This is a genomic window from Pseudomonas sp. W15Feb34, assembly GCF_023127765.1.
Classification (GTDB): domain Bacteria; phylum Pseudomonadota; class Gammaproteobacteria; order Pseudomonadales; family Pseudomonadaceae; genus Aquipseudomonas; species Aquipseudomonas synxantha_A.
The window spans coordinates 1-57671 of sequence record NZ_SPKN01000027.1 but is presented as its reverse complement, the minus strand read 5'-3'; the positions used below and the strand labels follow the sequence as shown (position 1 = coordinate 57671).

Genomic DNA, 57671 nt, shown 5'->3' with positions numbered 1-57671 from the left:
ATCGAGCTGTACTCGTTGTGCGAACACCATCTGCTGCCGTTTATCGGCAAGGCCCATGTGGCCTACATTCCAAGCGGCAAAGTGCTGGGCCTGTCGAAGGTTGCACGAATCGTCGACATGTATGCGCGCCGCCTGCAGATCCAGGAAAACCTCAGCCGCCAGATCGCTGATGCGGTGCTGCAAGTGACCGGCGCCCTGGGCGTGGCCGTGGTAATCGAAGCCAAGCACATGTGCATGATGATGCGCGGTGTGGAAAAACAGAATTCGTCGATGATCACCTCGGTGATGCTCGGTGAGTTCCGCGATAACGCGGCCACTCGCAGCGAATTTCTCAGCCTGATCAAGTAACGGGCTGGGTAGGAAAGAACCGGCGTTCATCGCCGGTTTTTTTTCGCCTGCAGAAATCAGGTAAGCTGCGCCCCCTCAGTTATGGGCAAGAGGTAACAGCCATGTTCGTCAAAGCACTTCGAGTGGGCCTCGGCCAGATCATCATCGCGGGCGATTTCCTGACCCGCCCACGCAAAAAGCAGCGCCCCGCCGAACAACAGGCGCGGGTGAACGACGCGGCCAAGGCGCTGACGCTGTACCAATTCCACGCCTGCCCGTTTTGCGTGAAGACCCGCCGCACCCTGCATCGCCTGAACGTGCCGGTAGCCCTGAAGGACGCAAAGAACAACGAGCAGGACCGCCAGACCCTGCTGGAACAAGGCGGCAAGATCAAGGTGCCGTGCCTGCGCATCGAAGAGAACGGCCAGACCACCTGGATGTACGACTCCAAGGTTATCATCGACTACCTGGACAAGCGCTTCGCTGCGGTCTGAAGCACGCTGCGGTCAATGTGGGAGCTGGCTTGCCAGCTCCCACATTTGCGGTGCGGTGTTCTTAAGTCAGTGTTGTCAGGTCCAGATCCAGCAGTGCCGAGCCCAGGCACTTGCCGTGGGCATCCAGCGCCAGCGAGCGGGTCACGCCGCCACGCAGGATGCCCGGCAACACGAAGTTCAGCGCCTGCACATTCGGCAATTCATAACGCCGAACCGGGGCCGCAAGCGGTTCGAGCAAATCCTTGAAAAATTCCGTGACGCGCTCGGCCGTCAGCTGTTCGCACAGCAATGGGTAGTCTTGCGCGCGATAGGCAATGATCGAGATGTTTGACGTGTCGCCCTTATCCCCTGTGCGGGAATGAGCCAGTCTGTGCAGTTTCATTCTTCAATCCTCGGTTTGACCGCTTCACGGGGCAACAGCAACGATGCCACCGCCACCACCTGACGCACGCTCTTGCTCGCCCCTCCGCCGCCGGCCGGGCCGTTGGTGTAGAGGGTCTCCACTTCATTGCCAACCCGCACGGCGTCGCTGCGCTCGTCACAACGGGCGGCAACCCGCAGGCGCACTTCCCAAGGCTCGACGCTGCTGCGCGGGCCGTGCAATGAATCCATGCCGATCAATTCGGCGCGCAGGTCCTGCATGTTTACGCCGATCAACGCCAGGCGCTTGAGCACCACGTCCCGCGCCAACTCGGCCCGTGCGACAGCACCGGGACCGCCGTAGGACATCTGCCCTTCACCGATCCAACCGTCCAGATAACCGACGCTGACCTTCAGTTGATCAGGCCGAGCACGCCCGCTCGCCCCCTCAGCGCGCACCCGGTCCACGCCCTCCTCGACAAACCCCACCCGGGAAAAGTCGGCCGTCACATCCGGGGTCAAATAGGCTGCTGGGTCGTGAACTTCATAGATCAGTTGTTCAGCGCAGGTCGCGCGACTGACCCGCCCACCGGAGCCTGCCACCTTGGTGATCACCGCATTGCCGTCGGCGTCGATCTCGGCCAGGGGAAAGCCCAGGCGCGCCAGATTCTCCACATCCTTGAAACCGGGATCAGCGAAGTAACCGCCACTGACCTGCCCCGCGCACTCCAGCAAATGCCCCACCAACGTGCCCCGGCCCAATCGTTGCCAATCATCGAAGGCCCAGCCGAACTCGAACATCTGCGGCGCCAGGAACAGCGAAGGGTCGGCCACGCGTCCGGTGATCACCACATCGGCGTCGGCGCGCAGCGCTTCAATAATGCCCTCCACACCCAAGTAGGCATTCGCGGAAATCAGCCGCTCGCCAAGGGAGCCAACAGACTGGCCGTTATCCAGCACCTGCTCGGCAGGCAAAGCGTGCAGTACATCATCCCCCACCACCGCTACAACCTTCAGACCCAGGCCCAGCTCGGCAGCAATGCGCCGCACTTCAATGGCCGCCGACACCGGGTTGGCCGCGCCCATGTTGGTGATCACCCGTAAGCGACGGCGACCGCCGGGCTGGCCCACGCAGGGCAATACTCGGCGCATGCGTTCACTCAGCAACGGGTCATAACCGCCCTGCGGGTCGCCGATGCGCGCCTGTTGTGCCAGGGCAATGGTGCGTTCGGCCAGGCATTCGAAGACCAGGTAATCCAGGTCGCCATGTTCGGCCAGTTCCACGGCAGGTTCGATACGGTCACCGGAATAGCCGGCGCCGGAGCCAATGCGCAAGGTGTTCATCTCAAATCACTCCCAGGAGCAACGCCGTCAGGGTCATCAACACCGAGGCGGCAAACAGAAAAGGAATCGTGAATCGCTGGTGATCGGCCAACTCGATCTTGCACAGGCCCACCAACAGGAAGGTCGCGGGCGTCAGCGGGCTGACCGGAAAACCGGTGGTGTGCACGCCCAGCAACGAGGCTTGGGCCACTTGCAGGGGGTCGACGCCCAGCGCCTTGCCGACTTCGGCGATCACCGGCATCACGCCGAAGTAGTAGGAGTCGGGGTCAAACAACATGCTCAGGGGCATCGACAGGAACCCCACGACCGCCGGGATCAACTTGCCGTGGCCCGCCGGAATCTGCGCCACCGCCACTTCGGCGATAGCCTTGAGCATGCCGGAGCCTTGCATGATGCCGGTGAACACCCCGGCGGCGAGCAGGATACTGGCCATGGTCAGGGCGGTTTTCGCATGGGCGTCGATGCGCGCACGCTGGGCGTCCACGTTGGGGTAGTTGATGCACAGCGCAACCACGGTGCCGAGCATGAACATCACCACCGGGTCGACCCAACCGGCAATCATCACCACCATCACCAGCACGGTCAGGATCAGGTTGACCCAGAACAACCGTGGGCGGCGCAGCTTGATATCGTCGTCGCTGAGCACCCGTTGCGGCACCGCCTCCACGCCGGAACCGGCGCCCAGGCCGAGGCGCTTTTCTTCACGATGGCCCAGCCACCAGGCGCACGCGAAGACGAAGATCAGCCCGACGATCTGCACCGGGATCAACGGCTGGAACAGATCGGCCACCGGCACATGCAGCGCCGCCGACGAACGCAGCACCGGGCCGGTCCAGGGCAGGAAGTTGACGCCTGCGGCCATCGCACACACGCAGGCGAGGATGCGTTTATCAATGCCCAGCCGCGTATACAGCGGCAGCATCGCCGGCACCGTCACCAGAAAGGTCACCGCGCCGGAGCCGTCCAGGTGCACCAGCAACGCCAGCGTCGCGGTGCCGACCACAATTCGTGTAGGACGCGTCCCTACCGTGCGCAGGATGCGATCAATGATGGGGTCGAGCATCCCGGCATCGGTCATGATCCCGAAAAACAGGATCGCGAACACAAACATGCCGACCACAGGGGCGACGTTCTTGATACCGGTGATGATAAAGGCACTGGTTTGCAGGCCGAACCCACCGACCAGCGCGGCGATGATCGGCAAGGCGATCAGGGCCACCAGTGGCGAGAGACGCTTGCTCATGACAGCGACAAGCAGGCTGAGAATGGTGATGACGCCCAGGGTTGCGAGCATGGATAACTCCAGGGTGGCCGTTTTGGGCCGGTTATTGTTTTCCCGGAGTATTGGAAGCGGGTTAGTCTTTGTAAATTGGAATATTCGGCCTAGCACGTTCGGAAAAACAAAATGAAGAACTCGATCCAGCACATCCAGGCCTTCCTCGCGGTGGCCCGCACCGGTAGTTTCACCAAGGCGGCCCACGAGCTGCACCTGTCGCCTTCGGCCCTGACCGTGCAAGTACAGCAATTGGAAGACTGGCTCGGCGTCGCCCTGCTCGACCGCAGCCCGCGCCATGTGAGCATCACGGCTGCCGGCCAGGATGCGCGCGGGCCCATGGAAAAACTGCTGCTGGACCTGGACAACATCGTCACCGGCTCACGCGACCTCGCAGCCTTGCGTCGCGGCGTGGTGACCATCGCCGCCCTGCCGTCAGTTTGCGCCGGCGCCCTGCCCCCGGCCTTGCGCCTGTTTCGCCAGCGCTTTGCCGGGATCGAGGTGCGCCTGCATGACCTGGTGGCCCATCGCATTCATGCCCAGGTCCGCAACGGCGAGGTGGATTTCGGCATCGGCGTACGGGCGCGCCTGAGCCATGGCCTGCAATTTCAGCCGGTGCTCAATGATCGCTTGTGCGCGTTTGTGCCGCTGGATCATGCGCTGACGCGCTATCGGTCACTGACCCTGGCGCAACTGGCCGACCAGCCAATTATCCTTACCGGACGTGACAGCAGCGTGCGCGAACAGGTCGACGCACTGTTCGACCAGACACGGCTGACGCTGAATGCGGGCATGGAGGCCAACTACATGTCGACGGTATTGGCGCTGGTGCGCCAGGGGTTGGGGATCAGCGTGCTGCCGGAATCGGCGGCGGACAGCCTGGAGGGATTGAAGCGAATCGACATCGATCATCCCGGCGTGAACCGGGAGATCGGCTTGATCACACGCAGCGCGATGGCATTGAGCCCGGCGGCGCAGCGCTGCTTTGAACTGCTCAACAGCACATTATCTACAAGCACATCGCTCTAAATGTGAACTCAATCCAGCATCGCCACGTGCTTGGGATGGCTGGCCACCCGCTGCAACCACGCCTGCACCGCCGGGTAAGGCGCCAAATCAAAGCCGCCTTCATGGGCTACATGGGTGTAGGCATACAGCGCGATATCAGCAATCGAATAGGTGTCGCCCACCAGGTACGGCGTGGCTTGCAACTGGCGCTCCATGACTCTCAATGCCTTGTAACCGCCCTTGTGGGTGGTCTTGTATTCCTCAAGACGGTCCTGCGGCATATTCAGGTAAAACTGGATAAACCGCGCCACCGCTATATACGGCTCATGGCTGTACTGCTCGAAAAACTGCCACTGCAATACCTGGGTGCGCAGGCGCGGTTCCGTGGGCAGGAACTCGCTGCCATCGGCGAGGAAATTGAGAATCGCATTGGACTCCCATAGGCAGGTGCCATCTTCCAGTTCCAGCACCGGGATCTTGCCGTTGGGGTTCTTCGCCAGGAACTCAGGGGTCTGGGTGTCGCCCTTGAGGATGTCGATATCGATCCACTGAAACGGGATCCCCAACAAGCTAAGCATCAATTTGATCTTGTAGCAGTTGCCCGACTTGTAATCGCCATAAACCTTGTACATGGGCTCCCCTTATGCCGCTTTGCGCATTCCGAGCGAATGCTTGCGCCCTCAAAGTGCGGGTATTGCGGCAATGTTTCAAGGCGGCGGGCGGAATAAATCTACCTGTCCCCCTGGGAGTCAGCCTTTCATCCACTTTCGCCCAGACATTCGAAAACATTATTTGCTTTATTTGTATACAAAAGCATAATTCGCTTCGTGCGAGTTCCTGACCTTTTGGTCAACAAACCCGCCAGTACCTCAAAGCGCTGTTGCCCACTCATGTGACCGGCGCTGGACATAACAATAAAACGATTGAGGAGTACTCGCTGTGGATAGCCGTAAAACCGAAGCCCCTACGCTGGACCTGGCCACGCCGCAAGGCGGTTGGCTGGAACGCCTGTTCAAACTGCGCTTGCATGGCACCACAGTGAAGACCGAGCTGATCGCCGGCCTCACCACCTTCATCACCATGGCCTACATCATCTTCGTCAATCCCAACATCATGGCCGACGCCGGTATTGATCACGGTGCGGCATTTGTCGCCACCTGCATCGCCGCAGCCCTGGGGTGCCTGTTGATGGGCCTGTACGCCAACTGGCCGGTGGGCCTGGCGCCGGGTATGGGCCTGAACGCGTTTTTCACTTACACCGTGGTCGGCACCATGGGCTACAACTGGGAAACCGCTCTCGGCGCGGTCTTTGTCTCGGGTGTGCTGTTCATGATTCTGACGCTGTCACGCATCCGAGAATGGCTGCTCAACAGTATTCCGGTCAGCCTGCGTCATGCCATGGGCGCAGGTGTGGGCCTGTTCCTCGGGGTGATCGGCCTGAAAACCGCCGGCATCATCGTCGACAGCCCGGCCACCCTGATCAAGCTCGGCTCCCTGCATGAACCCGCCCCGCTGCTGGCGGCGGTGTGCTTCCTGCTGATCGCCATCCTCAGTTATCACCGTGTATTCGGTGCAATTCTCATCAGCATCATCGCCGTGACCCTGGCCGGCTGGGGCCTGGGCCTGGTGCATTACAACGGCATTCTCTCCACCCCACCGAGCCTGGCACCGACCTGGATGGCGATGGACGTAATGGGTGTGTTCAATGTGAGCATGATCAGCGTGGTATTTGCCTTTCTTTTTGTACACATGTTCGACACTGCCGGTACACTGATGGGCGTTGCCCAACGGGCCGGGCTGGTCAAGGCCGACGGCAAGATCGACAACCTGTCCCGCGCATTGAAGGCCGACAGTGCTTCCAGTGTGTTCGGCGCCATGGTTGGCGTGCCGCCAGTGACCAGCTACGTGGAAAGCGCCGCAGGTGTGGCAGCCGGTGGCCGCACCGGGTTGACCGCTGTAACGGTGGGTGTGCTGTTCGTGGCGGCGATGTTCTTCGCACCGCTGGCCGGCATGATTCCCGCCTACGCCACCGCTGGCGCGCTGATCTACGTAGCGATGCTGATGATGGCGAGCATGGCCCATATCAATTGGGATGAAGCTACCGACAGCATTCCGGCGATCGTCACTGCCATCATGATGCCGCTGACGTTCTCGGTCGCCGACGGGATCGCTCTGGGCTTTATCACCTATGTAGCGCTGAAGACCGGCACCGGCAAGTACCGCGAGATTTCTGTCAGCCTGTGGGTGTTGTGCGCGATTTTCATTGCGAAATTCATATTTTTATAAAAGGAGCAAATGATGAACCTGGATACCTGGCTGCTGTTCAGTGGGGCCGCATTGATCGTGATCCTGATTCCAGGGCCATTGTCGCTGCTGATGATCAGCAACAGTCTCAACTACGGCCTGCGCCGCTCGTACCCGGCGTTTTTGGGCGGAGTGTTTGCGTCGATCTGCCTGTTGAGTGCTTCGGCCTTGGGTCTGGGGGCCTTGTTGCTGGCCTCGGAACAGCTGTTCAGTGCCTTGAAAATTGTCGGCGCGCTGTACCTGTTCTACCTGGCCTGGCAGAGCTGGCAGCAATCGCGTCTGCCGAGCGAAGGCGCCGAAGTTCCACAAACGCCGTCTGTACCGCGCTTTCGTGCGTTGTTTGGGCGAGCCTTTGTGTTGGGCGCCAGCAACCCCAAGGACATCCTGTTTTTCGCAGCCTTCCTGCCGCAGTTTCTCAGCAGCCAGCAACCGTTCCTGCCGCAATTGCTGATCATGATCGCCACCTGGACGGTGCTCGACCTGCTGTGCAAGCTGGCCTACGGTCTGGGTGCCCATGGCGCAGCGCGTTACTTGCGCAGCGGTTCGGGCCAGAGCTGGTTCAACCGCATCAGCGCGGCACTGTTCGGCGGCGCCGGTGCGATGGCACTCATCAATGCTAAGGGGTCAATTTGACGAAATAAACAGTTGGATCGAGACGCCCCTTTGTGGGCCATTGGATGCCGGCCACAATCCGCACCAAGCGCTGTTCCTGCATCGCATTGTCAACTGCCCTTAATAAAAGAGAGTCGGGGTGTGAGTTGATGGCTATCCGAACCCAACGGTTCGAAAGCTTCCCTCTCACGGTCATTCGCCCCAGTTCAAGCCATTGGTAGGCCACGTAGTAAATGGTGTTCGAACGGGGATGAGTAACGACTGATTCAATACTGGGTTCTCCGAAACGCATCCCTGGGCGCCGCACAGACAGGTCCTCGACGCGGTAACCCTGCTGCTCCAGCACGGTCCTGACGGCGGCGCGCTCCGCTTCAAGCCTCTGCGTCCTGACCGGGACGACACCATATTGCAGGCTCGGGTCTAACGGATGAGGCGGCGTGAAATCAACGCGCGTGAAGCCGGGTGCCTTGCCTTCGAAACCGACGTATAGATATTGCTTGCGCCGTTCATTAGTCCGCAACATCCGTAGTAAATCGTCCGTTTGGCCGCTCCTCGCAGGGAGCGGGGGTAGCCATTCGTCCAGCGTCGCGCGGATGCCGAGCAAATGGCTTGCCGTGGCAGAGTGGGAAGGATCTGCCAATTCAATCATTCTCATGACGGTAAACTTTCGAGCTTCATTCGTCATGGAGGGAAAGGCCCTGCCCACAGAGTGCTCCAACGAACTGTCGAACAGCGCCGAATGATGTTGCCATTCACCTGTAGGCAGGCGTGATACGGGAATGGGCTGGTTGCGAATATCAGTGCTGGTCCAGCGCATGATATCGGCTCGCGCGGATGGCCCCGGTGGCTCATTTCGGGTGATAAACACCAGGTCAGTCAACGATGCATGGTCGCCCTGCGGGAGCATCCGGTAAAAACCGCTGTTCGGATCCTGGAAGTCGGTATAAGGAGGAGCCACGCGCAAAAACCTGGCATTGAGCGAAGAACCTCTGGGAGCCGAGCCAACCTCAAACACTCCAGGCGCAGGGAAGCCCACAATGTCACGGGGGTGAACTTGAGCACGCCAACTCAACCACTGGGTGTCCGTTGTACGTGACTGGACAATCCGGTTCTCAGTCGCCATGCGCTCACGAGGGGGTTGCCAATCCGACGAGGGCGCCCGGGGAGCGCGCCATGGGTCATGCACCCCGGAGCTGGGCCCAGGTTGAGGATTATCGGCCTCCAGCAACCACTCCTTGGGCTGATGGATATTCAGGACCAACTCATCCTCACCGCTTTTCAGCATGTTTCTCAGCCGAAACGCAGACTCGCTATCACGTTGGTAAACGGGATAATGGTGAGTGTCATCCGTTACAAATTGCTGACCGTCTTTCACATAAACGCCCTCCCTGCCACGCCCTTTGAGCGCCACAGCATCCGGAGGCACGCCCTTGACTTTGAAACGGTCCAAGGGTTTTAACGCGGCCGCAGAAGGCGCAGCCTGACGCAGCACTCGGCCACGGCTGAAATGCGAACGATGTATCCGATTCAACACTGCCCCCAGCGGGCGCCGCACGATACCCGCCGCTACGCCTCTGACCTTGGGGCCGGGGGTAAAGGTCTGCCACAAATCGAACACCAGATACTGGGTCATAAACACAATATCCACGACATCATTGGGGTCTGCGAAACGGTGAAAACGTCGTGCCACAATCAGCAATTCATAAAAGGAGTTAGCCAGCGCAAATAACGGAAAGAAAAACGATATGAGCGCTCGCAGGCTGCTATCAGTCTGCTCCGCAAGGCGGCGGACACGATACTCATCCAGCACCTTGCCGGAATTACTCGCAGCTTGAGTGCGGCGTTGCAAATCCAGCACATTGGCGTAATACAGCAATGCCCTGGGTTCACTGTGGGATATGGGAACGATCGCCAGCCAGTTTGACGGGTTACTGGCAATTTGCTCGCGGATCAGTTTTTCGATCTCATCGAGCACTGGCGTCGGTTGCAGATGTGTAATGCTGAAGGAGCGAATAAAACCAGGGAGCCTCCACTTACCTTCGAAATAATAAGCATCCGGCATGACAGAAAGCCATCCAGGCTCTCCTGCTTCATCGGCGTCATGAATGATTGCGTCAAATGCCCAACCGGGCGCTACCTGCCGCGCCAGTAACTTTACAAGGTCAGCCGAAGCGGCAACGCGACTGAGTTCTACCCCCGCCATCGCCACGCTGATGTACTCGGTGATGATCAAGGCGTGCGGCGCAGCAGGCCAGTAAACTACGCAGCGCCCGCTGCCCTGATCCTGCATGACCACGATCCCTGAGATATAGCGATCATGCTGCATCGTGTGCGCCGCCAGATGAACGACGGACAACTTCAAATCATACCCGTTTTTCAGCAGGTCCTCAGGCGTTCGCGCCGCCATCGCCGTGCTGAACAGGCTCTGTGCAAAGGTGCTTAGCCCTTGTTGAACCGCCGAAAAAAGCTGCATGTGCGCGCATTCATCCAGCGTGCGATTGATCAGCGCAGGAATGCGACCCGCATCCGAACTCGGTTTGGCTTTAACCGTGGGGTAGAAGGTATGGTTGATCTGCGTGTCGTAGTTTCCGCCGATATCCAGCGAAGAGACTGTCTTGATCAAATAGTCCTTGTTCAGCCGTTGCTTCCACTGCGGTTGCAGATAGCGTGCTCGATTCAATCGCCAAGGCACCCAGGGTGCTTGCGGATCAAGATTATGCAATGCCAGCTGTAACATGCTGAAGGTTGTGGTTTGAGTACTTGGGGTCAGGACCTGCCCGCGATCACCCGGCGTGCAGTGGCTTTGATTACCGCAGAAGCTGCCTCTGACATCGTCCGGCATCGTGATCAGGGGCTTGTCGATGTCCAGCTCCGGGTAGAAACCATCCTCGGTTAAGCGGGCGATCAACTTGCGGCGGGCGAACGTTTCCAAGTCACTCAGAGCGCGTTCAAGCAGGCTTTCAGAGGCAAAGGCGCTGCTCAGGTACCGGCGCTGCAAGCGTTTGAAGTGTTTAAGCTGGGCAGGTGTTGCGCCCGCTAACCACTGTGGCAATTTTTTTGCCTCAAGCGCAGCCTTGCGCAGAAGATCAATGTTGGCCTGAGCCTGGTTCAAGGCGGGACTGTCGGGAATCTTCAAGTGCGCGTCCAGCTCAGCCAATAGCAACAAACGGCTCAGCTCGGCATCTTTTACCTCATTGAACAGACCGGCAGTACCCTCAATGCGCTTGTTCAAGCGAAAGTAGTAGGCCATCAAGTGTTTGAAAGAAACCGTCGCAGGGTTCCCCTCAATGGGTTCATAGCGCACCGTCAGGGTTTCACGCCGGGCATGGTCACGTAAGTCGTGACGCTTATCGTGCTCTATACAGCCCCACAGGACCGAATCATCACTGCTCCCGAGGCTGGCTTTCAGACCGCGAGTCAAAGCGTCCAGGCCGGAAAAAGCCTTCAGCCCGCCATATTGCCCGAATGCATACAGCGCGACCGGAACCCCACGGGACGGGTGCTTCATCGCCGTCGCCCGAGCCACTACCCAAACGTTATGAAGCGGGTAGAAGGCAGCCTGCACGCTGCCCACAGAGACCGAAAACACCTGGGCTTTACCGCCCACGTATTTGGATGTCGACAGCCGCTCCACGACCTCCATCACCAAGTCCTGATGTGCAGTGGGTATCAGCTTGAGCCGGTGTTGCAACTGAACCTCACAGCGCAGGGCCTCGACATGGGCACGCAGGAACAAGGCATAACGTTTGTGCGCACCGGTTGGGCGCTCAATCCAAAAAGGCATATCGTAGAGCCGCTGCTGTGCACCGTTAATCAGCGAATTCAACGCTTCTTTATGCGCTTTGAGTTGGCTCTCAAGCACCACAAATTCCTCAAGCGCTGCAGTCTCGACGCTCAGGTCATCGGCGTTGAATAGTGCGAGCAGACCTTTTTCGTAGCGTTTGACCTGCTGTTCTGCGGTGAGCAGGGCCAGGCCGGGCGCGGTGCTGGCAAAGATAATTTCTGCGCGTCGTCGCTGCTCGTCCCACTTGAGCAATTGATAGAGGAGGGTCCCGAGCCGGACTTTACCGACCAGTTGCTTCCTTGCACGCTCGATAAAACGCAGAAAAGGCACAGCGGTCAGCGGTTGAGGTCGCGGCTTTTTTGGAGAAAACACGTGTGCGTGATTGATCGCCAGCGCACAGGCCAGCTCGTTTTCCCATTGACCTTCCAGCAACGCTTGCGCGCTCATCGCCAGCACATCACCGGAGATTGTCGAACCGCGATCCACGCTTAACGCGGGGGTCAGGTCCGTAGGCCGACACAACTCATGTCGGCGCCCTAACGGCAGGCATTGCCAGAGTTCGTCGAACAGTGACTCACTGGCCAACTTTACCAAACCGCATTGCAGGTCTAAGAAGGACGGGTACTCGTAGAAATTGCGCACCACACCCGGCAGGTAAATCACATGCGGTGCACCATCAGGATCGCCTTCACGGTAGATATGCAATGCACCGGGAATTGCAACCGCAGGCGTACCCGGCCACATCAACGAACTCGCTCGCACAGTGGCCCAATCGCCCCCTGCTCGCTGGCGCGCCCCAGCACTGGGTGCGTCGATCAGGGCCTGAAGCAGAGCCATCCCGGCACTCGACAGCTCGTCCAATTGCTGCGCCATAAAAGCCCGGTCAGCGAAGAGTTCGGCGTGCAGCTCTGCCCAATACCCCCTGCGTGTTTGCGAGGAACCGGGCTGCAGCGCGTCCCAATAAGGCGTGGCCGACCAGGCAATTCTGTCTTGCAGCTTCATGGCGATAACTCGCTGCAGCACTTGCAACGGCGTATAAGGCAACTGGCGAGTCGGGTCACCCTTGACGCTCAGGGCAGTGAACTGATTCAGGTTGATCGGCACTGCGGGCAAGGCCAGTGACAGCAGCGCCCGATCAGTCAGGCTGTCGACTTTCTGGGGTTCTGCTGGTGGTTTGGGCACGGTGAACAGCAGGCTGTCCGGGTCTATTTCAAACTCTTTGCGTAGCTCGTCGCGGATCACCCACAAAACTTTTGGCGCGCGCGCTATCAGCCTTCCAAGCACCTTTATTACCTCGACGCAGCGCAGTTCGGCAAAAGCAATCTGATTGATCAGGCGGCTTGGATGGGCGTGAGCGTTGATTCGCCGGGTCAGCTGACTGCGCATACCCTGAAGCGTTGCTTGAGCAGCGATCTCCGGATCTTCTGGGTCGGGGATGTGGTTGAGTGAGGCCATGATGTTTTCTTGATTGAGGAAAACACCGAGCCTAGGCAACGCACAGGCACTTAAGGCTTTAGATAGTTGAACGCAGCACGCGCAAAAAAAGCCCGCAGTGTGCGCGGGCGAAACCAACGAAGAGCATTTTTTGGGGGGGGTGTGAAGCGAGGTGACGACTCAGCTACCGCGATAGGTGGAGTAGCTGTAAGGCGAAATCAGCAGTGGCACATGGTAATGGTCTTGTTCGGCGCTGATGCCGAAACGCAATACCACCACGTCGAGAAAAGCCTGCTCCGGCAGCTGCACACCGCGGGCGCGGTAGTAGTCGCCAGCGCTGAATTGCAATTGGTAGACACCGCTGCGGTAGTCATCGCCTTGCAGCAGCGGCGCGTCGCAACGGCCGTCGCTATTAGTCACGGCGCTACCCACCAGTTCAAGCTGCGCGCCTTCGACGCGATACAACTCGACCTTGATCGCGCTGCCGGGGCAGCCGTGTGCGGCGTCCAAAACGTGTGTGGTCAAACGTCCCATGGCTTTTATGCGCCTCCCGAAGTCAGTCATAGAGAAACCCGCACTCTTTCAGGGCAGTGAAAAAGCCGGCGATAGCCGATTAAGACACTTTTACAAAAAATTGTACACAATAAATTTCACAGCGCTTCCACCCTCCTGTAGGAGCGAGCTTGCTCGCGAAAAACGCCAACGATGACGTGGGCTCTCAGAATGAAAAGTGGCGCCCTCAGGGTTTTCGCGAGCAAGCTCGCTCCTGCAGTGGGCTTTTTCATTTTAACCTGACCACTTAGGCAAGTTTCTTGCAGACAGACCGTTCAGAAAAAATGCAGAAATTCAGGCTTACAAAGTTTGCTATAAGTTGTATACAATCACTCATCGCTGTGACGCCACCCAGTCTTTCCACTGCCCGGCCGCCACACACCTAGCTACCACGAACAAGAAGGAAGACTGCAGTGAGCGCTGACTACCCACGCGACCTGATCGGTTACGGCAGTAACCCTCCTCACCCCCACTGGCCGGGCAACGCACGCATTGCGCTGTCGTTCGTACTCAACTACGAAGAAGGCGGCGAGCGCAATATCCTGCATGGCGACAAAGAGTCCGAAGCCTTCCTTTCGGAAATGGTCTCGGCCCAGCCGCTGCAAGGCGAGCGCAACATGAGCATGGAGTCGCTGTACGAATACGGCAGCCGTGCCGGGGTGTGGCGCATCCTCAAGTTGTTCAAAGAATTCGACATACCGCTGACTATCTTCGCCGTGGCCATGGCTGCCCAGCGTCATCCGGATGTGATCCGCGCCATGGTCGCCGCCGGCCACGAGATTTGCAGCCACGGCTACCGCTGGATCGACTACCAGTACATGGACGAGGCCCAGGAGCGCGAGCACATGCTCGAAGCCATCCGCATCCTCACCGAGCTGACCGGCGAACGCCCGCTGGGCTGGTACACCGGTCGTACCGGCCCCAACACCCGCCGCCTGGTGATGGAGGAAGGCGGTTTCCTGTATGACTGCGACACCTATGACGACGACCTGCCCTACTGGGAACCCAATACCCCTAACGGCAAGCCGCACCTGGTGATCCCCTACACCCTGGACACCAACGACATGCGCTTCACCCAGGTGCAGGGTTTCAACAAGGGTGACGACTTTTTCGAATACCTCAAGGATGCCTTCGACGTGCTGTATGCCGAAGGCGCCGAAGCGCCGAAGATGCTTTCGATCGGCCTGCATTGCCGCCTGATCGGCCGCCCGGCACGCCTGGCCTCGCTCAAGCGCTTCATTGAATACGTCAAAGGCCATGATCAGGTGTGGTTCACCCGCCGCGTGGACATCGCCCGTCACTGGCACCAAACCCACCCCTGCACGGGAGCGGCGAAATGACTGCGTTCCAGACCTTGCAACCGTCGACCCTGAGCCGCGACGCCTTCGTCGCAGCCTTTGCCGATATTTACGAACACTCGCCATGGGTGGCCGAAAAGGCCTTCGAGCTGGGCCAGGATAGGTCGATCGACCAGATCGAAACCCTGCACCAGCGCATGAGCGATATCCTGTTGAGCGCTGATCATCAAAGCCAGTTGGCCCTGATCAATGCTCACCCGGACCTGGCAGGCCGCGCGGCCGTCCAGGGCCAACTGACCGAAGCCAGCACCAATGAACAGGCTGGCGCCGGTATCCACCAATGCACGGCCGAAGAGTTTTCTCGCTTCACCGAGCTGAATGACGCCTACAAGGCCAAGTTCAAGTTTCCCTTCATCATGGCGGTAAAAGGCAGCAACCGGCACCAGATTCTCGCCGCGTTCGAAACGCGCATCCATAACTCGACAGACACCGAGTTCAAGTGCGCGCTGGACGAGATCAACAAGATCGCGTTGTTCCGTTTATTGACCCTCTAAACGACCATCCCCAGCCACTCTATCCAAGGCAGACAAGAAGAATGAAAGCTTACGCCGTACCTTTCGAAAAGTTCGTCAACCTGGCCGATGCCCGCCTGGGCACCAAGATCATCTCGGTCACCGATGACTGGTTCGCCGACGCCAACCGCCTGTTCCAGCCGACCCCGGCCGTGTGGAAGGAGGGCGTTTTCGATGACAACGGCAAGTGGATGGACGGCTGGGAGTCACGCCGCAAGCGCTTCGAAGGCTACGACAGCGCGGTGATCCGCCTGGGCGTGCCGGGTTCGATCAAAGGCGTGGACATCGACACTTCATTCTTCACCGGCAACTTCCCGCCGTCGGCCTCACTGGAAGCCTGCTTCCTGGCCTCGGGCGAGCCGGACGCCAATACCCAATGGGTTGAAGTGCTGTCGGCGGTAGAGCTGCAAGGCAACAGTCACCACTACCACGAGATCAACAACGACCAGGCGTTCAGCCACCTGCGCTTCAACATCTACCCGGATGGCGGCGTCGCCCGTCTGCGTGTGTATGGCGTGCCGTTCCGCGATTGGTCTTCGGTGGGCGACAACGAACAGGTCGACCTGGCTGCCGCGCTCAATGGCGGTCGTGCCCTGGCCTGCTCCGATGAACACTTCGGCCGCATGAGCAACATCCTCAACCCGGGCCGTGGCATCAACATGGGTGATGGCTGGGAAACCGCGCGTCGTCGTACACCGGGCAATGACTGGGTGATCGTCGCGTTGGGCCACCCGGGCGAGATCGAAAAGATCATCGTCGACACCCTGCACTTCAAGGGCAACTACCCGGACACCTGCTCGATCCAGGGCGCCTTCGTCAAAGGCGGCACCGACAGCCAGATCGAAACCCAATCGCTGTTCTGGCGTGAACTGTTGCCGGCGCAGAAACTGGAAATGCACGCCGAACACACCTTCGCCGAGCAGATCAAGGCGCTGGGGCCGATTACCCATATCCGCCTGAATGTGTTCCCGGATGGCGGTGTGAGTCGCCTGCGCGTCCTGGGCAAAGTGTCGAAATAAGCGGTGATGCCATCGCAGGCAAGCCAGTTCCCACAGGGGAATGCATTCCAAATGTGGGAGCGGGCTTGCCCGCGATAGCAATAGACCAAACAACACAGTATTCGGATAAGAGACAGCCATGCGCACACTGATGATCGAACCCCTGACCAAAGAAGCCTTCGCCCCTTTCGGAGACGTTATCGAAACCGATGGCAGCGATCACTTCATGATCAACAACGGGTCGACCATGCGCTTTCACAAACTGGCAACGGTCGAAACAGCACAGCCTGAAGACCACGCCATCATCAGCATCTTCCGCGCCGACGCGCAGGACATGCCGCTGACCGTGTGCATGCTGGAGAGACACCCGCTGGGCAGCCAGGCGTTCATACCGCTGCTCGGCAACCCCTTTCTGATCGTGGTCGCGCCACTTGGCGATGCACCTGTATCAGGCTTGGTCCGCGCCTTCGTTACCAACGGCAGGCAGGGCATCAATTACCATCGCGGCGTCTGGCACCACCCGGTGCTGACGATCGAAAAGCGGGATGACTTCCTGGTGGTTGATCGCAGTGGCACAGGCAATAACTGCGATGAGCATTTTTTCAAAGAGGATGAGCGGTTGATCCTCGCCCCCCACCAATAAGAGAAGGCCGGATCACCCGACAACAAGGGTGACAGGCGAGAGGTAAAGACTGTGGAAGCACATCTGTTGGAATGGCTGAACCTGAGCGTGCGCTGGGTTCACATGATCACTGGCGTCGCCTGGATCGGCGCTTCGTTCTACTTTGTCTGGCTGGAAAACAACCTCAATCGCGTCAACCCCAAGAACGGCCTGGCCGGTGACTTGTGGGCGATCCACGGTGGCGGTATCTACCACCTGGAAAAATACAAACTGGCTCCGCCGACCATGCCGGACAACCTGCACTGGTTCAAATGGGAAGCCTACTTCACCTGGATGTCGGGCGTCGCGCTGCTCTGCGTGGTGTTCTACCTCAACCCCACGCTGTACCTGCTCGCCCCCGGCAGCAGCCTCAGCGGCACCGAAGGCGTATTGCTGGGCATCGGCTCACTGTTCGCCGGCTGGTTCATCTACTCCTTCCTCTGCGACTCGGCCCTGGGCAAGCGCCCTGCCCTGCTCGGCTTGATCCTGTTCGTGCTGCTGATTGCGGCGGCGTATGGCTTCAGCAAGGTGTTCAGCGGCCGTGGCGCCTACCTGCACGTGGGTGCGGTGATCGGTACGATCATGGTCGGTAACGTGTTCCGCATCATCATGCCCGCCCAGCGTGCACTGGTGGCAGCCATCGCCGAGAACCGCACACCGGATCCGGCGCTGCCGGCCAAGGGCTTGCTGCGTTCACGCCACAACAACTACTTCACCTTGCCGGTGCTGTTCATCATGATCAGCAACCACTTCCCGAGTACCTACGGCAGCCAATACAACTGGCTGATCCTGGCCGGGATCGCAGTGGCGGCGGTGCTGGTAAGGCACTACTTCAACACCCGGCATGACAGCCAGAAGTATGCGTGGACCTTGCCGGTGGGCGCGTTGGCGATGATCAGCCTGGCGTATGTAACCGGGCCCAAACCTGCAGAACCGATTGCCAAGGCACCTGCTGCGATCGAGTACCAGCCGCTGCCGGAAACCGCCCTGGGCGGTGGCTTGAAACCCGCAGCGCCTGCCGCCCCCGCCGCTGAACCGGCACCGGCCCAGGCCACGACCGACTTCGGCCAGGTGCACCATGTGATCGAGCAACGCTGCACCGTGTGCCATTCGGCCAAGCCCACCAGCCCGTTGTTCAGCACCGCTCCGGCTGGGGTGATGTTCGACACACCGACACAGATCCAGCAGCAGGCCGCGCGTATTCAAGCGCAGGCCGTGGCCAGCCAGATCATGCCGTTGGGCAATATTACCCAGATGACCCAGCAGGAAAGAGACCTGATCGGCACCTGGATCAATCAGGGGGCCCGCACCAACTGACTGTTTCACACGGGACCAATGTGGGAGCTCGCTTGCCTGCGATAGCAGTGTGTCAGTCACCGGATGAGTTGCCGACCCTGCGCTATCGCAGGCAAGCCAGCTCCCACAATTGAGATCTGCCGTGTTTTGAAAATTGCTTTGCAAACAACACAAAAATAAAAAGATTCGAGGTGTTGCATGTCCCAGTTAGAAACGCAGACTCCTGCCGCGCCCGCCATGGTGCGGCTGCCCCTCTTGCAACTGATTCTGGTTGGCTTGCAACACGTCTTGCTGATGTACGGCGGCGCCGTCGCCGTCCCCCTGATCATTGGCCAGGCCGCAGGCTTGAGCCGTGAAGAAATCGCCTTCCTGATCAACGCCGACCTGCTGGTGGCCGGTATCGCCACCATGGTGCAGTCGTTCGGCATCGGCCCGGTAGGTATCCGTATGCCGGTGATGATGGGTGCCAGCTTCGCCGCCGTCGGCAGCATGGTCGCCATGGCCGGTATGCCCGGTATCGGTTTGCAAGGCATCTTCGGCGCGACTATCGCCGCCGGGTTCTTCGGCATGCTGATCGCGCCATTCATGTCCAAGGTCGTGCGCTTTTTCCCGCCGCTGGTGACCGGTACCGTCATTACCGCCATCGGCCTCTCGCTGTTTCCCGTGGCCGTGAACTGGGCCGGTGGCGGCAGCGCTGCCGCCACGTTCGGCTCGCCGGTGTATCTGGCGATTGCCGCCCTGGTGCTGGCGACCATCCTGCTGATCAACCGCTTCATGCGCGGCTTCTGGGTGAATATCTCGGTGCTGATCGGCATGGGCCTGGGTTACGGGTTGTGCGGCGTTATCGGCATGGTCGACCTCAGTGGCCTGGCCCAGGCGCCCTGGGTGCAGGTGGTCACGCCGTTGCACTTCGGTATGCCCAAGTTCGAGTTGGCGCCGATCCTGTCGATGTGCCTGGTGGTGGTGATTATCTTTGTCGAGTCCACCGGCATGTTCCTCGCCCTGGGCAAGATCACCGGCCAGGAGGTCACCCCGAAGATGCTGCGCCGTGGCCTGTTGTGTGACGCCGGCGCGTCGTTCTTTGCCGGTTTCTTCAACACCTTTACCCACTCCTCCTTCGCGCAGAATATCGGCCTGGTACAAATGACCGGCGTGCGCTGCCGCTCGGTCACGATCATGGCGGGGGCCTTTCTGATTGTGCTGAGCCTGTTGCCCAAGGCCGCCTATCTGGTCGCGTCGATTCCGCCGGCAGTACTCGGTGGCGCGGCGATAGCCATGTTCGGCATGGTGGCGGCGACCGGGATCAAGATCCTGCAGGAAGCCGACATCGCCGACCGTCGCAACCAGCTATTGGTAGCCGTGAGCATCGGCATGGGCCTGATCCCCGTGGTACGGCCGGAGTTCTTCGCGCAACTGCCACTGTGGATGAGCCCGATTACCCACAGCGGGATCGCCATGGCCACACTCAGCGCGTTGTCGCTGAACATCCTGTTCAACATCCTCGGCGGCGCTGAACGCCCCGAAGTCGCCCATACGCATTGATTCCTTTGTTAGTACAAAAATAACAACAAACAGGGAACAGCCACATGCACAGCCTTCAACCGGGGCCGGCCACACGCCGCGCCCCATTCTCGCCCCTCGCGCTCTGTTACAGCGCACTTGAGCCCAGGCCTGGGAGCCAGTATTCTCCGCGCCCGCTCGAATCGACTCAAAAAAAAACAGCGAATGTAAAAGCTGACTTCAAGGCCAACTTATCCCGGCCTGATGTTGGCTGCCAAAGTGCGCAAAAGTCCTCTGAATTCGACTGCATCCGCTGCAGCCGACGGGGATTTTTTGGCTTTTCAAACACCTTGGCGCAGCTCTTGCTAACAGCATTAAAGCTGACCGAACAGACGATTTTTGCAGCGAACCAAAAGGCGCCATACCAGAGCGCCTGCGTAGAAGAAAAAAAACCATAAAACTTTAACTCGGGAGCAACCGAATGAAACCCATGTTCAAAGGCCTGATGCTGGCGGGATCCCTGCTGGCTGGTGGCCAGGCCGTCGCCGGTGACTTGTTGCAGTGGCAGAACAACAGCCTGACTTACCTGTGGGGCAAGAGCTTTACCGTCAACCCGCAGATCCAGCAAACCGTCACCTTCGAACATGCCGACGCATGGAAGTACGGCGACAACTTCTTCTTCCTCGACCGTATCTTTTACAACGGCAAGGAAGACGGCAATGTCGGCCCGAACACTTACTACGGCGAGTTCAGCCCGCGTTTGTCGTTCGGCAAGATTTTCGACAAGGACCTGTCGTTCGGCCCGATCAAGGACGTGCTGCTGGCCTTCACCTACGAGTTCGGCGAGGGCGATAACGAGTCCTACCTGCTGGGCCCGGCATTCGACTTGAACATCCCCGGTTTTGACTACTTCCAGTTGAATTTCTACCAGCGCCAGACCGAGGGCAATCGCCCGGGTGACGGTGTGTGGCAGATCACTCCGGTGTGGTCGTACACCATCCCCGTGGGCAACTCCGACGTGCTGATCGACGGTTTCATGGACTGGGTGGTGGATAACGACAAAAACGCCCGTGGCACTTATCACGCCAACCTGCACTTCAACCCGCAGGTCAAATACGACTTGGGCAAGGCGCTGCACTGGGGCGACAAGCAGTTGTATGTAGGTTTTGAATACGACTACTGGAAGAACAAGTACGGGATTGAAGACAGCGGCGCGTTCAAGACGACTCAGGACACGGCAAGCTTCCTGGTCAAGTACCACTTCTAAAGGTTGATCGCGGTTCCCTGTGGGAGCTGGCTTGCCTGCGATCGCGGTGTGTCTGTGCCAGCAGTGTTGGCTGGCATACCGCTATCGCAGGCAAGCCAGCTCCCACATTCAGTTCGGCGTCAGGCCGAGGAATCGGGTGATTTCGTCGCGTTTGGCCAGCGCATCCTTGCGCCCCAACTCGATCAACTCGCTGCAATACCCCGCCTCGAACAGCAAATAACTCAACACCCCCGCCCCACTGGTCTTGGTCGCCCCCGGCCCGCGCAAGAACAAGCGCAACGCCGCCGGTAATTCCTGGCGATGTCGCGCCGCGATTTCATCGATAGGCTGGCTGGGCGCAATCACCAGCACGTCCACCGGCGCCAGGCCCTGCACCGCGGCGTCGACAGGGACAACCCGACTAAACTGGTTCAAGCGCTCCAGCAGTTCGATATCGCTTTCCAGGCTGTCAATGAAGGTGCTGTTGAGCATATGCCCACCGATTTGCGCCAGGGTCGGTTGCTGGCCGGTGTAGGTACGTTGCGTCGACGCTTCATTGCCCCTGGGATTGCCGCTCACGCCGACGACCAACACGCGGCTGGCGCCCAGGTGCAAAGCCGGGCTGATGGGCGCTGACTGCCGCACCGCGCCATCGCCAAAGTACTCTTCGTCGAGTTTGACCGGAGCAAACAACAGCGGAATCGCCGAACTCGCCAGCAAGTGCTCCACCGTCAGTTGGGTCGGCACGCCGATACGCCGATGGCGCAGCCATGCATCGATGGTGCCGCCGCCCTGGTAGAAAGTCACCGCTTGCCCGGACTCATAGCCAAACGCCGTCACCGCCACTGCCTGCAAGTGCTTGCGGCGAATAGCCTCGTCGATGCCGTCCAGGTTCAAGCGTTCTTGCAGCAAGTCGCGCAGTGGCGAGCTGTTGAGCAGCGCCACGGGCACCTGGGCGCCCAGGCCCAATAGGCTGTGGATGAGGAAACGGCTGGCCTGGCGTATTACCCCAGGCCAGTCGCTGCGCAGCACCTGGTGGCTGCGAAAGCCCTGCCAGAATGCCGTCAGCCGTTGGATCGCTGCCGAGAAATCGGTAGCGCCACTGGCCAGGCTCACTGCATTGATCGCGCCGGCGGAGGTGCCGACAATCACCGGAAATGGATTCGGCGCCCCCGGTGGCAGCAACTCGGCAATCGCCGCCAACACCCCCACCTGATACGCCGCTCGCGCCCCGCCGCCGGAAAGAATCAAGCCTGTGACCGGTTCAACTGAGCGCATTGCGTCACTCCGTGTGGTAAAAATCAGCGTTATCGACGGCGCTTTTCATACAGTTTGGGCTCACCCGGCGGCCGGCTCTTGAAACGGCGATGGGTCCACAGGTATTGCTCGGGGCAATCGCGTACCGAGGCTTCGACCCATTGGTTGATGCGCAGGCAGTCGATTTCGTCGGTTTCACCCGGAAAATCGGTCAACGGTGGATGGATCACCAATCGGTAACCGCTGCCATCGGCCAGGCGCTCCTGGGTGAACGGCACCACCAACGCCTTGCCCAGGCGTGCGAACTTGCTGGTAGCGGTGACGGTAGCTGCCTGGATACCGAACAGCGGCACGAAGATGCTTTGCTTGGCGCCGTAATCCTGGTCCGGTGCGTACCAGATGGCCCGGCCGGCACGCAGCAGCTTGAGCATACCGCGCACGTCGTCGCGCTCCACGGCCAGGGAATCGAGGTTATGGCGCTCACGACCACGGCGCTGGATAAAATCGAACAGCGGGTTGCCATGCTCGCGGTACATGCCATCGATGGTGTGTTTCTGCCCCAGCAGCGCCGCGCCGATTTCCAGGGTGGTGAAGTGCAGGGCCATCAGGATCACGCCCTTGCCTTCCAAGTGTGCCTGCTTGAGGTGTTCCAGCCCTTCGACATGGGCCAGTCGCGCCAGGCGCGGCTTGGGCCACCACCAGCTCATGGCCATTTCAAAAAAGGCGATACCGGTGGAGGCAAAGTTTTCCTTGAGCAGGCGTTTGCGCTCCTGCACGGATTTTTCCGGGAAGCACAGCTCAAGGTTACGCGCCGCGATACGGCGGCGATCGCCAGCCACGCGGTACATCCCCGCACCCAGCAGGCGACCAATGGTCAACAACGCCCGGTACGGCAACTGGGTGACCAGCCACAGCAGGCCGAGCCCCAGCCATAGCAGCCAAAAACGCGGGTGAAGAAATACAGCTCGAAAACGCGGGCGATCCATTACAGATTCCGGTAAAGACAAGGGCCGCGCATTCTACAACGGTTCGACTCGGCTTGCGGCGGGTGAGTGTTCTCGTTATAAGTCTCGACACTTTTCGTGACAAGCCGCTTTCGCCGACCATGAGCCAAACCGAACCGCTAGACCAAGATCCCGTGTTCCAGCTAAAAGGCAGCATGCTCGCCATTACCGTGCTGGAACTGGCGCGCAATGACCTTGATGCCCTGGACCGCCAACTGGCCGCCAAGGTTGCCCTGGCGCCAAACTTTTTCAACAACGCCCCGCTGGTGCTGGCGCTGGACAAGCTGCCGGCCGGCCAGGGCGTGATTGATTTGCCCGGGCTGATGCGCGTGTGCCGCTCCCATGGCCTGCGCACCCTGGCGATTCGTGCCAGCCGCATCGAAGACATTGCCGCCGCCATCGCCATTGAACTGCCAGTACTGCCTCCGTCCGGTGCCCGCGAGCGTCCCTTGGAACCGCTGGTCGGTGAAGAGAAGAAAAAACCGGAAAAACCACCCGAGCCTGCGATCAAGCCGACAAAGATCATCACCTCGCCGGTACGCGGCGGGCAGCAGATTTACGCCCAGGGCGGCGACCTGGTGGTGATCTCCTCGGTCAGCCCGGGGGCGGAACTTCTCGCCGATGGCAACATCCATGTATACGGCCCGATGCGCGGGCGTGCCCTCGCCGGCATCAAGGGTGATACCAGAGCGCGGATTTTCTGCCAGCAGTTGACCGCTGAGCTGGTTTCCATCGCGGGTCAGTACAAGGTTTCCGAAGACTTGCGCCGTGATCCGCTGTGGGGGGCTTCGGTACAGGTCAACCTGTCGGGCGATGTGTTGAACATCATCCGGCTTTAACGGATACTGCCGCATTTTCCAAGCATCTCTAGACTCTGATAGCAAAGCGAAACCGGCAAGACTTGTGTAGGACTTTTTGGAAGTTGGTGTTTCTCCATGGAAACTCCTTCTTTTTCCTGCAAAGGCTGTCCGCCTGCAGCGAGTTTCAAGAGATGTTTTTCAGGGACCGAAAGTCCTTTTTCCTTAGGGGTGAAACACCTTGGCCAAGATTCTCGTGGTTACATCCGGCAAGGGTGGTGTGGGTAAGACCACCACCAGCGCCGCTATCGGTACCGGCCTCGCACTGCGCGGCCACAAGACAGTCATCGTCGACTTCGACGTCGGTTTGCGTAACCTCGACCTGATCATGGGCTGCGAACGCCGCGTGGTGTACGACTTCGTCAACGTGGTGAACGGCGAAGCCAACCTGCAACAGGCCCTGATCAAGGACAAGCGCCTTGAGAACCTGTATGTACTGGCCGCCAGCCAGACCCGCGACAAAGACGCGCTGACCAAGGAAGGCGTGGGCAAGGTTCTCGCCGAGCTCAAGGAAACCTTCGAATACGTGGTGTGCGATTCTCCGGCCGGTATTGAAACCGGTGCTCACCTGGCGATGTACTTCGCCGATGAAGCCATCGTGGTGACCAACCCGGAAGTTTCCTCGGTACGTGACTCGGACCGTATGCTGGGCCTCTTGGCCAGCAAGTCCAAGCGCGCTGAAGAAGGCCAGGACCCGATCAAGGAGCACCTGTTACTCACCCGCTACAACCCGGAGCGTGTCAACAATGGCGAGATGCTCGGCGTTGAAGACGTGAAGGAAATCCTCGCCGTGACCCTGCTGGGCGTGATTCCGGAGTCCCAGGCCGTACTGAAGGCATCCAACCAGGGCGTGCCGGTGATTCTTGACGACCAGAGCGACGCCGGCCAGGCGTACAGCGATGCAGTCGATCGCTTGCTGGGCAAGACCGTGGAACACCGCTTCCTCGATGTTAAGAAGAAGGGATTCTTCGAGCGTATCTTTGGAGGCAACTAAACAATGAAATTTCTCGACTTCTTTCGCGCCAACAAAAAGCCAAGTACCGCGTCGGTAGCGAAAGAGCGTCTACAGATCATCGTGGCGCACGAACGCGGCCAACGCAGCACGCCGGATTACCTGCCAGCCTTGCAGAAGGAACTGGTCGAGGTGATCCGCAAGTACGTCAATATCGGCAACGATGACGTGCATGTCGCTCTGGAAAATGACGGCAGCTGCTCGATTCTGGAACTCAATATCACCCTGCCCGATCGTTGATCGAAAGGGCGGTCGCCACGGCGGCTCGATCACCTTGATCCTTCGGGAACCAGGTGGGCGAGCCGCCGTTGGCGTTTGTTACGAGGCTGTTTAATGCCGCTGTCCAATATACATATCCTGCATCAGGACGACGCTGTCCTGGTGGTGAACAAGCCAACCCTGCTGCTCTCGGTGCCGGGTCGCGCCGACGACAACAAGGACTGCCTGATCACCCGCCTGCAGGAAAACGGCTACCCCGAAGCCCGTATCGTCCATCGACTGGACTGGGAAACCTCAGGGATCATCCTGCTGGCCCGGGACGCGGATACCCACCGCGAACTGTCCCGTCAGTTTCACGACCGTGAAACCGAAAAAGCCTACACCGCCCTGGCCTGGGGCCAACCGGAACTGGACAGCGGCAGCATCGACCTGCCATTGCGCTACGACCCGCCGACCAAGCCCCGCCATGTGGTCGACCACGAGTTCGGCAAGCACGCCCTGACCTTCTGGAAGGTGCTGGAGCGTTGCGGCGACTGGTGCCGCGTGGAGCTGACGCCGATCACCGGGCGTTCGCACCAGTTGCGTGTGCATATGCTGTCCATCGGGCATCCGTTGCTGGGTGATGGTTTGTATGCTCATGAACAAGCCTTGGCTGCCTGGCCGCGGCTGTGCCTGCATGCAAGCATGCTCAGTTTCACCCATCCACAAAGCGGCGAGCGTGTGCGCTTCGAGTGCCCTGCCCCCTTTTAAGCTGCGAACACGGGTAAATGTGGGAGGGGGCTTGCCCCCGGTGGCGGAGTGTCAGTCACTGTATTTGCTCACTGACACACCGCAATCGGGAGCAAGCCCCCTCCCGCATTTGTTCTGTGCACTTCTGGCCATCGAACGGTAAACTCCGCGCATTGCTGTCTGGAGCTATTTATGCGCGAAGCGTTGAATCAAGGCCTGATCGACTTCCTCAAGGCCTCCCCTACTCCTTTTCATGCCACTGCGGCCCTCGCCCAGCGCCTGGAAGCGGCCGGTTACCAGCGTCTCGACGAGCGCGACACCTGGGCCACCGAGGCCAACGGTCGCTACTACGTGACCCGCAACGACTCCTCGATCATCGCCTTCAAGCTCGGCCGCCACTCGCCGTTGCAGGGCGGCATCCGCCTGGTCGGCGCCCACACCGACAGCCCGTGCCTGCGGGTCAAACCCCAGCCTGAGCTGCAACGCCAGGGTTTCTGGCAGTTGGGCGTGGAAGTCTACGGCGGTGCGCTGCTCGCGCCGTGGTTCGACCGCGACCTATCCCTGGCTGGCCGCGTCACCTTCCGCCGCGACGGCAAGGTCGAAAGCCAATTGATCGACTTCAAGCTGCCGATCGCCATCATTCCCAACCTGGCCATTCACCTGAACCGTGAGGCCAACCAGGGTTGGGCGATCAATGCCCAGACCGAGCTGCCGCCGATCCTTGCGCAATTTGCCGGTGACGAACGCGTGGACTTTCGCGCCGTGCTCACCGAGCAGTTGGCCCGCGAGCATGGGCTTAACGCTGACGTGGTGCTCGACTACGAGCTGAGCTTCTACGACACCCAAAGCGCGGCGGTCATCGGCCTCAATGGCGATTTCATCGCCGGTGCGCGCCTGGACAACCTGCTGTCGTGCTACGCCGGCCTGCAAGCCTTGCTGACCAGCGAGACCGACGAAACCTGCGTGCTGGTGTGCAACGATCACGAAGAAGTCGGCTCCTGCTCGGCCTGCGGCGCCGATGGCCCGATGCTGGAGCAGACCCTGCGCCGCCTGTTGCCTGAAGGTGATGAGTTCGTACGCACCATTCAGAAATCACTGCTGGTATCGGCGGACAACGCCCACGGCGTGCACCCCAACTACGCCGAGAAGCACGACGCCAACCACGGTCCGAAACTCAATGCCGGGCCGGTGATCAAGGTCAACAGCAACCAGCGCTACGCCACCAACAGCGAAACCGCCGGGTTCTTCCGTCACCTGTGCATGGCCGAAGAAGTGCCGGTACAAAGCTTTGTGGTGCGCAGTGACATGGGCTGCGGCTCGACCATCGGCCCGATCACCGCCAGCCACCTGGGTGTACGCACCGTGGATATCGGCTTGCCGACGTTTGCCATGCACTCCATTCGAGAGCTGTGCGGCAGCCATGACCTGGCGCACCTGGTGAAGGTGCTGGGGGCGTTTTACGCGAGCCGCGACCTGCCCTGATTTGACGGGCAAAATGTGATCGAAATGTGGGAGGGGGCTTGCTCCCTCCCACATTTGGTTCGATGTACTGCCAAACTGACTTGTATCACCTGCACTTCCTGCAATCGCGCCTAGACTTGTCAAAACTTCCACTGCGACAAGGCTATTGCTCCCATGATTTCAATGTCCTCATTCCACGCCATGCTCATCCCCATCGTGATCGGCATGATCATGCTCGCGGTCGGTTTCAATTTTCGCGACAAGCCCCTCGGCGTGTTCGGCATGTGGGTTGGTATGCTGCTGATCCTGGGCACCGTGGTCTACAAGATCCTCGCCAAACTGGCGCAATGACAAATGCGCTCGCATTGGGCATAGCGGCCTCGTACACTCGGTCAATTCGTTGCTTTGAAGGTTGACCGCCTCGTGCTTTCCCGTCTGTTTGCCCTGCCCTGCTACCTGCTGATCGCCCTGCTCACGCTGCTGCCGCTGTCATCCGCCCAAGCCGTAGGCTTGCCCGGAATGCTGGGTGGTTCCAGCAAGACCCAACCCCAGGCTGAAGTGCCCCTGGGGCAGTCGCTGGACGAGGTGATCAAGACTCTCGAAAACGACCAACAGCGCACCCAGTTGCTGAGCGACCTGAAAAAGCTGCGCGCCGCCACGCAAAAGGCCCAACCCGCGACAGAGCAAGGTGTGCTCGGGTTGATCGGCAGCACGCTGTCGGGCTTTGAACAGCAGTTTTCCGGCGCCGACAGCCCATTGGGGCGCTGGTCCAATGAAGTCGACCTGGCCAAGGATGAACTGGGCGCGCTGATGCTGCCGGCCAACGAATGGCTGCCGATCATCTTTGGTTTTGCCGTGATCCTGGCAGTGTGGAGCCTGCTGGCCGCCGCGCTGATCTGGCTCAGCCACCGGGTACGCGAGCGTTTCGGCCTGCCCGAAGAGTTGCCGCAACACCCGCGCACCTGGGACATGCTGCGCTTTGCCCTGCGCAAGCTGGGCCCCTGGTTGATCGCCCTGGTGATCACGGTTTACCTGAGCTACGCCCTGCCTTCCTCCCTGGGCAAATCCCTGGCGATGGTGCTGGCCTATGCCTTGGTGGTCGGCACCTGTTTTTCGGCAATCTGCGTAATTGCCTTCTCCGTACTTGACGGCCCGCACCGCCACCGCGCCCTGTATATCCTGCGCCATCAGGCGTTCCGCCCGCTGTGGTGGATCGGCAGCTTTGCGGCCTTCGGTGAAGCCTTGAGCGATCCGCGCCTGGTCGAGGCGCTCGGCCAGCACCTGGCACACACCGCCGCAACCGTAGCCAATGTAATGGCGGCGCTGTCCACCGGCGTGTTTATCCTACGTTTCCGCCGACCGATTGCACACCTGATCCGCAACCAGCCGCTGTCGCGCCGCTTGACCCGCCGCGCCCTCACCGACACCCTGTCGATCATCGGTACCTTCTGGTACATCCCGGCCTTGCTGCTGGTAGGTATCTCACTGTTCGCGACCTTCCTGTCGGCCGGCGATACCAGCACCGCCCTGCGCCAGTCGCTGCTGTGCACGGTGCTGCTGGTGTTGTGCATGGTGATCAACGGCCTGGTGCGCCGCCACGCCCTCAAGCCACAGCGCGGGCACAAACGCCATGCGCTGTACTCCGAACGCCTCAAAGGGTTTGTCTACACCCTGGTGCACCTGGTGGTGTGGCTGGCGTTTATCGAGTTAGGGCTGCGGGTGTGGGGCCTGTCGATGATTCGCTTTACCGAAGGTGACGGCCATGAAATAGCCGTGAAGCTGTTTGGCCTCGGTGGGACCTTGCTGTTTGCCTGGCTGATCTGGATCCTCAGCGACACCGCCATCCACCACGCCCTGACCCGCTCACGCAAAGGCCTGGCCAACGCGCGTGCGCAAACCATGATGCCGCTGATCCGCAACGTGCTGTTCGTGACCATCTTCATCATCGCCGCCATCGTGGCCCTGGCGAACATGGGCATGAACGTCACGCCATTGCTGGCCGGTGCGGGTGTGATCGGTATCGCCATCGGCTTTGGTGCGCAGTCGCTGGTAGCGGACTTGATCACCGGCTTGTTCATCATCATCGAAGACTCCCTGGCCATCGACGACTACGTAGACGTCGGCGGCCACCTGGGTACGGTGGAGGGCCTGACCATCCGCACCGTGCGCCTGCGCGATATCGACGGCATCGTGCACACCATCCCGTTCAGCGAGATCAAGAGCATCAAGAACTACTCCCGAGAGTTCGGCTACGCGATCTTCCGGGTGGCAATCCCCTACAACATGGAAATCGACGACGCAATCAAGCTGATGCGCGATGTCGGCCACGCCATGCGCAATGACCCGCTGCAACGCCGCAATATCTGGTCGCCGCTGGAAATCCAGGGCGTGGAGAGTTTCGAATCCGGCAGCGCGATCCTGCGCGCACGCTTCAAGACCGCGCCGATCAAGCAGTGGGAAGTCTCGCGAGCGTTCAACCTCTCGCTCAAGCGGCACCTGGATGAAGCCGGGCTCGACCTGGCAACGCCGCGCTTGAGCGTGCAGGTGCTGACCGCCGGCAGCGTGCAGGAGAAAGATCCACAACAATAAGCAAGCAGAGGTTGGTATGCGAATGAACGGTCTGACACACCAATGGGTTTTGGGTTTGCTCTGCGCGGTCACGAGCAGTGCAGTGATTGCCGCCAGCAGCGGCCAGGACGGTGCCAGGGAAACCATTGCCTCCCAGGCAAAAATACTCGAACCCAGCCTGTTGGAAACCCGCCGCGACATCCACGCCCATCCGGAACTGGGCAATACCGAAACCCGCACCGCCGAGTTGGTCGCCAAACAATTGCGCGAACTCGGCCTTGAGGTGAAGACCGGGGTGGCTCGCACCGGCGTCGTTGCCATATTGAAAGGCGCGCTGCCCGGCCCGACCGTGGCCCTGCGCGCCGACATGGATGCGCTGCCGGTCAAGGAAGTCGCCGACCTGCCCTTCGCCTCCAAAGCCAAGGGCACCTACCTGGGCAAGGAAGTCGATGTGATGCACGCCTGCGGTCACGACGCCCATACCGCCATCCTGCTGAGCACTGCGAAGATTCTTACCGGGATGCGCGACCGCCTGCCCGGCACCGTGGTGTTTTATTTCCAACCGGCCGAAGAAGGCCCCAGCGATTTTATCCCCGACGGCAAGAACACCTGGGGCGCGAAGATGATGGTGCAGGAAGGCGTGATGAAAGCGCCCAAGCCTGACGCGGTGTTCGGCCTGCATGTGTGGGCCGGTGTGCCTGCCGGGCAAATCGCCTACCGCCCAGGCCCGACCCTGGCCAGCTCCGACGACCTGCGCATCAGGATCCTCGGCAAACAGACCCACGCCGGCCGCCCCTGGGACGGTATCGACCCGATCACCGTTGGCGCGCAAACCATTGTCGGCCTGCAGACCGTGGTCAGCCGCCGTACCGATATTTCGTCATTCCCCTCTGTCGTGAGCATCGGCACCATCAACGGTGGTACCCGCTACAACATCATCCCCGAGTCGGTAGACATGAGCGGCACCATTCGCTCCTACGACTACGGCATTCGCCAGAAGCTGCATGCAGACGTGCGTCAAACCGTAGAGAAAATCGCCGAAAGCGGTGGCGCCAAGGCCGAAGTGACGATCATCGAGAAGTACGACCCCACCATCAACAACCCGGCGCTGACCGAGAAAATGCTGCCGAGCCTGCGCTGGGCGGCTCAGGGTGATGTGGTGCAAGGCCCGTTGGTGGGTGGCGCCGAAGACTTCTCGTTCTATGCCAAAGAGGCACCGGGGCTGTTTGTCTTCCTGGGGGTGACACCGAGGGACCAGGACATGAGCAAGGCGGCGCCGAATCACAACCCTGGGTTCTTTGTGGATGAGTCGGCGTTGGTGGTGGGCGTGAGGACGCTGGCGTCGTTGGCGACGGATTACCTCTACACCCACACCCCGCACTAATGCTTGATGTGGGAGGGGGCTTGCTCCCGATAGCAGTGTTTCAGTTGAACATTGGCTGACTGATACACCGCTATCGGGAGCAAGCCCCCTCCCACAGTCGGGCCCAAGTGAATCAGTTGGCGAGGGCGGCGCCGTCCATCTTCTGGCGCAAGCTCAACGGACGCATATCCGTCCACACTTCCTCGATATACGCCAGGCACTCCTTCTTCATGCCACTCTTGCCCACGGTTCGCCAGCCTTCAGGCACAGCCTTGTAGTCAGGCCAGATCGAATACTGCTCTTCGTGGTTGACCACTACCTGAAACAGGATGTCGTCGCGGTCAAATACTGAGGTCATTGCTGTTCTCCATCGCTCAAAAGGCTGGCTGCGCACCACGCGCAGCGCTGATATCTGTAGAAACGTACCAGGCACCGCAAAAATTAAACGCCGGCAACCGCCGCCGCCAAGGCGCGCCCGAAGATCTCGGCCACCTGGTCGACTTCGGCCGCGGTGATCACCAGCGGTGGCAGAAAGCGCACCACGCCGCCATGGCGCCCGCCCATCTCCAGGATCAGCCCGCGCTTGAGGCACTCACGCTGCACCAGCGGTGCCAACAGGCGATGCACCGGCGGGTGCCCCAGGCTATCAAGCGGGCCCGTCGGATCCACCAGCTCCACCCCCAGCATCAGCCCACGACCACGGATATCCCCCAACTGCGGGAAGTCGCGCTGCAGGATGCGCAGGTGCTCGCACAGACGCTCGCCCATGGCCGCCGCATGACTGGCCAAGTCGTGATCCTTGAGGTAGCGCATCACCGCCGAGCCCGCCGCCATCGCCATCTGGTTGCCGCGGAACGTCCCGGCATGGGCACCCGGCAGCCAGGTGTCGAGCCAGTCGCGATACACCACCACCGCCAGCGGCAGGCTGCCGCCAATGGCCTTGGACATCACCACCACATCCGGAATGATGCCGGCGTGTTCGAAGGCAAACATCTTGCCGGTACGCCCAAAGCCGCTCTGGATTTCATCGACGATCAGCGCCACCCCCGCTTGCGCGGTGATACGCCTTAAGCCACGCAACCAATCGAGGTCGGCAGGGATCACGCCGCCTTCACCCTGAATCACTTCGACAATCACCGCCGCCGGCAGCACCACCCCGGCTTCGGGATCGTTGAGCAGGTTTTCCAGGTAGTGCAGGTTGGCCCGCACACCCTGGGCGCCGCCCAGCCCGAACGGGCAGCGGTAGTCATACGGAAATGGCAGGAACTGCACGCCATTGCCCAACAACGCCCCCAGCGGCTTCTTCGGCCCCAGGCTGCCCATCAAACTCAACGCCCCCTGGCTCATGCCGTGATAAGCGCCCTGGAACGACAGCACAGTGCTGCGCCCGGTGGCGGTGCGCACCAGTTTCAACGCGGCTTCCACCGCATCGGTGCCGGTGGGGCCGCAGAACTGGATTTTCGCTTCCCGCGCCAGTTCCGATGGCAGCAAGCCGAACAGGTCCTGCACGAACTGATCCTTGACCGGTGTGGTCAGGTCCAGAGTGTGCAGCGGCAACTCGTCGCTCAAGACTTGCTGGATCGCCTGGATCACCACCGGATGGTTATGCCCCAGCGCCAGGGTGCCGGCGCCGGCCAGGCAGTCGATGAAACGCCGCCCCTCGACGTCTTCCACATACAGGCCCTTGGCGCGTTTGAGCGCCAGGGGGATACGCCGCGGGTAGCTGCGGGCGTTGGACTCCTGCTGGCGCTGGCGGGCCAGCAGCGGGGTTTCGTCAAACTGGTAGAGCGTTTCCGCAGGCGCCAGGGCGTCTTCGATACGGCTGGTAGCGACTGACATCTCTCGATCCCTCAATACGCTGATGATGACCAAACTGCCGATCCGTTGGCGGCTGGCCCAAGGGCATGCGCACGGATTTCCTGTTCTGGAAACGCATCAGCTAGAACAGGATTTAGGGGGCGGCGATCGATAACTGATGAATGAAGATGCAAATGTGGGAGCAAGCCCCCTCCCACACTTCATAGCCCGCGGTATTTGTCGTTCAGTGCATACAAGATCGCGCAGCTCTCTGCATCCAGGAACCCGCAATAATCCCTAGCCCGAAAGTGCATCTGGAACGCCCGGGTGCGCTGTTCAAAGGCTCGGCGATTCTGCGCGGGCTTGTAGCCAAAACGCTGAAACGCACGCTCTACCTCAACCTCTGGCGGCAAGCCGACACAAAAGCGGCGCTGGTACATCGCCCGTGTTGGCTCATCAAACCAGGCCCCAATACCGGCCTCATGCAGAACACGCCAGGGCAGCCGCGGCCCCGGATCACTCTTGCGCCAATAGGCCACATCCGAATGCCCGATCAGGTCAGTCGGGCCGACCTGCGGATAACGTGCAAGCACGTCGCGAACCAATGCAATCAACGCATCGATCTGTGCCGGGGAGTATTCGGGAAAGGTAAATACCCCCGCGTCATCCCGCGCCAGGTTGACGACTTCAACGCCAATCGAGCGGCTGTTGAGGTCGTCCCTCCCCGCCCAATGGCTCACTCCCGCGTGCCAGGCGCGTTTGTCCTCCTCCACCAGGCGAAACACGCGCAACTCTTCATAACCCGCGGCGCGGTAGCTGGATTCATCAGGGTCGGGCAGCAGATAGTGGGCGCTGACGCCGTGTTGCGTAAGGGTACGCAGGGACGAAGCAAAAGGCGCCGCGGTGTAGTGCAGAATAACCTGCTGCACGGATTCACCTTGGCGGTCGTTGAAATCCCTGGCTGGGAAACTGGTGTCGATAACCAACATAAGAACCGTCCTTTTCATTTCAGGCCGAATCATTCGGCCCGTTCAAGCGCAAAAAAATTACCGCCATCCTGAAGGGTTGAATGTCAGGCGGGCGGTAATTACTTGGCACATGAAAAGCAAGGTTCAGCGGCGCAGCGGCATACCCAGCTCAACCCGCAAGCCGTCCGGCTGGCTGTCGAACTCAAGCGAGCAGGCGCAGCGCTGCACAATCGCCTGCACGATCGCCAGGCCCAGGCCGCAGCCTTCGCTGTTGCCATTACGCCAGAAGCGCTGGGTAAGGTATTGCAGGTCTTCGCTGGAGATCTGCTTGCCATGGTCACGCACGCGAAACACCACGTTATCCGGGGTAGAAAACACGTGCAGTTCCACGCGGGTATCGGCGGGGGTATGGCGCAAGGCGTTGTCCAGCAGGTTACGCAAGGCCGCGACGGCGAGGCCTACGGGCATTTCTACCGGAACGTGGGAGAGGTCCGGCGCAAGAATAAGATCGATACGGGAATTGTCACCGGCATTGGCGTCCTGGATCGCCAACCTGGCGACTTCTTCGGCACTGGACTGCAAGCCATCGTCAAACGACAAGCTGCCCTCCACCCGCGCCAACAGCAACAATTGCTCCAGCGTGCGATGCAAACGGTCAGCGCCCTCCTCGGCGTGCGCCAGCGACTGGTCGCGCGCCGCACCTTCGGTCATGCGCGCCACTTGCAGGTGGGTCTTGATTGCCGTCAACGGGCTGCGCAGTTCATGGGCCGCGTCACCGGTCAGGCGGCGCTCGCGCTCGATGGTCTTGGCGATGCGCTGCAACAGTTGGTTCTGGGTGTCGAGCAACGGCTTGAGCTCGCTGGGCAACGGGTGAATCTGCAAGGGTTCGAGAGAGTCGGCGCTGCGGCGCATCAAGGCGTCGCGCATACGATTGAGCGGCACCAGGCTCTGGCCGATGCCCAGCCACAACAGGCACAGGCAACCGAGCAATGCCACGCCGACCGGTACCGATGCTGCCAGCAGGATCGACAGGTTGAGTGCCTCACGCTCCACCTGGCGGTCTGCGGTGGTGATCAGCAGGTCACCCCGGGACAGGGTGAAACTGCGCCAACCTACGCCATCGATCATCTGGTCACGAAAACCACTCCTGCGCGACTCCAGACCTTCATCCGGGGTCGTGTGGCTGCGTGCCAGGATCTCGCCGCGCAAAGAACTGACCTGGCAGGCCATGCCCCCCGGCACGTTCAATTGTTCGGTGCGCAAATGTGCACCACCGCTGACGCTGGCCAAACCCGGCATCTGTTCGGTGAGCCCGGCTACCATGCGCGCCGAGGCCACCAGGCGCTGGTCGAGGGAGAACATCATCTGGTTGCGCAAATCGTTGAGCATCCAGGCGGCCGCCAGCACCCAGATCAGCACAAAAGCGGCGCCCAGCTTGAACGTCAGGCGCAGGCGCAAGCTCATCACTGAGTGTTCTCTCCTGCATCAGCCGGCCCCAGGCGATAGCCCAAGCCCCTGACGGTCTCGACGATGCCATTGCCCAACTTGCGCCGCAGGTGATGGATATGCACGTTGAGCGCGTTGCTTTCCAGCTCATCACTGAACCCGTAGATGCTGTCCTTGAGCTGCTCGCTGGACAACACACGGCCCTTGTTGTGCAGCAGCGCCTGCAACAGCGCCTGTTCGCGACGGGACAGGTCCACCGGCTGGCCATCCAGGAAGGTCTCGCGGCTGCTGGGGTCGTAGGCCAGGCGGCCGTGCTCGATCAGGTTGACACTGCGCCCCGCCACCCGGCGCAACAGGGTTTGCAGGCGGGCGGCGAGTTCGCGCAGGTCGAAGGGCTTGAGCAGGTAGTCATCGGCGCCAGCTTGCAGGCCGTCGACGCGGTTGGTCACCGAGTCCCGCGCGGTGAGGATCAGCACGGGAATTTCCAGGCCCTGGCTGCGCTGTTGTTGCAGAAGCTTGAGGCCATCTTCGTCAGGCAGGCCGAGGTCGAGCACCATGATGTCGAACGCTGCAGCCTTGAGCATCGCCCTGGCGGCTGCGGCCGTGGCCACGCGCTCGACCGTAAAGCCCTGGGCACCGAGGCCGGCCACGATACCGCTGGCGATCAGTTCGTCGTCTTCACAGACCAGTACGTGCATGCTGAACCCTTCATGAAAGATGGGGGTGATTAGAAAAGCGCCAGATTAAGCGCGCATTATGCCGCTAAAGTTCACAACATCAGATTATCCCTACACTCTAGAATAGCGTCCGGTTAATCATCGGTTAATCAGCGCCACACATTGTGTGCCTCACTTGCATCGAACTAAGGCTTGACCATGCGGCATCTGTTTACCTTTCTGCTGGTGTTGTTCGCGGGATTCGCCCAGGCAGCGCCGGGCAACCCCTTCGAAACCAAACCCGACTTTCTCCCGGTGGGCAAAGCCTTCACCTTTACCTCCGAACGTCTTGAAAGTGGCGAAACCCAACTGTATTGGCAGATAGCCGACGGTTACTACCTGTACCAGCAACGCATGAAGTTCGACGGTTTGGCCGAACAACCCGTGCTGCCCCAGGGTGAACCCCATAGCGATGAGTTCTTCGGCGAACAGCAAGTGTATCGCCAGGGCCTGGAAGTGAAGATCCCGGCCGGCGCCACCGGCAAGGTCAAGCTGGGCTGGCAGGGCTGTGCCGATGCGGGCCTGTGTTATCCACCGCAGTCGATCACCGTGGACCTGGGCGGCAACCCGGCCGTAGCCGCTACCGCGCAGGCCCAGGACCAAAGCCTGGCCAGCGGCCTGCAACAACGCAGCCTGGGCTGGAGCCTGCTGATCTTCTTTGGCCTGGGCCTGTTGTTGGCGTTTGCGCCCTGCTCGCTGCCGATGCTGCCGATTCTCGCCGGCCTGGTGGTTGGCAGTGGCGCCAGCCCGCGCCGTGGTTTTGCCTTGGCCGGTAGCTACGTGGTGTGCATGGCACTGGTGTATGCGGGCCTGGGTGTGATGGCCGCGCTGCTTGGCGCCAACCTCGCCGCGCTGCTGCAAACCCCGTGGATACTCGGCAGCTTTGCCGCGCTGTTCGTGCTGCTGGCCCTGCCGATGTTCGGCTTCTTTGAATTGCAGTTGCCCGCCTTCCTGCGCGACCGTCTCGATAACGTCAGCCGCCAGCAAAGCGGTGGCAGCCTGGTGGGTGCCGGTGTGCTCGGCGCGCTGTCCGGCCTGCTGGTGGGCCCGTGCATGACCGCGCCCCTGGCCGGCGCCCTGCTCTATATCGCCCAGAGCGGCAATGCGCTGCACGGTGGCCTGATCCTGTTCGCCATGGGCATCGGTATCGGCATTCCGCTGTTGCTGCTGGTGACCGTGGGCAATCGCTTCCTGCCCAAGCCGGGCACCTGGATGAACGTGCTCAAGGGTATCTTCGGCTTCCTGTTCCTGGGCACCGCCGTGCTGATGATTCGCCCAGTGGTCGGCGACAGCCTGTGGATCGGCCTGTGGGGTGCGTTGGCGCTGGTGATGGCGTACTGCGGCTGGACACTGGCCCGTGAGTTCGGCCTGGCCGCCAAGGTGTTCGGCGCAGGTTCCCTGGTGCTGGGCCTGTGGGGCGCGGTACTGGTGGTGGGCGCAGCCGGTGGCAGCGATGAGCTGTGGCAACCGTTGAAGGTTTACAGCGGCTCAAAGGTCGCCGGTGCACCGAGCGCTCACGACGCCTTCACCACCATCAATGACCCGGCCGTGCTGCAAAGCCAGCTCGACAGCGCCAAGGCCCAGGGCCAATGGGTGCTGCTGGATTACTACGCTGACTGGTGCGTGTCGTGCAAGATCATGGAGAAACAGGTGTTTGGCAAACCCGAAGTCATGGACGCGCTCAAAGACGTGCGCCTGCTACGCCTGGATGTCACCGCCGACAACGCTGCCAGCCGCGAACTGCTGGGCCGCTACAAGGTGCCGGGGCCACCGAGCTTCGTGTGGATCGGCCCGGACGGTGATGAACGTCGCGCCCAACGCATCACCGGCGAAGTGGATGCCGCCGCCTTCCTGCAACGCTGGACGCAAACCCGAGACGCGCGCTGATGTTGACCCTGACCATCGGCACATTCGCCATCGCCCTGAATCACATCCTGCTGATCAGCGCGCTGATTCTCGCCACCCTGGTGGGCTGGCGCGTGGCCAAGCGTGGCGGTGAGAACCCCGAATCGGTGCTGTTCAGCCTGTTCCTGCTGGGCATGTTGGCCGCCCGCGTCAGCTTCGTGCTGATGTACTGGAGTTATTACAGCAACGACTGGGTCGAGATGGTCGACCTGCGTGACGGTGGCTTCCTCGCCTGGCCCGGCATCATCGCGCTGGTGCTCGGCGCGCTGGCGTATGGCTGGCGTCGCCCGGCCCTGCGCAAGCCGCTCAGCGCCGGGGTGATCACCGGTCTGTTGTTCTGGGGCATGGCCAGCCTGTCCCTCAGCCTGTATGAAAAAGGCACGCGCCTGCCGGACATCACCCTGCGCAACGCCAATGGCGAGGTGGTGCAACTGGCGGATTACCAGGGTGGCCCGCTGGTGATCAACCTGTGGGCCACCTGGTGCCCGCCGTGCCGGCGCGAAATGCCCGTGCTGGAAAACGCCCAGCGTATGCGCCCCGATGTGACCTTTCTGTTCGTCAACCAGGCCGAGAGCATGCAAAGCGTCAGCACCTACCTGGCCACCCAGGGCCTGAACCTGGACAACGTGCTGTTCGACGCCAGCGGCCGCCTCGGCCAGGCCGTGGGCTCCATGGCCCTGCCGACCACGCTGTTCTACCAAGCCGATGGGCGCCTGATCAACAGCCACCTGGGCGAACTCTCCGAAGCCAGCCTGGCCCGCGCCATGGAACCCTTCGATGACACCACGACAAGGAAACCGACATGCCTCGCCTCCGCCACCTGCTGACCCTGCTGCCCTTGACGCTCGCCGCCTCCCTGGCCCAGGCCGAAGACTGGCCGGCGCCGATCAAACAGATCGAAGCCAAGGGCGCCAGGATCATCGGTAAATTCGATGCCCCCAGCGGCCTCACCGGCTACGCCGCCCAGTACCAGAACCGTGGCATGGCCCTGTACCTGACCGCCGACGGCAAAAACGTGATCGCCGGCAACCTGTACGACGCCCAGGGCAATGACCTGAGCACCGCGCCCCTGGAAAAACTGGTGTACGCACCCATGGCCAAGGAAGTCTGGGCCAAGATGGAAAAAAGCAGCTGGATCCAGGACGGCGACAAAAACGCCCCGCGCACTGTGTACCTGTTCAGCGACCCCAACTGCCCGTACTGCAACATGTTCTGGGAACAGGCGCGGCCGTGGGTCAAGGCCGGCAAGGTGCAGTTGCGCCACATCATGGTCGGCATCATCCGCGAAGACAGCCCAGGCAAATCCGCCGCCCTGCTCGCCGCCAAAGACCCGCAAAAAGCCCTGCAAGAACACGAAGCCGCCGGCAAGGGCAGTAAGCTCAAGGCGCTGGAGAAGATCCCGGCCGAGGTCGAGGCCAAGCTCGATGCCAATATGAAGTTGATGGATGAACTGGAGTTGTCAGCAACGCCGGCGATTTTCTATCTGGATGACAAGGGTGGGTTGCAACAGCAGCAGGGGGCGCCGTCGCCGGAGAAGTTGGTGAAGATTTTGGGGCCGAAGTAAGTTGATAAAAACGATGTGCATAAAGCGCCCACCCTAAGCAGGTGGGCGTTTAGTCAAGCTGACTGAAGCTACAACCAGAAGGTAAAGAAATCAAAGTACATCCAATCGCCAGACGATATCTCTATGTAGCCTATTACCGAACCTACCGGTGCAGAAAAATCGATCCAACTATTCAAAGGACTCCCATTTAAATTTACTGCACCTAAATATCCGCCAGACGGACTGTAAAAACTCACTGTCGTAGGATAGTGATTCCAGGTATATGCACACTTCACACGCTTACATGTAAAGGTTAAATCAAGGCGCACTCTTTGATGACTCGGCGTCTGGCCTAACCCATCCGCAAAAACAAGTGCCTGCCCCTCTAGCATCCCTGGCGTCGATGGGTATGTTGAGATACCCATTGTTCCTGGCCCAGACAGAAAACGTATGTTCATTGTCGGGATGCTAATGCTTCCGCCTGCAGAAATCAGTCGGGTCGGCTGCCCAGTGAAGTTCTCATAGCGAACCTTAGGTGGAACACGCACTTTCAAAACCCGCGATGGGCATACTACGTTTTCCTTCAAACTGCCCTGCGTGGACACGCTGAAAGTGAGGATAAAGTCGGTGTCGTCTTTTAACTTATCCAAGGCGGCTCGCAGCACGGGGCCCGCCACCCCTTTAGTCACCTCCTCATCCGTAATGACTCTGTTCTCATACACAACAAACGTGTACGGATTGCCGTTTTCATCTAAGCCCGTGGCGCGCAGCCAGCATATGTGACCTTTGCGCAAAAACCACATTGAACTTTCGAAGGAGTTAGCATTCCCGTCAATGACTCTCAAATCCACAACGCCACGATCTACCCCGGGCGGCGACGCCTCCAGCACGTTTGGCGTTTCCAGACGCGTGGGCAGGTTAATCTTCAAATTCAACGACGCTGAAGTCTGTGCTTCACTACATTTGGTGACCACGGTGTAAGTGATTTCCACCGTTTCGCCCATGCTCTCTATCGCCGCATCAGCAGGCAGGGAAAACTTGACAATGCCGTCACGATTGCCAGCTTCAGATTTCAATTCCCAGCAGAGGCCGTTGGGTCTTTTCCAGCAAACACTGATCTCATGCTTTTCACTCATACGCAGATAATTGACGATTACTTCTAAGCCATGTCGAGCATTCCACGGCTCCAATTCGTCCCCCTCCGCCTGCGCAACTTTGGGCGCAGGCAGCACTAGCTCTTCTTGGACGATATGGAAAGTCGCCGCCGGAGCCTCGATAGCTTTTGATCGGTCAGAGGCTTCGCAGAAACTCACGGCAAAATGCAGTTCAAAATCACTGCAATCAGCCAGTGGTAGCAGTTTGTCTCTCGAGATAAACGTCTCAACACCTTTATTTTTCCAGTCCTCCGTAACAGGCGCCTTCGTCAAAATTTCCGATTGGTAGCTACTTCCGTCCTCATGTTCACCGGTGATCCACATCCAGCAAAACGTTGAGCATGTGGCATAGTCGCCAATATGAACAAACGCCGATGCGTCCTCATCGAAAATATTGAGGTTAACCTTGCCGTGAGTGGCCTCTGCAATTTCCGACTTGGAAAGTCTAGGCTTCAGCACATCGACCACCCGCTCCGGCGACTGAGGCTCTGGACCCATCAGATTAGGAAATTGAACGGTATAGCTCAGCGTCATCGGCTTATTAAAGAAACAAGCAATCACACAGCGCGGTAACTTGACGGACGCCGGGTCCCCATCGCTTTCAATATCCACACAACCCAGTAACTTCGATCCGTAGCCGGGACCGCTTACGTAGAAGCAGATCTGATCACCGGCATAAGTGTCCAGCTCCGGCGCATCTATATCTCCCCCCATTTTTAGTGAGCTCCGGATTGAGGCACCACTTATCATCGAAAAACGCAGACTGCCGCAAATGGGGAGGCAGCAAATTCTCCAGGCCTTGATCCCCAATGAAAGCAGCGGTACGACGATGTTGGATTTGAAGAGCGTTCCTGGGAAGACGGGTCTCTTCATCAGGGTTTTCAACTTCAGCCGGCGGTTGGGGCTCCTCGCCACTGGTGATCCAGGCAGCCTGACAAGTAATTGATTCGTAACGTGGCTTTTGACGTGCCAGCCAACCACGAGGAATCGGAAATTCAAGTTTTTCGCCTGATGCTATATCTTCGAGCGTTAATGCATACCCGTAAGCCACGATATAGAAAACGGGTTTTCCACTGAATTGCTCAATAACGACACTGCAATAAATTTTATCTCCAACCTGGGCAAGTGGAGGAATAGGTATTTCAACTATCTCATCGCCTTTGTGATCGTGCATGTCATAGGTTGGCGTATTTTGGAATATCTTTTCATCTCTTAATCGAGGCGCTAGCGCTTTACTTTGTTCTGCAGAGTAAAAAGTCACCCCCACTTCCTTGGTTAGTGAAACGGCTGGTTTACCGCTCACTGTGCCCTCGTACCATACGATCAGCGTGTACCCCATGGACATGGTCAGGTATTTCTGCGGAATCAGGATTTCCCTGGCACCCGGCTGCCCGCTTGAGTCAACAACATCATTCAAGCGGATCTCTGGCGCCTCCTTTATGCTGAACTTTACGGTGATGTCCAACCTGTCCATGCGCGAGTCGACAGTCAGGTATGAGTCCTTCTCCATCGCTTCTGCCGTAATCGTCCCGTACAGCTCACTGGAGATGATGGGCGCGTCGACTTCTAGCGCCTGCGGCTGTGGCGTAATTGAAGGCGTTGACGCATTGTCGGTATTTGAGGGGGTTTCAGGAATGGATGTTTGCTTGGCCACTTTCAGAACTCCGTGTTCAAGAGAGGTAGGTATCCTCGACCAGCCCAGTCCGGCCAAGGCACTCCCTTAAGTGAGTCCTATTTTTTCGCCCCCGCCTACTGTCAGAATTGACAGTTCGCGCTAAAAAAACGGCGCTGCCCGACCAACGGACAGCGCCCTTTGCGCCTTAGAGCCCCTCCAACTCCGCCATCAAATCACTCAACCGATCCACCTTCTCGGCACTGATTTCATTAGCGGCCAACCCGTGGATATACGCGGCCAACTCCGCCACCGTGCTGCACTCGAACATCGCCCGCAGCGGCACATCGCGCTGCAACGTTTTCTGCACCCGCGAAGCGATCTGCGTAGCCAGCAGCGAGTGCCCACCCAGTTCGAAGAAATTGTCCTGCACCCCTACCCGCTCGACTTTCAGCACTTCGGCCCAGATAGCCGTCAACGTGGCTTCCAGTTCAGTGCGCGGCGCCACATAGTCCTGGCTGTGCAACTGGCCGATTTCCAAAGCCGGCAGGGCCTTGCGGTCGAGTTTGCCGTTGGCGTTGAGGGGCAGGCGTTCTAGCCATAGCCACTGCAGCGGCACCATGTATTCGGGCAGTTCGGCACGCAGGCGTTGCTTGATGCGCTCCAAGTGTTCGCTCGGGTCCAGCGTGGCGTCGGCAGCCACCAGGTAGCCGACCAGGTGCTTGCCATTGGCCCCCTCTTGCACACCCACCGCCGCATCACGCACCTGCGGTTGTTCGTGCAGGCGCGCTTCGATTTCACCCAGTTCGATGCGGTAGCCGCGAATCTTCACCTGGTGGTCAATACGCCCGACATACTCCAGCACACCATCGCTGCGACGCCGCGCCAGGTCGCCGGTACGGTAGAGGCGCTCGCCGGGCGCGCCAAAGGGGTTGGGTACAAACGCCTGGGCGGTGCGCAGCGGATCGCTGACGTAGCCGCGACCGACACCGGTGCCGGCGACGCACAGTTCACCGACTGCGCCCTGGGGCACCAAGTCGAGCGCACCGTCGAGCAGGTACAAACGGTTGTTGTCGGTCGGCGTACCTATCGGCAGGTAAGTGCCACGGGTCGAGGCCAGGTCAACGCGGAAGAACGCCACATCATCCGAGCACTCCGCCGGGCCATAAGCGTTAACCAGACCAATCTGCGGATAGCGCAGTAACCACTGGTGCGCCAGTTCCGGAGGCATTGCCTCACCCGTCGGCAACATCCAGCGCAAACCATCCAGGCCGATACGCTCCTGGGCCAACATGCCCTGGATCAGCGACGGCACACTCTCCAGCACAGTGATGCCCTGTGCTTGAACGTGCGCCAGCAACCCCTGCGGATCATGAGCAATGGTGTTCGGCACAATATCTACCCGCGCACCAAACAGCGGCGCGGCGAGGAACTGCCAGACGGAAATATCAAAACTTTGCGAAGCGGTCTGGGCGATCACATCCGCGTCGCTCAGACCCAGATACGGCACCTTGCTCAACTGGTTGTTGAGCATCCCGCGCTGTTCAACCATCACGCCCTTGGGCAAGCCGGTGGAGCCCGAGGTATAGATCACGTAGGCGAGGTTGTCCGGGGCGCTATAGAAGCCTGGGTTTTCGCCACGGGCAGGGATTTCCTCCCACACCAGCAGTTGGCAATCGACCCCTTCGAGCAGTTCGATGGCCTGTTCCCGGCACGCCTCGGTGCACACCAGCAAGGGCGTGCGGCTCAGGTCGATGATGCGGCTAAGGCGCGGACCCGGCAGCCCCGGATCCAGCGGCAGGTAGCCGGCACCGGCCTTGAAACTGCCGATGATCATGCCCAGCAGATCCAACCCACGTTCAGCCAGCAACGCCACCGGTTGGTCCAGGCCCACACCCGCCGCAATCAGCGCGTGGCCCAGGCCATTGCTGCGGCGGTTCAGCTCGTCATAGCTCCATTGCTGGTCGAGGCAACTGGCGGCGATACGCTGCGGATGCTGCGCCACCTGTTGCTCGAACAACTCGATGTAGCTGCGCTCCAGCGGGTAGGCATGTGCGCTCTGGTTACAGCCTTCCACCAGGAATTCACGTTCCTGCTCGCCCATCAGCGGCAGCTCGGCCATGTCGCCATGGAAGCCCTGCACCAGCGCCAGCAGCAGGCGCTTGAACTCACTGAGCATGCCTTGCACGGTGCTTTCGTCGAAGTAGCGCTGGTCGTAGGACAGGTGCAAACCAAGGTCATCCCCTGGATAACACACGGCAGTCAGCGGGAAGTTGGTGTGGGTGCGCCCGGAATCGGACGTGGCATTCAGGCTTTGCGCACGGTCCAGCACCGAGACTTCCACCGGGGCGTTTTCGAACACAAACAGGCTGTCGAACAACGGCTGGCCCTTGGGCAATTCGCTGTGCTCCTGGATGGTCACCAGCGGCAGGTATTCGTACTCGCGCAGCTGCATATTGCTGTCGAGCAAACCGCTCAACCACTGGCGCACGCTGCAAGGCTGGCCGTCCTCGGGCAGTTTCACCCGCAGTGCGATGCTGTTGATAAACAGGCCGACGGTACGTTGCATCTCAGGCATCTCTACCGGGCGCCCGGCCACCGTGACACCGAACAACACATCGCGATCGCCACTCAAGCGACGCAGCACCAATGCCCATGCCGCCTGGGCAAAGGTGTTGACGGTGAGCTGGTGCGCCTGCGCCAGTTCACGCAGTTGCGCACCGTCACGGGCATCGAGGCGGGTGTAGCAGTCGCCCACCACCATGCCGCCGCTGCCGCCGGCATGTTCGCGCAGGAACGGGCGATCGCTCGGGATCGGCGTGGTGCGTTCGAAGCCTTGCAGGTTTTGTTGCCACCACTGGCGCGCTTCATTGAGGTTCTGGCGTTGCAGCCAGGCGATGTAGTCGCGGTAGCGCGGCGGCGTCGCCAGTTGCGCGTCGCGACCCTCGCCCAGGGCCATGTAGATATCGAAGAAGTCATTCATCAACAGCGAACGGCACCATGCATCGATGAGGATGTGGTGGTTGCTCATCATGAACCAGTAACGTGCCTCCCCCACGCGGATCAGGCGCAAGTGGAACGGGGCCTGGTTGAGCAGATCGAATCCTGCTTCACGCTCGGCCTTGAGCAACGCTTGCAGGCGCGGTTCCTGCTCATCCTGCGGGTCGGCGCTCCAGTCCAGGTATTCAATCGGCGTACTGCCGGGCTTGTGGATCACTTGCAGCATGTCTTCGCCGACGTTCCAGCAGAACGAAGCGCGCAAGGCTTCATGGCGGGCGATCACCGCTTGCCAGGCCTGGGCGAAACGCTCGGGGTCCAGGGCGCTGTTGATGCGGTAACGGTCCTGCATGTAATACAGGCCGGTGCCCGGTTCCAGCAAGGTATGCAGCAACAGGCCCTCTTGCATCGGGGTGAGCGGATAGACGTCTTCGATGGCGCTGGCCGGAACCGGCAAGGCATCCAGTTGCGCCTGGGTCAGGTGCGCCAGGGGGAAATCGGACGGTGTGAGGCCTCCGGCATCGTCCTGCAGGCAATGGGCGATCAGGCTGCGCAGTTCGGCCAGGTAGGCGTCGGCCAGCCTGCCGATGGTGTGCGCATCGTGGCGTTCACGGCTGAAGGTCCAGCGCAGCACCAGCTCACCGCCGTAGACCTGGCTGTCGACACTCAGCTCATTGGGCAGCGGTGCATCCGGGTCATGGGCCAGGCCGGCGGACTCATCCAGCGGGTGGAACAGCGCCTCGGCGCCAAAGCTCTGGTCGAACTGACCGAGGTAGTTGAAGGTGATGTCGGCGCCTGGCAATGCCGCCATGCTGCGTTTGCACAGGTCGTCCGCCAGGTAGCGCAGCACGCCGTAGCCCAAGCCCTTGTGCGGCACGCCGCGCAGTTGCTCCTTGATCGCCTTGATCGAGGCGCCCTGCTCGGCCAGCGGGGTCAGACGCAACGGGTAGGCGCTGGTGAACCAACCGACGCTGCGCGTCAGGTCGATCTCATCGAACAACGGTTCGCGGCCGTGGCCTTCCAGCTGAATCAAAGCCGAGTCGTGGCCGCTCCAGCGGCACAGCACGCGGGCCAGGGCCGTCAACAATAAGTCGTTGACCTGGGTGCGGTAGGCGCTCGGCGCTTGCTGCAACAGTTGGCGCGTGGTCTCTGCGTCCAGGCGCACGCTGACCGTCTCGGCGTCACGATTGCGCAAGCTGCCTTGCGCGCGTGCCACCGGCAGTGTCACGGCCGGGCCGGCCAACTGGTCCTGCCACAGGCTTAACTCTTCGCGCAGGGATTCGCTGCCGGCGTACGCCTGCAAACGCGCGGCCCAATCGCGCAACGCGCTGGTCTTGGCCGGCAGGCTGACAGACTGGCCGTCACTGAGTTGGCGATAAACGTTTTGCAGATCCTCCAGCAATACACGCCACGACACGCCATCGACCACCAGGTGATGGATCGCGATCAGCAAGCGCTGCTGGCCCTGCGGCCCGTCCACCAGCAACGCACGCAACAGCGGCCCGTGCTCAAGGTCGAGGCTGCGCTGGGTATCGGTGAACAGCGCGGTGCATTGCTCCATGTCGCGCACCTGCGCCTGCATCAGCACGCCGCCTTCCGGCACGGCCAGGTGTTCGGCATGCCACTGCGCGTCGCGCCGGGTGAAGCTCAGGCGCAGCGCGTCGTGATGTTCCAGCACCGCCAGCAACGCTTGCTCCAGGCGATGGGGGTCGAGCAGTTGCAATGGCTTGAGCACCAGCGCCTGGTTCCAGTGCTGGCGCGCCGTAATATCGGTGTCGAAGAACCAATGCTGGATCGGCGTAAGCCCAGAGCTGCCGGTCAATACACCTTGCTCGGCGGTGACCTGCTGCGAACGGGTGGCGACAGCGGCCAGGGTTTGCACGGTCTGGTGCTGGAACAGGTCACGGGGGCTGAAATGGATCCCGGCCTGGCGCGCCCGGCTGACCACTTGGATCGACAGGATCGAGTCACCGCCCAGCTCAAAGAAGTTATCGTCGAGGCCGACTTGCTGCACATTCAACACCGCGCACCAGATGGCGGCCAGGCTGTGTTCCAGCGCATTGCGTGGCGCTACGTAGGCTTGGCGATTGGCCTCAGGGTCCGGCTCAGGCAAGGCGCGGCGGTCGAGCTTGCCGTTGGCGGTCAGCGGCATACTGTCCAGCACGATCAAATGCGCAGGCACCATGTAGTCCGGCAGTTGCGCCTTGAGGTGCGCCTTCAGCGCCTCGCGCAAGGCGACAGGCTCGGCATCGCTGACCAGGTACGCCACCAGTTGCTTGCCGCTCGGTGCATCCAGGGCCAGCACTACCGCTTCGCGCACGGCGGCATGTTCGAGCAAGCGCGTTTCAATCTCGCCCAACTCGATACGGAAACCGCGAATCTTCACCTGGTGGTCGATACGCCCCAGGTATTCCACCAGGCCATCGGCGCGTTGACGCACCAGGTCGCCGGTGCGGTACAGGCGCCCGCCCTTGGCGGCAAACGGATCGGCGACAAACCGCTCCGCAGTCATCCCTGGCCGGCGGTGGTAGCCCTGGGCCAGGCCGGCACCGCCGATATACAACTCACCACTGGCGCCTTGGGGCACCAGCGCCAGGTCGGCGTCGAGAATGTAGGCCACGCGCTCACCGATGATGCTGCCAATCGGCACGCTGCCGGCGCCCTCCTCCAACTGCTGCGGCGCCAGGCTGGCCAGCGGCATCACCACGGTTTCGGTGGGGCCATAGGCGTTGAAGAACACCTCAGGCATGAACGCCGCACGAATACGTTGCAGGTGCTCGCCGGTCAAGGCTTCGCCACCGGTGATGCACATGCGCACCGGCAAGGTCTGCTGCCGGGTCGCCAGCCACTGCGCCAACTGGCTGCCATAGCTGGGGGTAAAGCCAAGGATATTGATGCGATGGGTACGAATCAGCGCGCAGATTTCTTCGGCATCCCACTGGCCCTGGGCGCGCAATACCACGTGGGCACCGCTGAGCAGCGGCACCAGCAAACGCTCGGTGGCGGCGTCGAAGTTGATCGAATAAAAGTGCAGCTCGCAGTCATCCGGACGCATACCGAACCGTTCGATCACCGCCTGACAATGCATGGCGATTTCACCGTGGGACACCACCACTCCCTTGGGCTTGCCAGTGGAGCCGGAGGTATAGATCAGGTACGCCTGGTGTTGCGCCAGGCTCACAAACGGCAGCGCATCGGCAGGGTAATTCTCCAGCACCGGCAGGTCGTCTTCCAGGCACCAGCACGCCACGGTCGTCGGTAATTCGCCGAGGGCTTCGAACATCGCCGCATCGCTGAGCAGCAGGCCGATGTCGCTGTCCTCGATCATGTAATGCAGGCGGTCCAACGGGTATTCCGGGTCCAGCGGCACATAGGCGCCACCGGCCTTGAGGATCGCCAGCAGGCCGATGACCATTTCCAGCGAGCGCGGCAGTGCCAGGCCGACCCGTACCTGCGGGCCCACCCCGCGCTCGCGCAGCATCCAGGCCAGGCGGTTGGCGCGGGCGTCCAGCTCAGCATAAGTGAGCGTCACACCGGCAAAGGTCAGCGCTGGGGCATCGGCACGCTGGCTGGCTTGATGGCTGAACAGCTGATGGATGCATTGGTCGAGGCGATGCTCGCCCTTCTCAACCCCGAGGCTGTCCTGCAATGCGCGCTGTTCATCTGCGCTCAACAACGGCAATTCGCTGAGACGCTGCTGCGGGTTGGCGATCAAGGCGTGCAACAGGTTGCGCCAATGTTCGGCCATGCGCGCAATGCGCGGTTCATCAAACAGGTCGGTGCTGTAGGTCAGGCAGCAACCCAGGCGATGGTCGAGGTCGGTGACTTCCAGGTTAAGGTCGAACTTGGTCGCCCGCGCATCGTTGGCCAGGTACTCGACGGTCATGCCCGCCAGTTGGCGGCTCTGCTGGAACTCCCAGCGCTGCACGTTGCACATCACCTGGAACAGTGGGTTATACGCGGCACTTCGCGCCGGTTGCAGGGCTTCCACCAGATGATCGAACGGCAGGTCCTGGTGAGACTGGCCCTCGATCACCGTATGACGGACTTGCTCGAACAGCTGGGCGACACTCATCTGCCCATCGAGCTGGCAACGCAGCACCTGGGTGTTGAGGAACGCGCCGATCAGCCCTTCGCTTTCCGGACGAATGCGGTTGGCGACCGGCGCGCCGATGCGCAGGTCGGTCTGGCCGCTGTAGCGGTAGAGCAACACGGCCAGGGTGGCGGTCATGGTCATGAACAGCGTGAGGCCACGCTCGGCATTGAAGGCGCGCACGCGGGCGGCCAACTCATCGCTCAGGTCAAAGCGGTACAGCTCGCCCTGGTGGCTTTGTACCGCAGGCCGTGGGCGATCACCGGGCAGTTCCAGCAGAGGATGTTCAGTGCCCAGTTGCGCGGTCCAGTAATCCAGCTGGCGTTGGCGCTCGCCGGACTCCAGCCACTGGCGCTGCCACACGCTGTAGTCGAGGTACTGCACCGGCAGCGGCACCAGCGGCGAATCGCGTTCGTCGATAAAAGCTTCGTACAAGGCGCTGAGTTCACGGGCAAAGATGTCCATGGCCCAGCCTTCGGTGACGATATGGTGCAGGGTCAGCACCAGGTAGTGTTCCTGCTCGCCGGCCTTGACCAGGCAGGCCCGCAGCAGCGGCCCGGTTTCCAGGTTGAACGGCGTGTGCGCTTCTTGATCCGCCAGTTGCTGCAAACGCTGTTGGCGCTCGGTTTCGCTCAGCGCTGAGAAGTCCTGCCAGTCCATGCGCACGCCGGTCTGCGGTGCGACGTTCTGGCACGCCACGCCGTCAACGCTCGGGAAGGTGGTACGCAGGGTTTCGTGACGCATGATCAATGCCTGCAACGCCGCCTCGAAACGTTGCACATCCAGCACGCCGCGCAGGCGCGCCATGCCGCCGACGTTGTAGGCCGGGCTGTCCGGTTCCATCTGCCAGAGGAACCACATGCGCTGCTGGGAATAGGACAACGGCACCGGCGCGCTGCGGTCGACCTTGGCGATTGCGCTTTGTTGGTTGCGCTGCCCCGCCGCCTGGATCAGCCCGACCTGCTCGACAAAGGCGCCCAACTCACTGGCTTCGAACAGGGTGCGCAACGGCAGCTCGACGTCACACGCCTGGCGGGTGCGCGAGATGATTTGCGTGGCCAGCAACGAGTGCCCGCCCAAGGCGAAGAAGTCATCGCGCAGGCCAATGCGCGGCAGGCCCAAGACCTCGCGCCAGATCGCGGCGATTTGCAGCTGCAAAGGCGTGTGCGGTTCGACGTGTTCGCGGGTTTGCCAGACCGGCTCGGGCAAGGCGCGCCGGTCGAGCTTGCCGCTGGGGCTCAGCGGCATGGCGTCCAGGCGCATCAGCAGCGCGGGCACCATGTATTCCGGCAATTGGGCGGCCAGGGCGGTTTTGACCTGTTGCTCATCCAGTTCGGTGTGGGCGGTGTAATAGCCGATCAACTGCGCGTCGCGCACCAGCACCACGGCTTGGGCGATACCGTCCTGGGCCAGCAGGCGTGCTTCGATTTCTTCCGGTTCCACCCGGAACCCACGCAGTTTGACCTGCTGGTCCAGGCGCCCGAGGTATTCAAGCACGCCATCGGCACTCCAGCGCGCCCGGTCACCGGTGCGATACAGGCGTGCGCCCGCCGCACCCAAGGGGTCCGCAACAAAGCGTTCGGCCGTCAGCCCGGCACGACCAAGATAACCACGCGCCAGGCCGATGCCGCCGATGCACAACTCGCCCGGCACCCCGGCCGGCAGCGGGTTGAGCTGCTCGTCGAGCACGCGGCAGATCACATTGCCCAACGGCCGACCAATCGGCGAGCGCTCACCATCGGTGGCGGAGCAATGCCAATGAGTAACGTTGATCGCGGTTTCGGTCGGGCCATAACGGTTGTGCAACTGCACCGCCGGCAACTGCGCCAACACGCGGTTGCGCAACTCGGCGGGCAGGGCTTCGCCACCGGAGAACATACGGCGCAAGCTGGTGCATTCGGCTGCCAGCGGTTCATCGATAAACAGCTGTAACAACGGTGGCACAAAGTGCAGCGTGGTCACGCCATGTTCCTGCACCAACTGCGCGATGCGGTGCGGGTCGCGGTGTTCACCCGGCCCCGCGAGCACCAGGCGGCAACCGGTGATCAGCGGCCAGAAACACTCCCACACCGACACGTCGAAACTGATCGGCGCCTTTTGCATCAGCACATCGGTTTCATTCAATTGATAGGTGGCCTGCATCCACTGCAAACGCTCGGCCAGCGCGCCATGGGTGTTGCCCACGCCCTTGGGTTGGCCGGTGGAACCGGAGGTATAAATCACGTAGGCAAGGTTGTCGCCATGCAGGTGCAAGCCCGGTGCCTGGGTTGGCCAGCTGTCGAGGTGCAGGCTGTCCATGGCGATCACGCACACGCCTTCGGCAGTCGGCAACTGCTCCAGCAACGCGGTTTGGGTCAGCAGCAGGTGTACGCCACTGTCCTTGAGCATGTAGGCCAGGCGCTCGGCAGGGTAATCCGGATCGAGCGGCACGTAGGCGCCACCGGCCTTGATGATGGCCAGCAGGCCGATCAGCAGTTGCGGCGAACGCTCGGCGGCGATGGCCACACACACGTCCGGGCCGACGCCTTTGTCGCGCAGGTAGTGAGCCAGGCGGTTGGCCTGGGTATGCAGTTGGGCGAAGGTCAGGCTGCCGTGCTGCCAGACCAGCGCAGTGGCGTCCGAATTCTGTTGGCTGAGCAACTCAGGCAACCACTGCCGGGCCGGCTCGCAGGGCGCTTCGCCCCAGGGTTGCTGCTGGCCGGGCGGCATCAACGGCAGGTCGCCGATGGCCTGTTGCGGTTGCTCGCAGACCGCTTGCAACACGCTGACGTAGTGCTCGGCCAGGCGCTGGATAGTCGCGCTTTCGAACAGCTCATCGGCGTAGTCGAACGACAGGCTGAAACGCCCGTTGCGGTCTTCTTCGCTATGCAGTTGCAGGTCGAACTTGGCTTCGCGGCTGTGCCATGGCAGTTCATCGGCCAACAGCCCCGGCAAGCGGCGCAAGGCACTCAGATCACGTTGCTGGTGGTTGAACATCACCTGGAACAGGCCCTGTTCACGGGCCTGGGGGAAGGCTTCCAGCAATTGTTCGAAGGGCAAGTCCTGATGGGCCTGGGCCCCCAACGCACTGTGGCGGGTGGCGGCCAGCAGTTGGTCGAACGGCAGGCGCCCGTCCAGCTCGGCACGCAGTACCAGGGTGTTGATAAAGAAACCGATCAGGCCCTGGGTTTCCTGGCGCGGGCGGTTGGCATTGGGCACGCCGATGCGAATATCGCGCTGGCCGCTGTAGCGATGAAGCAAGGTCTGGAACGCCGCCAGCAACAGCATGAACGGGGTCGACTCATGAGCCTGAGCGGTTTGGCGAATCGCGGCGCTGAGGCGTGTATCCAGACGCAGGCTATGCCGCGAGGCGCTGTGCCGATGCTGGGCCGAACGCGGATGATCGGTGGCCAGGTTCAAGGCCGGATGCTCCTCACCCAACTGCGCCGTCCAGTACGCCAACTGGCGCGAGCCTTCGCCTTCGGCCAGCCATTGGCGCTGCCAGCTGCCGTAGTCGGCGTAGTGCAGGGCCAGCGGCAGCAGCTCAAGGGGCTGGCCCTGGACGGCAGCGGCGTACAGGCGCGAGAACTCGTCGATCAGGATATTCAGCGACCAGCCGTCGGCGATGATGTGGTGCAGCGTCACCAGCAGTTGGTGGTCTTCATCGTCCAGGCGCACCAGGGTAACCCACAGCAGCGGGCCTTTCTCCAGGTCGAATTGGGTACGCGCTTCATCTTCGCGAATCTGCTGCGCACGCGCTTCGCGCTCGGCAGCGGGCAAGTCACTGAGGTCGATGACTTGCAGCGCAAAATCCGTCGCGGCCTCGACACGCTGAAAGCCCTGACCCTCGCGCTCGTAAAAACGCGTACGCAGGGCTTCGTGGCGTTGGATCAGTTGCTGGAAGCTTGCGCGCAACGCCTCTTCATCCAGCTCGCCACGTAGGTGCAAGGCGCCGGGAATGGTGTAGGCGCTGCTGTGCGGGTCCAACTGCCAGGTGATCCACAGGCGGTTCTGTGCCAGCGACTGGGGCAGCTCTTCCTGGCGCGACAACGCGTGAATCACGCCCTGGGCGACGCCGCCGTCCTGTTGCAATTGCGCCACGCCCGCCGCGAAGGCAGACAGCGTCGGTGCCTCGAACAGCAGGCGCAGGTTCAGTTCCAGGCCCAGGGTTTCACGCAGGCGGGCGACCACTTGGGTGGCGCTGATGGAGTTGCCACCCAGCAGGAAGAAATGGTCATCGGCGGCCACGCTGGGCAGTTGCAGTTGCTCGCACCAGATCGCCGCGATCTGTTGTTGCACATCAGACGCCAGCGCCGCGCCGCTCGCAGCCTCTTGTACTCCGGGGAATTGCGCATAGCTATCGAGGCTGCCATCGGCGTGGCGAATCGCACAGGCTGCGCGCTGTACCTTACCGCTGGACGTCTTCGGCAGCGCACCGGGGTTAAGCAGCACCACCACGCTCGGGGCTTGCTGGCAGGACTCGGCCACCGCTTGGCGGATCGCTTTGATCAGTGCTTCCGGCGGCAGGATTTTCTGCACGCTGCGGCTGATTTCCGCAGCAATGCCGATGCCCTCCAGGCCCTGGTCATTCACGGCAAAGGCGGCGACGCGACCTTTGCGCACCACCTCCACTTCACGCTCGATGGTCTGTTCAATGTCCTGGGGGTAGAGGTTGTGGCCGCGCACGATCAGCAGGTCTTTGAGGCGACCGGTGATATACACCTCGCCGTCGCGGATGAAACCCAGGTCACCGGTGCGCAACCAGGTGCGGCCGGCGTGCTGGACGAAAGTCTTGGCGCTGGCTTCGGGGTTGCGCCAGTAACCGTGGGCGATACTCGGCCCCGTGGCCCAGAGTTCGCCGACACAATTGTCGGCAAGCTCGGTGAGGGTATGCGGGTCGGCGATCAGCACAGCGTGGTCCGGCTGGCTGGTGCCGCAACTCATGATCGCACTGCCCTGGCCCGGTTCGGCACGGTTGGCGGCCAGCGCTTGCTCGTCCATGTGCATCGCGGGAATCCCGCAACCACGGGTGCCGCCGGCAACAAACAGGGTCGCTTCGGCCAAACCGTAGGAGGCGAAGAAGTTGTTCGGAGTGAAACCGCAGGCGGCGAATTTTTCCGCGAAGCGCTCCAGGGTATCGAGGCGAATCGGCTCGGAGCCGGAATAGGCCACGCGCCAGCGGCTCAAATCCAGGCGTTCGAGGGCCGACTCGCTGACCCGCTCGCTGCACAGACGGTAGGCGAAATCCGGGCCGCCACTGATGGTGCCGCCGTATTCGCTGATCGCTTGCAGCCAACGCAACGGTCGGCCGAGAAAATAGGCCGGCGACATCAACACACAGGGCACGCCGCTGAAAATCGGTTGCAGCAGGCCACCGATCAGGCCCATGTCGTGATACAGCGGCAACCAGCTGACGATCACATCATCGGGGTTGAGGTCGATACCGAAGCCACGACGGATCAGCACTTCGTTGGCCACCAGGTTGCCATGGCTGACTTGCACGCCCTTGGGCAAGGCGGTGGAGCCCGAGGTGTATTGCAGGAAGGCGATGTCGTCGGCCTGCAATTGGGGCTCGACCCAGTGCTCGGCAAGCTGCGCCTCCAGGGTGTCCACGCTCAGCACCGGCGGCGCGTTTTCAATCTGCGCCAGGTCCTCGCTGAGGCTGGCAATCGTCAACAACAGGCGCGGCTCGGCATCGCTGATGATCGACAGCAGGCGCTCCTGGTGATGGCGGCGCGTGGACTCCGGCGGATACGCCGGCACCGCGATCACCCCGGCATACAGGCACCCAAAGAACGCTGCGACGTAGTCCGGGCCGCTGGGGAACAGCAGCACCGCCCGTTCGCCAAGGCCGGCATTGGCTTGCAAGGCGGCGGCGATGGTGCGGGCGCGTTGGTCCAGGTCGCGGTAGCTGAGTACCACACTGTGCTCGACGCTGTCGGCGAGGAAGCGCAACGCGACCTGATCCGGTGTCTGCGCAGCGCGGCGTTGAAGGGACTGGGCCAGGGTGCGGGGGAGTTCGAAGGCGTCCATCATGGGGTTCCTGCCTGAAATCGGCTTACGGGAAATTCGGGAAATCGGTGAGGTTCAGCCGGCGGCAAGTTGCCGTGCCGCGCCAATGCGCCAGCGCGCCAAGTGCTCGTCGGCATAGCGCCGCAGGCAGCGCAATACGGCGCTTTCGTGCTGTACGAGAAAGAAGTGATGGCCGTCGAACATATCCAGGGAGAAACCGCTGGCGGCGTCGAGTTGCCAGTCGAGCAACTGGTCGGCGCGTACGCTGTCCTGCTTGCCGCCAAACACATGGATTGGCAGGCCAAGCGGCTCGCGCTCGCCGTAGATGAAACTGCCGCACAGCAGAAAGTCGGCGCGCAGGATCGGCAACATCAACTGCATCAACTCGGGGCTGGCCAGGGCTTCTTCGGCAGTGCCCTGCAATTCGCGCAGGCGGGCGATGAGTTGGGCATCGGTCTTCTCGATAGCGTATTCGCTGACATCGCGCCGCGCCGGGCCAGCCGTGCCTGAAGCAAATAACGCCAGGGGCGCAGGCACATTGCGCGCGCTCAAGGCATGGGCCAACTCGAACGCCAACAGCCCACCCAGGCTGTGGCCGAACAAGGCATAAGGGCCGTCGAGATCACGGCTGATTTCCTCAGCCAATTGCGCCGCCAGAGCCTTGATATCGCGCTGCAACGGCTCGTCCATGCGCCTGCCGCGCCCGGGTAATTCCAGCGGGCATACCTGCAACCAATCCGGCAGGACGCGGCGCCAGCGAGCATAGACCGAGGCGCTGGCGCCTGAGTGGGGCAGGCAAAACAGACGCAGCCGGGTGGGCGTATTCATCACGCAAGCACTCCAAACTGACACACGCCCAATGCACGATAAAAACCCATCTGCTCCTCCTGCGGGTGCTGATCCTTGGCCGTTTGTTAACAAGCCTGTCACCCAGAAGAACGGACGGCCCCGGAAAATAATTAGTCGCAGGCTGCGAGCGAGACGTGGTTCACACCTTCCACAAAGGCATAAGATTAGTTCTCCTTCTCATTTGACAATCATTATCATTCAGCATAATTTGTTGCCCGATGTGTAGGAGGCCTCAGCAAGGACGCCCTCCCCTAACCTCTTTTGCGACAAGGTGATTTCCATGACGGAACAAGTATCCACAGGCAGGTGCGACTCACCCCTTCTGCAGGCGTTCGTCGATAATCGACTGATATTGGTGAAGATCGCCGCACGCATTACCGGGTGCCGCTCCCGTGCCGAAGACGTGGTACAGGACGCCTACTTCCGGTTGCAGTCAGCGCCAACGATCACTTCATCGTTCAAAGCCCAACTGAGTTACCTGTTCCAGATCGTGCGTAACCTGGCGATCGATCATTACCGCAAGCAGGCCCTGGAGCTCAAATACTCCGGGACCGAAGAGGAAGGCTTGAATGTGGTCATTCACGGCGCTTCACCGGAAACCTCCCATATCAATTTCAACACCCTGGAAAACATCGCCGACGCCCTGACGGAACTGCCCCAGCGCACCCGCTATGCGTTCGAGATGTACCGCCTGCATGGCGTGCCGCAAAAGGATATCGCCAAGGAGTTGGGGGTTTCGCCGACATTGGTGAACTTCATGATTCGCGATGCGCTGGTGCATTGCCGCAAGGTGTCGGGCAGCCACAGCGATACGTTTGCGCGCAGGGTTTGAGCGCGGCGGGCCCATGCTGCGGGAGCAGAGGCGTGATGCTGGTACCGATGAGCATGGGTATCCACACAACTCGTGTAGCCGCAACCAACCGTAACCACAATGCGAAGCGAGCCGCTCGTGATCTTGATCTTGATCTGCTTTTGATCTCAGGCGCCCCGTCAAACCACGCTGGCCGTAATTCGCCATGGATTTGGGGGGTAAACCGGCAGGGATGCCGGTTTAGCCGCCCCGCGCC

At 60.9% G+C, this 57671-nt stretch carries 42 protein-coding genes (1 of these 42 running past the window's edge); 25 read left to right on the top strand and 17 right to left on the bottom strand.

The genetic code is table 11. The features are described from left to right. Together folE and E4O97_RS13105 are read left to right on the top strand one after the other, a co-directional pair. Nucleotides 1-348: the 3' portion of a GTP cyclohydrolase I FolE gene (gene folE, locus E4O97_RS13110; protein ID WP_005789928.1), read on the top strand. The gene continues 198 nt to the left of window position 1, outside the view; 348 of the gene's 546 nt are visible here — the last part of the coding sequence; its start codon lies off the left edge, out of view; it ends in the stop codon at nt 346-348. A 101-nt stretch (nt 349-449) separates the two neighbouring features. After that, nucleotides 450-821 (top strand): glutathione S-transferase N-terminal domain-containing protein, encoded by a 372-nt coding sequence (locus tag E4O97_RS13105; protein WP_078821935.1) that lies wholly within the window; start codon nt 450-452, stop codon nt 819-821. 61 nt (nt 822-882) lie between these two features. On the opposite strand, the gene E4O97_RS13100 is transcribed toward E4O97_RS13105, so the two are convergent. From E4O97_RS13100 to E4O97_RS13090, 3 genes are read right to left on the bottom strand one after another with little or no spacing between them, the layout of a single operon-like run. Continuing rightward, nucleotides 883-1203 (bottom strand): hypothetical protein, encoded by a 321-nt coding sequence (locus E4O97_RS13100; RefSeq protein WP_078821936.1) that lies wholly within the window; start codon nt 1201-1203, stop codon nt 883-885. Beyond that, nucleotides 1200-2525 carry an acyclic terpene utilization AtuA family protein gene (locus tag E4O97_RS13095; protein WP_248161469.1) on the bottom strand — a complete coding sequence of 442 codons (1326 nt, stop codon included), beginning with the start codon at nt 2523-2525 and terminating at the stop codon, nt 1200-1202. Before E4O97_RS13095 ends, E4O97_RS13100 begins: the two co-directional genes overlap by 4 nt. Nucleotide 2526: 1 nt before the next feature. Then, the gene (locus E4O97_RS13090; protein ID WP_032880128.1) at nt 2527-3819 is read right to left on the bottom strand and encodes a citrate:proton symporter; all 1293 of its coding nucleotides are present in this window, start codon (nt 3817-3819) and stop codon (nt 2527-2529) included. A 111-nt stretch (nt 3820-3930) separates the two neighbouring features. Between E4O97_RS13090 and E4O97_RS13085 the strand changes: the two genes are divergently transcribed. Further along, nucleotides 3931-4827 (top strand): LysR family transcriptional regulator, encoded by an 897-nt coding sequence (locus tag E4O97_RS13085; RefSeq protein ID WP_032880126.1) that lies wholly within the window; start codon nt 3931-3933, stop codon nt 4825-4827. An 8-nt stretch (nt 4828-4835) separates the two neighbouring features. Here the strand turns inward: E4O97_RS13085 and E4O97_RS13080 are convergent, their stop codons facing one another. Then, nucleotides 4836-5438, bottom strand: a complete 603-nt coding sequence (locus E4O97_RS13080) for a glutathione S-transferase family protein (RefSeq protein WP_032880125.1) — start codon at nt 5436-5438, stop codon at nt 4836-4838. 307 nt (nt 5439-5745) lie between these two features. Here E4O97_RS13080 and E4O97_RS13075 point away from each other — a divergent pair, with 307 nt between their 5' ends. Then, on the top strand, nt 5746-7092 hold the full coding sequence (locus tag E4O97_RS13075; protein WP_248161468.1) for an NCS2 family permease: 1347 nt from the start codon (nt 5746-5748) through the stop codon (nt 7090-7092). 12 nt (nt 7093-7104) lie between these two features. After that, the gene (locus E4O97_RS13070) at nt 7105-7743 is read left to right on the top strand and encodes a LysE family translocator (protein ID WP_032880122.1); all 639 of its coding nucleotides are present in this window, start codon (nt 7105-7107) and stop codon (nt 7741-7743) included. Here the strand turns inward: E4O97_RS13070 and E4O97_RS13065 are convergent. Then, nucleotides 7727-12961: a DUF6543 domain-containing protein gene (locus E4O97_RS13065; protein ID WP_248161467.1), complete on the bottom strand. Its 5235-nt coding sequence runs from the start codon at nt 12959-12961 to the stop codon at nt 7727-7729. The two genes, E4O97_RS13070 and E4O97_RS13065, sit on opposite strands and share 17 nt — an antisense overlap. Before the next feature lie 159 nt (nt 12962-13120). Next, a complete protein-coding gene (uraH, locus tag E4O97_RS13060; RefSeq protein ID WP_179119841.1) occupies nt 13121-13504 on the bottom strand; it encodes a hydroxyisourate hydrolase in 384 nt (127 codons plus the stop codon). Between the two features lie 401 nt (nt 13505-13905). Between uraH and puuE the strand changes: the two genes are divergently transcribed. From puuE to E4O97_RS13020, 8 genes are all read left to right on the top strand, one after another. Next, nucleotides 13906-14832: an allantoinase PuuE gene (gene puuE, locus E4O97_RS13055; protein WP_005789948.1), complete on the top strand. Its 927-nt coding sequence runs from the start codon at nt 13906-13908 to the stop codon at nt 14830-14832. Beyond that, nucleotides 14829-15344 (top strand): 2-oxo-4-hydroxy-4-carboxy-5-ureidoimidazoline decarboxylase, encoded by a 516-nt coding sequence (gene uraD / locus E4O97_RS13050; protein WP_032880116.1) that lies wholly within the window; start codon nt 14829-14831, stop codon nt 15342-15344. Before puuE ends, uraD begins: the two co-directional genes overlap by 4 nt. A 41-nt stretch (nt 15345-15385) precedes the next feature. After that, complete coding sequence (alc, locus tag E4O97_RS13045; protein ID WP_005789952.1) at nt 15386-16381, top strand: allantoicase; 996 nt, start codon at nt 15386-15388, stop codon at nt 16379-16381. Between the two features lie 118 nt (nt 16382-16499). Continuing rightward, a complete protein-coding gene (locus E4O97_RS13040) occupies nt 16500-17003 on the top strand; it encodes an ureidoglycolate lyase (protein ID WP_005789953.1) in 504 nt (167 codons plus the stop codon). A 51-nt stretch (nt 17004-17054) separates the two neighbouring features. After that, nucleotides 17055-18338, top strand: a complete 1284-nt coding sequence (locus E4O97_RS13035; protein WP_032880113.1) for a urate hydroxylase PuuD — start codon at nt 17055-17057, stop codon at nt 18336-18338. 177 nt (nt 18339-18515) lie between these two features. Further along, the gene (locus E4O97_RS13030) at nt 18516-19859 is read left to right on the top strand and encodes a nucleobase:cation symporter-2 family protein (RefSeq protein WP_103733708.1); all 1344 of its coding nucleotides are present in this window, start codon (nt 18516-18518) and stop codon (nt 19857-19859) included. A 44-nt stretch (nt 19860-19903) separates the two neighbouring features. After that, on the top strand, nt 19904-20275 hold the full coding sequence (locus E4O97_RS13025; protein WP_143508472.1) for a hypothetical protein: 372 nt from the start codon (nt 19904-19906) through the stop codon (nt 20273-20275). 23 nt (nt 20276-20298) lie between these two features. After that, nucleotides 20299-21084: an outer membrane protein OmpK gene (locus E4O97_RS13020; RefSeq protein WP_005789957.1), complete on the top strand. Its 786-nt coding sequence runs from the start codon at nt 20299-20301 to the stop codon at nt 21082-21084. A gap of 108 nt (nt 21085-21192) precedes the next feature. Here E4O97_RS13020 and E4O97_RS13015 read toward each other — a convergent pair whose 3' ends face one another. Then, nucleotides 21193-22341, bottom strand: coding sequence for a patatin-like phospholipase family protein (locus E4O97_RS13015; protein WP_032880110.1), 1149 nt, complete (start codon nt 22339-22341; stop codon nt 21193-21195). A gap of 29 nt (nt 22342-22370) precedes the next feature. Further along, nucleotides 22371-23306, bottom strand: coding sequence for a lipid A biosynthesis lauroyl acyltransferase (locus E4O97_RS13010; RefSeq protein WP_005789961.1), 936 nt, complete (start codon nt 23304-23306; stop codon nt 22371-22373). A 119-nt stretch (nt 23307-23425) separates the two neighbouring features. Between E4O97_RS13010 and minC the strand changes: the two genes are divergently transcribed. The 8 genes from minC to E4O97_RS12970 all read left to right on the top strand — a co-directional run bounded on the left by minC (nt 23426) and on the right by E4O97_RS12970 (nt 31554). Beyond that, nucleotides 23426-24163, top strand: a complete 738-nt coding sequence (gene minC, locus E4O97_RS13005) for a septum site-determining protein MinC (RefSeq protein WP_005789962.1) — start codon at nt 23426-23428, stop codon at nt 24161-24163. Between the two features lie 199 nt (nt 24164-24362). Further along, on the top strand, nt 24363-25175 hold the full coding sequence (minD, locus tag E4O97_RS13000) for a septum site-determining protein MinD (RefSeq protein ID WP_003192835.1): 813 nt from the start codon (nt 24363-24365) through the stop codon (nt 25173-25175). Nucleotides 25176-25178: 3 nt separating this feature from the next. Next, on the top strand, nt 25179-25433 hold the full coding sequence (gene minE, locus E4O97_RS12995) for a cell division topological specificity factor MinE (protein ID WP_003175252.1): 255 nt from the start codon (nt 25179-25181) through the stop codon (nt 25431-25433). 93 nt (nt 25434-25526) lie between these two features. After that, a complete protein-coding gene (locus E4O97_RS12990; protein ID WP_124378838.1) occupies nt 25527-26162 on the top strand; it encodes an RluA family pseudouridine synthase in 636 nt (211 codons plus the stop codon). 171 nt (nt 26163-26333) lie between these two features. After that, a complete protein-coding gene (locus tag E4O97_RS12985; RefSeq protein WP_005789967.1) occupies nt 26334-27623 on the top strand; it encodes a M18 family aminopeptidase in 1290 nt (429 codons plus the stop codon). Between the two features lie 153 nt (nt 27624-27776). After that, a complete protein-coding gene (locus E4O97_RS12980) occupies nt 27777-27953 on the top strand; it encodes a hypothetical protein (RefSeq protein WP_164699536.1) in 177 nt (58 codons plus the stop codon). Between the two features lie 72 nt (nt 27954-28025). After that, nucleotides 28026-30191, top strand: a complete 2166-nt coding sequence (locus tag E4O97_RS12975) for a mechanosensitive ion channel domain-containing protein (protein WP_078821944.1) — start codon at nt 28026-28028, stop codon at nt 30189-30191. A 16-nt stretch (nt 30192-30207) separates the two neighbouring features. Next, entirely contained in the window at nt 30208-31554 is a 1347-nt protein-coding gene (locus tag E4O97_RS12970) for an amidohydrolase (RefSeq protein ID WP_032880106.1), read from the top strand. A gap of 112 nt (nt 31555-31666) precedes the next feature. On the opposite strand, the gene E4O97_RS12965 is transcribed toward E4O97_RS12970, so the two are convergent. The 5 genes from E4O97_RS12965 to E4O97_RS12945 all read right to left on the bottom strand — a co-directional run bounded on the left by E4O97_RS12965 (nt 31667) and on the right by E4O97_RS12945 (nt 36442). Continuing rightward, nucleotides 31667-31891 (bottom strand): MbtH family protein, encoded by a 225-nt coding sequence (locus E4O97_RS12965; protein WP_003192847.1) that lies wholly within the window; start codon nt 31889-31891, stop codon nt 31667-31669. Nucleotides 31892-31974: 83 nt separating this feature from the next. After that, on the bottom strand, nt 31975-33372 hold the full coding sequence (locus tag E4O97_RS12960; protein ID WP_078821945.1) for an aspartate aminotransferase family protein: 1398 nt from the start codon (nt 33370-33372) through the stop codon (nt 31975-31977). 179 nt (nt 33373-33551) lie between these two features. Then, a complete protein-coding gene (locus E4O97_RS12955; RefSeq protein WP_248161465.1) occupies nt 33552-34319 on the bottom strand; it encodes an N-acetylmuramoyl-L-alanine amidase in 768 nt (255 codons plus the stop codon). Between the two features lie 123 nt (nt 34320-34442). Continuing rightward, nucleotides 34443-35762, bottom strand: a complete 1320-nt coding sequence (locus E4O97_RS12950; protein ID WP_078821947.1) for an ATP-binding protein — start codon at nt 35760-35762, stop codon at nt 34443-34445. After that, a complete protein-coding gene (locus E4O97_RS12945; RefSeq protein WP_005789979.1) occupies nt 35762-36442 on the bottom strand; it encodes a response regulator in 681 nt (226 codons plus the stop codon). Before E4O97_RS12945 ends, E4O97_RS12950 begins: the two co-directional genes overlap by 1 nt. Before the next feature lie 177 nt (nt 36443-36619). Between E4O97_RS12945 and dsbD the strand changes: the two genes are divergently transcribed. From dsbD to dsbG, 3 genes are read left to right on the top strand one after another with little or no spacing between them, the layout of a single operon-like run. Beyond that, nucleotides 36620-38347, top strand: coding sequence for a protein-disulfide reductase DsbD (dsbD, locus tag E4O97_RS12940; protein WP_248161464.1), 1728 nt, complete (start codon nt 36620-36622; stop codon nt 38345-38347). Next, a complete protein-coding gene (locus E4O97_RS12935; protein WP_032880099.1) occupies nt 38347-39192 on the top strand; it encodes a TlpA disulfide reductase family protein in 846 nt (281 codons plus the stop codon). Before dsbD ends, E4O97_RS12935 begins: the two co-directional genes overlap by 1 nt. After that, nucleotides 39168-39929: a thiol:disulfide interchange protein DsbG gene (gene dsbG, locus E4O97_RS12930; RefSeq protein ID WP_032880097.1), complete on the top strand. Its 762-nt coding sequence runs from the start codon at nt 39168-39170 to the stop codon at nt 39927-39929. Before E4O97_RS12935 ends, dsbG begins: the two co-directional genes overlap by 25 nt. 68 nt (nt 39930-39997) lie before the next feature. Here dsbG and E4O97_RS12925 read toward each other — a convergent pair whose 3' ends face one another. The 4 genes from E4O97_RS12925 to E4O97_RS12910 form a co-directional block, all read right to left on the bottom strand. Further along, on the bottom strand, nt 39998-41776 hold the full coding sequence (locus E4O97_RS12925; protein ID WP_248161462.1) for a hypothetical protein: 1779 nt from the start codon (nt 41774-41776) through the stop codon (nt 39998-40000). Further along, the gene (locus tag E4O97_RS12920; RefSeq protein ID WP_248161460.1) at nt 41730-42716 is read right to left on the bottom strand and encodes a hypothetical protein; all 987 of its coding nucleotides are present in this window, start codon (nt 42714-42716) and stop codon (nt 41730-41732) included. The genes E4O97_RS12925 and E4O97_RS12920 overlap by 47 nt, the downstream gene beginning before the upstream one ends. A gap of 166 nt (nt 42717-42882) precedes the next feature. Then, the gene (locus tag E4O97_RS12915; protein WP_248161458.1) at nt 42883-55779 is read right to left on the bottom strand and encodes a non-ribosomal peptide synthetase; all 12897 of its coding nucleotides are present in this window, start codon (nt 55777-55779) and stop codon (nt 42883-42885) included. A gap of 51 nt (nt 55780-55830) precedes the next feature. Then, complete coding sequence (locus E4O97_RS12910; RefSeq protein WP_005789988.1) at nt 55831-56583, bottom strand: alpha/beta fold hydrolase; 753 nt, start codon at nt 56581-56583, stop codon at nt 55831-55833. 301 nt (nt 56584-56884) lie between these two features. Between E4O97_RS12910 and E4O97_RS12905 the strand changes: the two genes are divergently transcribed. Further along, on the top strand, nt 56885-57436 hold the full coding sequence (locus E4O97_RS12905) for an RNA polymerase factor sigma-70 (protein ID WP_005789991.1): 552 nt from the start codon (nt 56885-56887) through the stop codon (nt 57434-57436). Nucleotides 57437-57671: the final 235 nt, after the last annotated feature.

Coding starts and splice junctions, on each gene's coding strand:
- E4O97_RS13105 (WP_078821935.1), top strand. CDS start 450: ATGTTCGTCAAAGCACTTCGAGTGGGCCTCGGCCAGATCATCATCGCG.
- E4O97_RS13100 (WP_078821936.1), bottom strand. CDS start 1,203: ATGAAACTGCACAGACTGGCTCATTCCCGCACAGGGGATAAGGGCGAC.
- E4O97_RS13095 (WP_248161469.1), bottom strand. CDS start 2,525: ATGAACACCTTGCGCATTGGCTCCGGCGCCGGCTATTCCGGTGACCGT.
- E4O97_RS13090 (WP_032880128.1), bottom strand. CDS start 3,819: ATGCTCGCAACCCTGGGCGTCATCACCATTCTCAGCCTGCTTGTCGCT.
- E4O97_RS13085 (WP_032880126.1), top strand. CDS start 3,931: ATGAAGAACTCGATCCAGCACATCCAGGCCTTCCTCGCGGTGGCCCGC.
- E4O97_RS13080 (WP_032880125.1), bottom strand. CDS start 5,438: ATGTACAAGGTTTATGGCGATTACAAGTCGGGCAACTGCTACAAGATC.
- E4O97_RS13070 (WP_032880122.1), top strand. CDS start 7,105: ATGAACCTGGATACCTGGCTGCTGTTCAGTGGGGCCGCATTGATCGTG.
- E4O97_RS13065 (WP_248161467.1), bottom strand. CDS start 12,961: ATGGCCTCACTCAACCACATCCCCGACCCAGAAGATCCGGAGATCGCT.
- uraH (WP_179119841.1), bottom strand. CDS start 13,504: ATGACTGACTTCGGGAGGCGCATAAAAGCCATGGGACGTTTGACCACA.
- uraD (WP_032880116.1), top strand. CDS start 14,829: ATGACTGCGTTCCAGACCTTGCAACCGTCGACCCTGAGCCGCGACGCC.
- alc (WP_005789952.1), top strand. CDS start 15,386: ATGAAAGCTTACGCCGTACCTTTCGAAAAGTTCGTCAACCTGGCCGAT.
- E4O97_RS13040 (WP_005789953.1), top strand. CDS start 16,500: ATGCGCACACTGATGATCGAACCCCTGACCAAAGAAGCCTTCGCCCCT.
- E4O97_RS13030 (WP_103733708.1), top strand. CDS start 18,516: ATGTCCCAGTTAGAAACGCAGACTCCTGCCGCGCCCGCCATGGTGCGG.
- E4O97_RS13025 (WP_143508472.1), top strand. CDS start 19,904: ATGCACAGCCTTCAACCGGGGCCGGCCACACGCCGCGCCCCATTCTCG.
- E4O97_RS13020 (WP_005789957.1), top strand. CDS start 20,299: ATGAAACCCATGTTCAAAGGCCTGATGCTGGCGGGATCCCTGCTGGCT.
- E4O97_RS13015 (WP_032880110.1), bottom strand. CDS start 22,341: ATGCGCTCAGTTGAACCGGTCACAGGCTTGATTCTTTCCGGCGGCGGG.
- E4O97_RS13010 (WP_005789961.1), bottom strand. CDS start 23,306: ATGGATCGCCCGCGTTTTCGAGCTGTATTTCTTCACCCGCGTTTTTGG.
- minC (WP_005789962.1), top strand. CDS start 23,426: ATGAGCCAAACCGAACCGCTAGACCAAGATCCCGTGTTCCAGCTAAAA.
- minE (WP_003175252.1), top strand. CDS start 25,179: ATGAAATTTCTCGACTTCTTTCGCGCCAACAAAAAGCCAAGTACCGCG.
- E4O97_RS12990 (WP_124378838.1), top strand. CDS start 25,527: ATGCCGCTGTCCAATATACATATCCTGCATCAGGACGACGCTGTCCTG.
- E4O97_RS12985 (WP_005789967.1), top strand. CDS start 26,334: ATGCGCGAAGCGTTGAATCAAGGCCTGATCGACTTCCTCAAGGCCTCC.
- E4O97_RS12980 (WP_164699536.1), top strand. CDS start 27,777: ATGATTTCAATGTCCTCATTCCACGCCATGCTCATCCCCATCGTGATC.
- E4O97_RS12970 (WP_032880106.1), top strand. CDS start 30,208: ATGCGAATGAACGGTCTGACACACCAATGGGTTTTGGGTTTGCTCTGC.
- E4O97_RS12965 (WP_003192847.1), bottom strand. CDS start 31,891: ATGACCTCAGTATTTGACCGCGACGACATCCTGTTTCAGGTAGTGGTC.
- E4O97_RS12960 (WP_078821945.1), bottom strand. CDS start 33,372: ATGTCAGTCGCTACCAGCCGTATCGAAGACGCCCTGGCGCCTGCGGAA.
- E4O97_RS12955 (WP_248161465.1), bottom strand. CDS start 34,319: ATGTTGGTTATCGACACCAGTTTCCCAGCCAGGGATTTCAACGACCGC.
- E4O97_RS12950 (WP_078821947.1), bottom strand. CDS start 35,762: ATGAGCTTGCGCCTGCGCCTGACGTTCAAGCTGGGCGCCGCTTTTGTG.
- E4O97_RS12945 (WP_005789979.1), bottom strand. CDS start 36,442: ATGCACGTACTGGTCTGTGAAGACGACGAACTGATCGCCAGCGGTATC.
- dsbD (WP_248161464.1), top strand. CDS start 36,620: ATGCGGCATCTGTTTACCTTTCTGCTGGTGTTGTTCGCGGGATTCGCC.
- E4O97_RS12935 (WP_032880099.1), top strand. CDS start 38,347: ATGTTGACCCTGACCATCGGCACATTCGCCATCGCCCTGAATCACATC.
- dsbG (WP_032880097.1), top strand. CDS start 39,168: ATGCCTCGCCTCCGCCACCTGCTGACCCTGCTGCCCTTGACGCTCGCC.
- E4O97_RS12925 (WP_248161462.1), bottom strand. CDS start 41,776: ATGGGGGGAGATATAGATGCGCCGGAGCTGGACACTTATGCCGGTGAT.
- E4O97_RS12915 (WP_248161458.1), bottom strand. CDS start 55,779: ATGATGGACGCCTTCGAACTCCCCCGCACCCTGGCCCAGTCCCTTCAA.
- E4O97_RS12910 (WP_005789988.1), bottom strand. CDS start 56,583: ATGAATACGCCCACCCGGCTGCGTCTGTTTTGCCTGCCCCACTCAGGC.
- E4O97_RS12905 (WP_005789991.1), top strand. CDS start 56,885: ATGACGGAACAAGTATCCACAGGCAGGTGCGACTCACCCCTTCTGCAG.